Genomic DNA, 42709 nt, shown 5'->3' on the forward strand with positions numbered 1-42709 from the left:
CTGTATACCATGAACCACAGAGCATATAAAGAGAACACGCCTCTGATCCTGCCAATGTACTACACATATCCGGCAGAGCAGGTGGCTTACACAGTGAAGAATGAATATGAGTATGGAACCGCATTTATTGTAGCACCTGTTACGGAGAAATCTGTCCAGGGCGTTGGAAGAGCCAGGACTCATGTATGGCTGCCAGAGGGTACTTACATTGATTTCTTCACAGGTCTGGTATATTCCGGCGACAGAGAGATGGATATGTACCGTGACCTTCATTCCATACCGGTTCTGGCAAAAGCAGGTGCCATTGTGCCGATGACTGAGGAAATATTTGGACAGGAAGCAGACAGAAATCCGGAAACTATGACCATCCGTGTATACGGCGGTGCAGACGGCAGCTTCCAGCTTTACGAAGACGACAACGAGTCCAACGCTTACCTGAAAGACGAGTGCGTTCTCACAGACATGGATCTGAAGTGGAGTACTGGCCGCTTCGCCATCCAAAAGGCAGCAGGCAGGCTGGAACTGATCCCGCAGAAGAGAACCTGGACTGTAGAGTTCTGGGGTGTGAAGGACACCGAGGTTACCGTCGAAGTGGAAGGTACAGTGGTGGAAGCTTCTAAAGAGTATGATGAAGCACTTGGCTGCCTGAAAGTAAGTGTTCCGGAAATCTCTGCAACCTCTGAAATTATCATTACTCTGGGAGCTCCGGAGCTTCGTGAGAATGATGTGAAAACTCAGGTATTCAACCTTCTCAACCAGGCTGAAATCCCATACATGGAGAAAGTAGCCATCATGGAAATCCTGGACAAGAAGATTTCCAATGCCGCCAAACTCACCCAGCTTACCGCAATGCATCCGGAAGAAGGAATTGTGGGAGCAGTGGGAGAGATTCTGACTGCGATAGAGTAAGATATAAACAGAATATGAAAGACAGTAAAAAGCCCGGGAGTATTTGCTCCCGGGTGTTTTAATAAGCTGTTATTTAAGAGGGGGGGGACAGTCCGCATATAGCATTGAAGTATTTTTCAATCTGTTGAGCATTTAAAATCAGCAGTAAATTTCAAGAGGAATCTGTGCAAAGGGAATCACATCGGGCTGTCTGTCGGGGTGATCTGCGATGATCTTCTCCATCCAGACCATATTGTACCAATGCCCGAACTTGTAAGCGCATTTGTGAAATTCCCCTACCATAGAATAGCCCAGATGCTGATGAAACTGAATGCTGTTATGGTTCAGATATTCGTCATCCACTACAGGACTGGCGATGCAGGCATTCAGATTGGTCATATTCTGGGCGGCAAGCGCTTTTTCCAGAGAAGCGTAAAGCGCCTTGCCGATTCCGGATTTCCTTTCGGATTCTCTTACATAGATGGAAGTTTCCACAGACCAGGCGTAGGCAGCCCGGGCGTGGAGCGGTCCTGCGTAGGCGTAGCCTGCGATTTCGGTACATGCACTGCAGTTCCCTTCATCCTTGATGCCTGGTGCGGAGCTGTTTATTCCCCGTTCGGCTACAAGATAAGGATAATGCTGTAGTGTGTGTGCAATTCGCTTCCGGAATTCTTCTACAGAGGGAACTTCATATTCGAAGGTAATTGCAGTGTGCTTTACATAAGGTGCATAAATGGAAAGGAGCGCCTCTGCATCCTCTGGGGCTGCCGGGCGGATAGTAACTGGTAATGACATGGCAGGATTCCTCCTTTGTAGTTGCAAACGAAAATTTTAGCTGTATTATAGCACATATGATGAAGTGCAGTCTTATTTTCGTAAATTTCGTTTTAGAGCATGTTTGAAAAAGGCTTTCTGCAAGATGTGCGTCACAATTTGTGGGAGATTGCGGGAATGATTTTTCAAACACGCTCTAGCAGATTTTCAGCATGTTTTCCAGAGCAAACAGTTTATCAGCAGCAAGTAAATCTTCAAACGCATTCAGGTTCAGATCCGAATGCTCCAGCTCTCTGGAGAAACGGTAACAAATATCTATCTGGTCTTCCAGACAGAACACCCGTCCGTTTTTCAGGTAAGCTCCCATATCCAGCTCATGGATCAGCAGGGTGCAGACCACAGCCATTTTTACCTTGGCGAAAACTTCGCCGTCGTAAACAGCACCGCAGAAATATGTGTAAATCCAATACACAAGCAGCTGCTCTTCCTGAATATTCCAGTCCGGGTAAGCCTTTTCAAAGTCGGCACGGTTCTGAGAGTAAACGGAGGTGGGGGAAACGCCGGAAGCTTCTGCGCTGCCATAAAGCGCCTGCAAATTTTTTTTCAGAAATTCCTGCCAGCCCGGTCTGAGAACCTCCATTCTGGGAACAACCGCCTTCCACATGGTCTTCAGAAGTTCATCTGGCGCAGCCTTTTTATTCATATGCTTCTGCACCTTGGAGGTAAAGGCTTCGCCATATCCGGAGGCTTTATGGCGCTCCCGGATCTCTTCCCATTTGAAAAGCTGGTTCCGGTCTACGCAGCGCTGGAAATCACTGGCTGCAGCCAGTATCTTCCACATACGAAGCCGCATGGGAATCTGCCGGTTCTGCAGCACCTCAAGAAAGTATTCCCTGGTATCTTCAAGGGCTGTGAAAAGCATATAGTCAAAATCATCATAAGTTTCTTCCGGGGAGGGAACCTCCGCTGTCTGGAAGGTTACCTTTTCCCTTCTGCCAAGCAGAATCCTGGCTGCCTCCGGACAGGAAAGAGACAGGGAATATTCCCGCAGACCTTCAAATTCTTCGATGTGCCGGGGATATTTCCGACAGGTGTCGCAAAGCATTCGTTTTCCAACCTCGCTGTAGATGTCGCAAAGGCTGTCCTCATTTAAAAATGCACACCGCTTATCATACTGACGGAAAACCTTCTCCTTCCAGTCAATATCATTATGAAGGCGATTCCGGAAAGTACCCTTCACACGCTTATATTTTTTCAGGCTTTTGTCATCAATGACGATCTGCCAGCCGGCACAGCAGGTGTCGGGACAGGCACCTGCAATACAGGAAAACTCTTTATAATAATCAGGTCTTGTAATCTCCATAAAAAACCTCCTAGTAACAGTGATCAGTATATTTCAAATACAACTATTGTAACGGTATTTCAAAGCTGTGTAAATCCTCTGGACAAAAAAAGTTATAGATGGTTGACATTCATGCGGTGGACTGTTAAACTCATATAGGTAAAGTTAGGATCGGAAAGAACTTAGGCAGCTATTGACCAGTCCGCGAACGATAGCTTTCTGATACCTGCACTGCGATAATTAAATCTTGACAGTTCTGTTGAAATTTCCAAAACAAATTTTAAGAATTTCAGACCGAAGAAAAATTCACATGAAACGACAGAAATATCAGGACATGATAGCACCCATATTATAAAAGCTGTCAGCTTAACAGTAAAACGGAAACTGGCGTGGGGGGGGGTACCTGCACCAGCGAGGGAAATTATAAAATGAGTGAAGTTATAACTAAACAAAAGATTCTTATAGCGGATGATTCAGAAATGAACCGCGAACTTTTAGCTGCAATTCTGGAAGAGGAATATGATATCATACAGGCGAACGACGGTGTGCAGGCAGTTGACTGCCTTCAGAGGCATGCCGAGGAGATTTCCCTGCTTCTTTTGGATATTGTTATGCCCCACATGGATGGTTTCGAGGTTCTTTCTTATATGAATAAAGAACACTGGATTGATTCTATTCCAGTTGTGATTATTTCGTCAGAAAATTCACCTATTTACATAAAACGTGGGTATGATCTGGGCGCTACTGATTTTATCGAAAAGCCCTTTGATGCAAATATGGTATTACGCCGTTCGGCCAATGCCATACTTCTGGGAGCTAAGCAGCGCCGAATGACCAGTATTGTTTCTAATCAGATTTACGAGAGAGAAAAAAGCAGCAAGCTGATGATCAATATCCTCTCTCATATAGTGGAGTTCCGCAATGGGGAGAGCGGACTTCATGTGCTGCACATTCAGACAATTACAGAAATGCTGCTTCGCCAGCTGGTTCAGAAGGAAAATAACAGATATGCCCTGAGCAAGGAGCAGATCCGGATGATTACCACAGCCTCTGCGCTTCATGACATTGGCAAGATCAGTATTCCGGATGAAATCCTGAATAAGCCAGGCAGACTTACAGCCGAAGAATTTGCAGTAATAAAGGGACATTCCATGGCAGGAGCCAATATGCTGTCAGAACTGCCACTTGACCAGAAGGAGGAGCCTCTTGTCAAGACTGCATACGAGATCTGCCGCTGGCATCATGAGCGCTACGATGGGGGCGGATACCCGGATGGATTAAAAGGGGAAGAAATCCCTGTTTCAGCACAGGTTGTGGCGTTAGCTGACGTATATGACGCATTGACCAGTGAGAGATGCTATAAAGATGCTTATTCCCATGAAAAGGCCATCGAGATGATACTGGCAGGACAGTGTGGTGCATTTAATCCGTTGATGTTGGAGTGCCTTCTGGATATTTCTTCTTCCCTGAAGAAAAAAATGGGCTATAAATCTAAGGAAAGGTATGAACAGACAGATCTTTCTGATATTGCCAGCAGATTTCACGATTTTGAGATGGATTCCTCAGAGAAAATTGTGCAGCAGCTGGAATTTGAGAGAATGCGCTATAATTTTCTGGCAGAGGGCAGCAGAAATATTGTTTTTACTTATACCATTTCACCGCCGCTACTCACTTTTAACCAGGCTGGCTGTAAACGAAGCGGGATTACAGAACCTTCATTTTCCCCGTTGCAGAGCGGTGTGCTGAAAGACCTTGTGGAGGAGCAATCCCTGAAACGGCTTATCCGGAAGATTACCCAGGCCACCCGGGAAACGCCGGACGTGACAAGCAATCTTTTTCTCACAGATGGAAAAAATCCCTGCCACTACCGGTGCAAATGCAGGGTAATCTGGACTGATGGTGCTGAAAAAGGCTATACAGGCGTTGTTGGAAAGCTGACAGATATTACGGATGACTATATGGTTATGGAAAACGTCCGGGAGGAAGGTTTGAAAGTCCTGGAAAAAGACCGCAGCGCAGAATTTTCCAGTTTTTATGACCGATTTAAGAAATGCGGCTTCTCTACAGATGGAACGGAAGCATGGCTTTTGCTTCAGTACCTGCAGATCTCCTATGATCTGGTTCGATATGTAGATCCTATAACGAATAAGGTTATTCATATAGAAAAAGACGGAAAAATGTGGGAGAGTGAAACTGCCTGCTCAGACATATGGAATTGTCTGGAAAAATGCAGCAACTGTATTTCCAGACTCAGCATGCAGACCAAGAAGCGCATGACAAAGCTTGAGGTTGCAGGGGATGATCCATATCAGGTGGTATCCATGTATGTAGAGATTGACGGGAAACCCTGCTGTCTGGAGATGGCTTCCAGGATAGATGGTGATTTTATGCCTGATGGGTATTCCAAAGATGAGATCTTGTCATCTGTAAGGATTCATAAGGAGAAGGTTTATATAGACCCGGTAACCGGAGTTTATAATAAACGCTATTATGTGGAGAAGCTGAGCAAGATGGACAATGCAGCAGCTCTTATGTTTGCAGATATTAAGAACTTTAAAAGAATTAACGAGAATTTCGGACATCAGGCTGGAGATGATGTGCTTCGCCAGGTGGCTGGTGTGCTTCGGGATGCTGCGGCTGGCAAAGGCGATGTGCTCAGATATTCCGGCGATGATTTTGTGACAGTATTTTTTAAGGCTACGGAAGAGGAGCTTTCCGAAATCCAGAAGGAAATGTGCGGAAGAGTAGAGGCTCTGAGATTCCCGGAGCTGCCTGGAGTGCAGCTGAAGCTTGTTACTGCCGGTACCAGTATACCGGGCAGGGTAGAGGAAATGCTGGAGCAGGTAAGAATATAAAAAGAAAGTCCCGGCGGGCAAAACCGCTCGGGACTTTTGTTATTTCCTAAGTGCGTTTGATTTTCCAAACAGGTTCAGGAATGCAATATTTACAGAATATCTCTTCTCTTAATGTATCCAGGAAGTGCCGGATCTGAGACAACCTCCTTCACATGAAGGATTTTGACCATCTTGTCTACTACCTGATTCTCTACATGTACGCCCTCACCGATTTCAGCACCGGAAAGAATCACACTGTTTTTGATCACGGCATCCTTGTGAATAATGCAGCCACGACCGAGAATGGAATTCTCAATGGTTCCCTCCACCTGACAGCCGTTGGAAACGACAGAGTTGCGAATCTGGGCGGTTTTATAATAGTGAGTCGGACAGGAATCATTGGTACGGGTATAAATTGGCCATTCCGGATCGAAAAGTGTCTGTGCAGCCTTGATATCGATCAGATCCATATTGGCATTGTAATAGCTCTGGAAATCTGTGATGGAAGCGAAGAAGCCGCGGTGGGAAACTCCTCTTACATCCAGCTCATCATGCAGCTCATTGATAATGTCTGCAAGAGTAAAGGCTGAAGAAATTGCCTTTGCCTTGCGGATCAGCTCGATAAACAGATCCTTCTTCATAATGTAGGTGTCCATGAAAATATTGCGGTTTTTGGCATTTCCGTGGTTTGGCTCAATGGAGAGCACACCCTTTTGCTTATTCAGATTCAGGATATTACAGTTCAGATAAGCATCCTTCGCATTGTCTACTGCGTGATAAAGCAGGGTAATGTCAGCCTCAGACTGGATATGCTGTTCGATCAGCTTGGAAAAATCAGCAGTATAAACCATGTAATCTGGTGTGATTACCACATACGGATGATGCATTTCTTCGATGCATTCCATATTTTCGTAATAGGAAGCAATATCGGTGTTATAGATATTGTTTCTCTGGTCGCTGTCAGTGAAAAGAATCTGCAGCCGTCCGCTCTTTGAGTTAATGTTATAATGACGTCCGGTGCTGATATGGGAAACCAGAGTCCGTGGTTTCTCTTTCACGTAGATCTGGATGCGGTCAATGCCGCTGTTGCTCAGGTTGGAAATCGGGAAGTCGACCATACGGTATCTGCCCAGGAATGAGAAAGCTCCGATTGGACGGTAGTCCTCAAGTCCCTCTACACGGATGTTTCTGGATGATGAGTTTACAATTCCAAATGCTTTATACATATTATTCGGCCCCCTTTACTCGTTTCGCGATCAGCTCGATGTGCTCACTGTCAGCACTTCCTACAAGAGCACCCTTGCCGATGTTTACGCCATTGGCAACAAGGGCACGTATTACGGCAGCACCATCTTCCACAATAGCACCTGGCATAAGTACGCTGTCAATTACCTTTGCACCTGGTCTCACCTTAGCTCCGGTAAAGATTACGGAATTGGTAACCTCGCCTTCAATTACACAGCCCTGGGTTATGTAAGCATTCTGGATCCTGGCCTCTGTGCCAATATACTGCGGAAGTGCGGTTACATCTTCGGTGTAAATTTTCCAGGTAAGGTCGCTTAAATCCAGCTCATTATCCGGGCTGAGAAGATCCATATTTGCCTCCCAGAGAGAATCTATGGTTCCAACATCCTTCCAGTAGCCCTTGAAGCGGTAAGCGAAAAGACGTTTCTCATCGCCAAGAAGAGTAGGGATGATGTCCTTGCCAAAGTCATGGTTGGAATCCGGGTTCTTCATATCTGCAAGAAGCAGCTTACGAAGAAGCTTCCAGTTAAAAATATAGATACCCATAGAGGCAAGATTGCTCTCAGGTACCGGCGGCTTCTCAACAAACTCGGTGATACGGTCTGTCTCGCCGTCAGTGTTCATAATACCGAAACGGCTGGCTTCCTTAAGGGGAACCTCGATAACGGCGATAGTAGCATCTGCCTGTCTCTCTTTATGGAAGGCAAGCATCTTGTCATAATTCATTTTATAAATGTGGTCACCGGAAAGTACCAGAAGGTATTCCGGATCATACTGATCTATAAAATCAATGTTCTGGGAAATCGCGTCGGCTGTTCCGCGATATACGTCGAGTCCGGTGTCTGCTTTCTCACGAGGCGGAAGTACATATACACCGCTGTCCTTGGAATCCAGTCCCCAGCGTCCGCCAGCTGCAACATAACTGTTCAGCTCAACTGACTCATATTGTGTCAGTACGCCTACTACATCGATGCCACTGTTGGCACAGTTACTGAGGGGGAAATCAATGATACGGTATTTACCGCCGTAGGAAACTGCCGGTTTAGCCACTTTGTTGGTAAGATCGTGAAGACGGCTGCCACGGCCGCCTGCCAGAATCATTGCTAACATACTGTTCTGTTTCATGGTGAACCCTCACTTTCATTTCTTTAAGGTTACTATTCATAGCAATGAGTCTGTGAATAGTAATACTTTAAGGTATATTATACAATATTTTCGTTAAAAGTACAATTTTTTTGTGCAAAAATATTGTAAAATCCAGATGAAATTTAACTAAATATTCACTGGTAATTCTGTAGACTTTTCACAGCCTCGATGTCTTCCGGCTGTACCTTCAGGTTGGAAGTGAAAGTTCTGCCGTCCGGTGTGGTGATCTGAACCTCGATCACGGTTCCTTCGGAAATGCCGGCCCGCTGCACGGCGGAAACAAATTGTGGAAATTTCGGGTGACGCCTTGTAAAAGCGCTCCACAGGTTCTTAAGTTCAAGTAATTTCATGGGGTTAATAGCCATTTTTTTATCCTTCCTATCAGGCGCCAGAGTGTGTTTGGAAAATTGTTCCTGCAAGCTGCATGCCGCACTTTGCAGAAAGTCTTCTTTAATACGCTCCGGGACGATTGAAACGGTTCCCTCTATAACCGATAAAGTCCAATTCTTTACTGCTTTAATTTGCAGATGTGCGCTTGATGCCTAAAGTATACCAGAAAAAAATCTGCACTGCAATGAAGGGCTCAAATATTCACATATTTAGCGAAAATTCACAAAAGCGGCTTTACATGCTATAGGAAACATTGTTATAATAGACGAAAAGAACGTAGGAACAGATAAAGTGCGATATGAAGGAAAAAGAAAAAATATCAAATTTTTGCAGCAAGAGGTGTGAAGATGGAAGAAAAAAAGAGGTATAATCTTGGAGTCCTCATCGGAGGAGTGCATACCTATTTTCCAAAAGAGCATATCAAGGGGATTTCTGAGGCAGCGGCAGAGCTGGACGTAAATGTCTGTTTTTTTCTGGGAACCCGGACTAAGGACTTTTTCGAAGATGTCCTGGGCAGCAAACAGAAAAATTCCTATGACTATCAATTTAATACCATACATGACTACAGCCTGATCGGCGGACTGGATGGTCTGATTATTAATTATGGAACACTGGGAATCCAGCTGCGTGAGGATGATCCCAATGAATTTGCCCGGAAATATAACGGGATCACCACGGTTTTTCTTACGGAAATCGTGGATGTGCCCAATTGTCACTCCTTGATCTGTGACAACAAAGGCGGTATCGCGATGGTCATTTCCCATCTGGTGGAAGAGCATCATCTGTCCAGGATCCTGTTCGTGGCAGGACCGGAGCATAACACAGATGCCATTGAGCGTAAGGAAGCTTATCTGGAAACCATGAAGAAATACGGGCTTCCTGTCACTCCCGGAATGATTGCCCAGGGGGACTATTCCGAGTTTGTGGACAAACAGGTGGAACGTCTTCTGGATAGCAACCCGGATGCCCAGGCCATTGTGTTTGCCAATGATGAGATGGCTTTTGCCGGCTATCGTGTCTGCGAGAAGCGTGGGCTTGTGGTTGGCAAGGATATTATGATTACCGGATTTGATGACTGTGAGCGTGCATCCGGGATGGAACCGCCTCTTACCACAGTTCAGCAGGACGGAGAGCTTATGGGTAAAATGGCAGTCTACGATCTGGTGAACCGCTTGGATGGAAAAGATCCCGGAAAAGAAGCAGTATCCAGACGCGTGCCAGTTTCTTTTGTAAAAAGAGAATCCTGCGGCTGCGTGTCAGAGGATGCTTCGAGGAAAGAGACACCAGTGGGGCTTGGTGCCCAGGTGCACAGGCTGAATAAGACAATTGCAGGAATGAAGCTGGAGTTGATCAGTTTTCAGAGGAAATCCTGGTTTATTCCGGTTCTTGCCCGGGATTTAAACGACTGCATGGATGACGAGCAGGCTTTTCTGAAGGAAATTATGGAGAAAATGCGGGAGCTTCATACAAGATGCACGCATCTTTTTCTCCTGGATGAACCGATTGTTTACGATGGCAAACGGAAGTGGACCTGCCCTTATAACCTTCATCTTGCTGCCAGCTATGAGAATGGCAGGATCGTTACCAAGGCGGCTTACGAGAGACCTCTGGTCATGAAGGAAAACGGAATCTGTGATCTGATGGAGGATGAAGAGCGCCACCAGTTTATGGTCTTTCTTCTCTTTTCCGGGGAGAAGCAGTATGGACTTCTGGCCTGCGACATTGACCAGGAGGATTTTCCTTTCTTCTATGTGATCAGTCTGCAGATCGGTCTGTCCTTGCATTATCTGGAGATCAGCAAGGCAGAGGCGGCCAGACGGCTGGAGATGTCCAGGGATATGGAAGAGATTAAGGAGAAAAACCGCGTTCTTGGCATTATTTCCGAGTATGATGAGCTGACCGGACTTTTGAATCTGCGTGGGTTTATGGAGCACACCAAGCGGGTTTGCCAGGCTGGGAATGGCCAGAGAGCGTATATGATCTACGGTGATCTGGATCACTTAAAAGAGATTAACGACACCTGGGGGCATCCGGCAGGGAATTTTGCACTTAGGAGTGTTGCTGAAATATTAAAGGGATGTCTGCGCAGCAATGATATTCTGGGCCGTGTGGGCGGTGATGAATATATTATCATGCTGGAGTGCGAGGAAGCCGATTTCGGGGAGAAGTTCCGGGAGCGTGTGAAGATGGCATGTAAGCTGTTTAATGAAAAATCCGGCAAGCCGTTCCTGGTGGAGATTTCCCTTGGAATTGCCGAGTTTTGCCCCAATAGTTCAACAGATATCCAGCAGGTGATTTCCTTTGCAGACCAGCAGCTTTATGAGGCAAAGAAGCACAGGAAGAAGTCGGTGAGCAGGATGAATAACGAAGGTGCGTGAGGCAAAGGGGCTGGAGCGGTATCTCCAGCCCCTTTGCCCAATCAAAGAGAAACCACCAGTTGAACTAACTGGTGGTTTCTGACGAATCAATGCTTAAAATGGGAGAGCAGTTTTTTTAATACACCTGACCGTTTAGAGGTACTATCTGTGGCGGGGGCTTCCTGGATGCGGTGGCGGAAGTCAGCCAGGGTGGTGCACTGGGGCATGATTAGTTTGGCTTGTTTTTTGAATTGGGTAATATTGTTATAATTTTTTGTAAGGCTCTCAAATTCCGGAAGAAAAGTGAGATAATCGTAGTACCACTTGAAAGAAGGCGGGAATGCTTCAAGAGGCGAAATATCAAGCTTCTGCGCAAACGCCTGGGTCTGCGCAGTAATCTCTTCTGAAATTTCCGGGATTTTTTTGTATTTGCGATACCAGATAAAAATGTCAATCAGTTCACGCTCCATTACGATGGCCAGCTCGCGGCCCTGAATATTGTATTTGGTACATTGGTTCATGATCAATTGCCAGGAATCAAATTCACAATGGAAGTTTCTGGCACGGTTTCCTACAAGGGATGCGCTGTTATTCACACGGTAACGGACAATCTGCTCGTGAGTGAGCCAGATCCTGTTGGCAGTGAATACGGCTTCGCTGTAGAAGGAGCGGTCGTTGACACAGATCAGATCGTTAAAGCGAAGCCCCTTTTCCAAAATGAATTTCCGTTTGTAAATGGCATTCCATGGAACTACACTGATGTGGCTGAAAATTTCGGGCGCCTGGTGGAAATTCAGAACTTTATCGAAGCACTCAGCGGGCACATCAGACAGTGCAAAAAGCGGGGTATCGGAAAGCTCGCCGGTCTCATTGTCAAAGCAGACGGCGCAGCCCTTTACCATGTCGGCACCCGCCTGTTCAGCAATGGACAGGTATTTCTGGTAGGCACCTTTTTCTACAAGGTCATCTGCATCAAGAAAGTGAAGGTAATCACCATGGGCTTCTTCGATTCCCTTATTTCGACAGGCTCCTGCAAACCGGGTCTTTTCATTGAGGAAAAGGCGGATGCGGGAGTCTTTTTGCTGGTAATCTTTTATGAGGGCAACAGAAGCGTCGGTGGATGCGTCATCCACACAGATCACCTCCAGCTCCTCTGGATTTCCCAGATCCTGCTGCAATACACTGTCCAAAGTGGCTGTGATATATTTCTCAGCATTGTGAACCGGGATGATAGTGGTTAATTTCATAGGTAAATCCTTTCGTAAGGAATGGGTTATAAAAAAGCATTCCCACAAATTGTGACGCACATCTTGCAGAAAGCCTTTTTCAAACACGCTCTAGAGCATTCCCTTATCTTTATTTTTGCCAGAGCTTTGCGTCAGCTTCAATCCGGTAAGCTCGGCAGGCAATTCCAGACTTCCTGTATCCTTTAACATTCTGCAAAGAAATGCAATCTGGTGCCTGTAAGGTCTTGAGGTACTGTAGCGCTCTGGGTTAAAGGTGTCAAAAGTATAGGACGCTTTTGGCGCAGCAGCCAGAAGCGTAGCAACCGTTTTTATACTATCTGTGGAAGTGATTACGACTTCGTCGAATCGTGTCCCTCCCATGCACTTCTTATATTCTTCTTTCCCCAAGTCCAAAATATGGGACAATGGATAGAATGAGAAAAGTCCCATCCGGCTGGTGAGCACACTTGCCAGCTTCCAGCGATTACCTTTCTCGGGATCCGGCTTCAATGGCAGGCTGGAACAGTCAGGTGATAACTGTGCCAGATATTTGGCAGAGTCTGTATTGCGGAAATCATTGTATGCAAGCCAGAATTCTTTTTCCGGTGCCTGTGCTGCCAGGGCATTAAAATCCCGAACCAGATTCTGGGAAAGCTTCCGCCCTGTAAAGAACAGGATGCGTGTGCGCGGTGCCGGTACATCATCGGAAGAAGCTGGAGCATAATAGGGCAGCGGTCGTCCGTTTAAGAGAGAATCTGCAATATCTGTGAGAAGATATTGTGGGGACTCCTCGAAAATAGTGGCTTCTTCCGGGGAATCCTTTGCTGCCTGTAAATCATGATTATTTTCCATTTGCAGAGAGCTTTTTTTCGAAGAATTCCAATTGTGCTCCTGGGAATCGAACACACGGTCTGTATCAGAAGTAAACTGGTCAAAAGGTGCTGAATGTAAAGCTTCATTTGTGGCCATCTTCTCAGACATCAGCTCTAACTGTCTGATATATCGTACTAACTCCGGTACATTATCAAATGCAGGATATTCCGGGTGAAATATATCACAAAGTGTGGAGTGCAGATTGCAGGAATGATTTTTCAAACAGGCTCCAGAGCTCTCGGGCAGACAGGAAGTGGTTTCCTGCAGGACAGGAGCAGCTGGTACAGTCTGATGGTCACTGGTTGCATTTTCGTGTCGAAGAAATGTACCGCACAGAAATCGCAGAATCTGTGTGCCTGTGGTGAATCTGGCAGAAAGTGCATTGTGATAATCCGATATAAAAATATCACACGCCGCAGCGAAATCCGGTACATCGAAATCTTTTGGCATTTCTTTTATATGTCTAAATTCAGAAAAATCAATTTCCCTCTCATGGTCCAGATGCAGATACAAAACCTGATGATCGGAAAGTTCACAGTCAAATATGTAGAGGGCTGCCATGAAATTCCAGAATGTCTGCTCGGTGTCCGCAATATAGGATCCTGGAAGCAGCGGCGCATACAAAATAGTCTGCATGGAATCCATCTGCAGGCTGCGGCGGAGCTTTTCCCTGTGTGATTCATTGGGAATCACCGGAATGTGGGTGGAAGAACCGATAATGTAAGGCGTTTTGCAGATATTAGCTGTCATACATTCCTGCAGGTAAATATCCCGGTTCTGTACATTGTTAAAATACAGGCAGTCTGCCATAAACATAGTATGCTGCCAAAGCCCTGTATCAGCGGTGGAATCCGGTGTGTTCAGAACGGTTTCCGGATACAGATTGTGTCCGCAGTAAAGCAGCACAAACTGCCCCTCTTCCTTCCGGAAATAGTAGGGCAAAGGTCCGTCTGTGATCACGTAGCCGGAGAGTGCAAGTGCCTTGCCGTATTCTTCGCTATCCGGGCACACCAGAGTAATATTCTCAGACAGAGCTGTGCTGTCGGAAAGATAGCGGTTCAGAAGAGCCTGGAACAAGGCATGCTTCTCCTGAGTCAGGGAGACAATGATCTGGTGTTCTCCAAAATTCCTCAGAAGATGCACAAGCAATTTCAATATCCAGGTAGGAATTTCTTTTCCACGGCTGGCTTCCAGAAGAATCTGCTCCGGATCAGGAGCAAGGCTTCCGGTATAGGCAAAGCCATAAAACTGAGAGGAAGTTTTTTCCCGGTGGATCATCTCAGCAGGCTGATAGCTGGGAGATGTTTTGTGAGAAAGCTTGTAATCCTTTATCCAGGCTTTCTGCTGCTGTACGGTCATTCCGTTGCAGGCTTCTACGAAAGAGATCATTTCCTGTCTGGAACCATAAAGACAGAGCAGTCGCCCAATATGTGGCGGAAGTGAATATCGGACATAATGATTGTTCTCCCAGTCTGGAATATTGGATTCCATATAATCGAAAAGCTCATTGATCAATTGCAGCTTCAGTTCTTTCTGGTCAGTCTCATAGTTGGTGAGAAGCTTCCAGAAACGGTAGAAAAAATGGCGCACAGCAATGAAATCCAGCTCTGTCTGATATTGCTCAAACAGCCCCAGCTTCTCCATTTCTTCCTTCATAAAAATAATGGCATTCCGGATGTGAAGGGTGGAAGGCGTGAGACGGCTGAGGAATCCTACATTTTTTCTGTAATTATAGAAGCACTGATCCACGTATCCGATGGAACGGGCTTTCACAGCCAGAAGATAGGCCACCGGAAGATCTTCAAACCGGATTCCTTCCGGGAAACAAAGTCCGTTAAACAGATCTCTGTGAATGAACTTGATCCATGGGTATGGAGAAATCGCAGGTAATTCATAAGGCTTGTCTGCAACGCGGAAGTTCTGATTATGGCAGGATGCAATGTATTCCTTACGGACTCCGGTCTCAGAGTCTACATTATAGTAACGGAAAAGAACCAGGTCGTTTCCGTCAGCGGTAGCTTTTTCATAAAGAAGTCTGCAGGCGTCAGGCTCTACGAAGTCATCGCTGTCTACAAACCAGACATATTCTCCATGGGAATGGGCAAAACCGTAATTTCGTGCCCTGCTGACGCCGTGGTTCTCTGTGGAAAATATAAAAAGCTTCTCCGGATTTAACGACTGATAAGCCTGCAGAATCTGCAGGCTTCCATCTGTACTGCCATCATTGACAGCTACGATCTCTATTTCCTCAAGTGTCTGTGCCAATAAGCTGTCCAGGCACACGCTCAGGTATTTTTCCACGTTATACACCGGTAAAATGATGCTGACTTTAAAAGACTTCATCAAAAACTCTCTACCCCATTCCTAATTCCGATATTTCAAGTCAAAATTGCAGTTATTTCGTCAATCTTTTACCTATAATAGTACCAGTTCGACAGGGGGATTTCAAGGGGAAAAGGAAGGAAGAAACTTGTTTATTTTCTGTTTATCTCTTTCTCACCAAATGAACACATTTATATAGTACCATGGAAAACGAGAAGGAGGGTTTTTACTTATGACTGACAAGGAGTATTATGAGCTTATTCAGCCGTATGAGGATGCGATGAAGCTATTGCTGACACGTCTGGAAGTGCTGAACCACTCTATTTATAAAACAAAGACGGGGAAACCCGTTCATAACATACAGTACCGGATCAAAAAGAAGGACAGCATTGAGGAAAAACTGGTGCGTCATGGTTTCGAGCCAACCTTGGAAAATGCCAAGGATCAGTTGCAGGATATTGCGGGGGTGCGTATTATCTGCTATTTTGTTGGTGATGTAAATAATCTGATAAACATGTTAAAGAAGCAGCCCGACCTTATTTTCATCCGTGAGAGAAACTATATTGAGAGCCCCAAGCCCAACGGTTATCGCAGCCATCATGTCATTCTCGGCGTAAATGTCTGCTGTCTGGATGCAAACGAATACTATCCGGTAGAAATCCAGCTGCGCACCATCTCCATGGACTTCTGGGCCGCCATGGAACACCGCGTCTCCTACAAGAAACAATACGACAACAAAGAACAACGTGTAGCCGAACTTCTCCAATACTCCAATATACTGGAAAAGATGGAAAAGGAGTTTGAGAAATATAATGATCATCCGGTTGAAATGTGAGTAGCAATCTGATAAAATAAAGAAAACGTTTGTTCGAAGGAGGCTATAAACATGGTGTTTGTAAATGAAGCATGGAACGGAACTGGTGAAATTGTAGTTTACAGTAACTATCATAAATATTGGCTGGACAGAGAACGAAAGATAAAGAATCCATTGTTTGATGTGTTTAGCGGGAAAATATTGGATTTGAAGGATAGGAAACCATCGGCGATTAAATATTTTTACAATTTACTGGATTGTGAGATATGCCCCGGAGTAACTATTTGTGTGGTACCTTCCAGTAATGCGGAAAAAAGAGAATCCGGAATTGGAAAACTAGGAGAAATGCTTGCTGCCAATGGAAGGGATAATAAAGTATATTTTTTAAGGAGAAGCCATTCAATCAACAAGCTTGCAACAGGAGGAAGCAGGAATCTGTCAGTTCATATGCAGTCTATTGATACGGTAGAGGATATAGACATAAGCGGAGACATTGTATTATTGATGGATGATGTAACTACAACTGGAAACTCTCTGTATGTCTGCAAAGAAATTTTATTAAATCGTGGAGCCGCTAATGTAGAAATGTTTGCATTGGGTAAGGCAATATAAAATGGAAAAGCTTATGGAAGAAAAGAAAACAACACTATGGCAGGAAATAAAAATCTGTCGAGTTGATGAAACAAATTATCCACATGATTTGAAAAAAATAAAAGACCGGCCAGAGGTTTTGTACTATAGAGGAAATATTGATATTTTGAATAAGCATAAAAGTATTGCGGTTGTAGGATCACGTAAGATATCGGCTGTAGGTGCTAAGTTGGCTTATAATGCGGGCAGTATTATAGGCAAAAATGGTTTTAATCTTGTAAATGGTCTTGCACTTGGCTGTGATGCAGAAGCTCTAAAGGGGGCTCTGGCAGCAGGGGGGAAATGCGCAGTGGTTCTTCCTTGCGGAATAAATGAAATATATCCGAAATCTAATCAATGGATTGCAGAAGAAGTTTTAAAGCAGGGCGGATGTCTTATTAGCGAATATCCCGAAGGAACAAGACCTGAGAAATATCGTTTCGTGCAGCGCGACCGACTTCAAAGTGGCATGTCTCAGGGGGTTCTGGTAGTAGAAGCTATGGAAAAAAGTGGTACTATGCATACTGCAGAGTATGCAAAAAAACAGAATCGCCGCCTGGCTTGTTATTATCACGGTTTGTTGAAATATTCTACAGGAAATAATGTTTTGGAGAATTTATATCAGGCAGCAGTGATTAAAACCAATGAGGATTTAGAGAACTATTTATGTGAAATTGCAGATATAGAAGAATATACGCAATTGAGTTTTGATTTTGTATAACTATTTCCCCACGAGAAACAGAAAAGCAGCATTGTTTCTCGTGGGGATTTTTATGTTCTGTTTTAGTACAAATTTTATTGAAAAATATTCTACATCATTTCTACTTTTTTATCTTATTTTTCGTACGGAATAAATGGCAAAAATGCCGTAGTTCGCATACTCTTTTCATATTCTAACAGTTGCGAAAGACCCTGACTTTTGCAGCTAAATGGATATAAAACACCCGTCAAACCCAGTAAATACAGGGCTTGGCGGGCTTTCTGCTTTGTCAGATTTTCATGGTGTTTTTTCTATTTTTGGGTCTTTGCTAAAACTTTTTTTATTTCCCCTAGCGTACGGATACGTTTTCCAAAATCAATATCTGTAACTCTTTCGATATCTTTTAAAACTTCATCGTAATAATCAAACAGATAATAGTTTTGCTGGATTAGGTTGCATTTGGCTTTTGACAGAGATTCCAAAATAGTTCCGATGCTGTATTTTCGCTCCAGTTTATTTTCCAGTATTCTAGCGATTGTCAAAGCTACAAAACAGGTAAGGAAATGTGCTTCGATATGTTCTTTTGTTCAGACATACACGGGTCTGGCTTCCAGTTCACTTTTGGTTACTTTAAAAGATTCCTCAATTCTCCATAAACCTCGGTACATATCGATAATCTCGTCGTCAGATGTCTCCATTTCGCTGGTTAAGAGCATGTAGTAACCATCCAGTGATTCTTCCTCCCGGATTTTGTCCTCATCAATGTCCAGCCCAGAAGAGGCGGTAAGGATTTCTCCGGTTTCTTTGTCATAGTCTATTTTTTGACATATTTTGCAGCACCATAAGACGTGGCTCTTGTATAATTCCCTGGATTTTTTGCCAGGTCTCTTGCTTTTGTCAGTGCAGCTTCACGCTCTGCTTTTGCTCGTTTGGCATATTTTTCACTCCAGAAGACAACCTGTTTCTCATTTACCTGCTTTTTTATTTTTTTGCCCGAAACAGAGGATACTTGGATTGTTCTTGGAGATTTGCGGGATTTCCGCTTGTATTCTGTACCAAGCCATTCATAACCTTCCTGTTCCAGAACATAGTCCTTGATGCTTTTTTCTGCGCCCCGGATGGACATACTGAAAACATATCCGTCATGAGTGGGCGTGTTGATCGTGTACCAGATGTTATCACCTGTTGTCATTCCTTTGTCAGCAACGGAAATGACTCTGCCAAGATCAAACTGCTTTTTGATGCGTCCAAAGTTAGGTCTGTAGGTCAGACAGTTATTGGTATTTCCGGGAAAAAGCTCATAAGTAATAGGAATTCCCTGATTATCCATGAAAAGTCCCATCTGCACAATTGGATTTGGACGATGTTCTTTTGAAACTCCTTTACGGAGAAAATCGGTTTGCTCATCTGTCTCAAAATAGTAGTTTGTAACATCATAATAGATGAGGCTGGTATCCCTGCCATAATTCTCTTTGATATGGTCATTTAGCCAGATCTGCAAGTTTTCTTTATGTTTGTCAAGGAAAGACAGACAGCGGTAAACATCGTCTAAAGAGTAGTCTGTTTTCTCAAAGAAATGTTCCCGATCATCATAGGAAGATTTCTTTGAAGCAGGGAAAAGAAGTCTGGAATAGACCAGCATCTTCATGATGGTATTGGCATCATACTGTTCTTTTGAGCGGCGCTGCCGGTTCGTTAGAAAAGTATGGAGACCGAGCTCATGGTAGATCTGGCTCAGTGCAGCATAGCCAAAGTTTTTTCTCAGCTTGTCACCTAAACAAAGGCAATCAGAATCGTAAAAAGTAAAGTGGATGGGAGCCTGTCTGGCTGCTTTTTCAGCTTTTAGCTGCTCGACTCTTTTTTGAAAGTGAGCAATAGGGTCATCATATTTTTTTTCTAATTCGTCTAGCCAGCCAATAGATTCTACTGTTTTCTGGCGGGAGCATTTCTTAGCTTTATCGTAATAGGTGTCAACAATGGAAAGGCGAATCCGACCATTCAGGTTTGGTGTTTTTTGAGGTACATAGCAAGCACTCCGTTTCGTATAATATTTATTGCACCACAAAACGATACAAAACGCTAGTAAAATATGACGAAATTTAAAAATAAAAAAAGCCTGAAAGCAAGGAAACAAAAGGCTTTCAAGCGATAAGTGAGCATATGTTACTGCAAAACTGTGGTGCATGGCGAATCTCGTTGGGCTGCGGTTTCGGTCGTTCGCATCCTTCAAAATGAAAAGTACAAGGGAGATCTGCTTATGCAGAAGTATTATATCCGGGATTTTCTTACGAAAGAGCTGGAAAAGAACGATGGAAAACTGACCCAGTATTATGTGGAAAATGATCATGAAGCAATCATAGAGCGGGAAATATGGGACGCGGCACAGCTGGTATCCCAGAGAGAAAATCTTCTGTCAGGTTGGGAGAAAGATATTGCCCAGGGAAATGCCCTGGAGCGCTTACGCGCAGCACAGATGAAAGAGCTGACCGAAAAGTATCCTGACTGGTTCCAGGTGGCGAAGAATACGAGAATGGTGATTGGGGAAATTATAATTGGGGGTGATAAGGGGTGTGAGATTTTGTTTATGGATGGCGTAAGGCTGGTGACGGATTAGAGCGTGTTTGAAAAATCATTCCCGTTACCAGGGGAATAGGCTGTGAAGAAAGAAAGCAAAAGAATTTAGCAGACTTTCGAAAAATACTTGTAAATCAAGAACTTCAATGTTATTATGATAAAAAGCATATTTCTCATATAGTTCAAGGCATATCCGCCATCTGATTTATCTAATCACACATCAGAAATCCATGCTTTTTACCCATTAACGAAGAAGAGCAGGAGTTCTGAATGAAAGGTATGTATGCTTAGCTTGTCTTTTCTGACTCCTGCAAAGAAAAGGAGGACCAGCCTATGGTAAACAGAAACTACAAGGTCACGATATTCCGGATGCTATGAAGGCAGTAACAGGGAATTGATGGAACAGTGCCAGATACTAAGGGAATATGCAATATATGTAGCGCGGGTTCGTAAATATGCAAAATATATGCAACTGGAAACAGCTGTTCAAAAAGCTGTAGATGAATGTATTCAGGAGGAAATTCTGGAAGAATTTCTTCGGAAAAATAGAGCGGAGGTTATCGCAGTGAGTATATTTGAATATGACAAAGAAGAGGAAGAACGTAAATTGAGAAAAGCTGAGTTTGAGGCTGGGGAGCAAAGTGGAATACAAAAAGGAATACAAGAGGGAATACAGGAAGGAAAGGAATTGAAAACAAAAGAAATTGTCAATTCGTTACTTCAGGATGGAATGGGCATTGAAAAGATTGCGGCTTTACTGAAAATTAGCAAAGAACATGTTTTGGAATTAGCAGGAAGGAGCAAAAATTTATGAAAAAGAATCACCACCTTCATCGGCTGGTTCGTCTTTGCCTCATCATTTCCCTGCTTCTGCTGTGCAGTACAAGCCAGGTATTTGCCGCTGCAAAGGTAAATCTGAAAAACACCAAGATTAAACTATCAGCCACCAAACTCACCTACAATCAAAAAGTCCAGCGCCCGAAGGTAAGCGTCACCTATAAGGGCAAAGCCCTGAAAGAGAAGAAAAACTATGTTCTGAAGTATTCCAAGGGCTGCAAAAAGGTAGGCACCTATACGGTTCAGATTATTGGAAAAGGTGCTTATACCGGCAAAGTGAAAAAGCAGTTTACCATTTTGCCTCCAAAGACCCAGGTAATGGGTGGTTATGTTGGAAAAAAGACTGCCAGTGTGGTAATAAAAAGGCAAACCGCTCAGACCAGCGGTTACCAGCTGCGCTATGCCACAAATTCCAAATTAAAAAATGCGAAAACCATAACAGTCAAAGGAAACAAAAACAACACCGTTTCCCTCAATGGACTGAAAGCCGGAACTACATATTATATGCAAGCCCGTACCTACATGGCCATTAAAGGAAAGAAATATTATTCCAAATGGTCTTCCACAGAACATTGCAAAACAAGCGGAAAGTCAAAAGAAAATACTTCAAATACAACGCCTGCCCCTAAGCCGGTTCCGAAATTAACGCTCGAAGAGGGAAAAGCAAATATAACCCTGGAAAGCGGAAGGTATTATGAGATTGAAATTTCAAATGGAATCAAAGACATTAATATTTCTGATCCGGCTGTTGTATATTCCACAGATGAAGCTGAAGGCGGAAACAGCCACTTATTTGCGACGCTTGAGCCTGGGAAATGCGTGATTACCATCACGGATATTTATGGACAAAAAATTACTTCCACGGTTTCAGTTACCCAGAAGCTATACAATCCGCATACTGAGACTTCTTATGTAGTGACATCTGAAACCGTTGACAGCACACTTCCTGTTCCCACCATCAAGTCAATAGATTATGGTGACGGATGGGTGGATGTGAACTGCCCGGGAACTTTTTCCCAGTCAGATCCTTATGTTGGTTACGAAGGTTATCTTTCTTACAATGATAAGTTTGCATACAGTGTTCAGGATATGCGAACAATCGGTGAAGATGACGGGATAGGAAGTGTGAGTTTCTATTATTTAGACTCAGGCCGCAGTTATTATGCAAAAGTACGTTCTTACACCATCCGCAATAATGTAAAAGTCGTTGGACCGTGGAGCGAAATTCGTAAAGTAGATTTGCCAATATATGATACGAAAGGCATAACACCTGCTAAATATACCTATGAAATTTATGGTTTGGACAAGCAGAAAGCAGATATTTACACACAGTGTATCAAACCTCTTTTTATAAAAACAGACAATCAGGATCTGAATTCTTTTAGACTGATCTGTGATGGAGAAAGCCCTTTGATAAATGTGTATTCAGGTGGAACAACGCACATATATGATGATATTCCTTATGAAAACGGCGATTCCGAGACCACTTCCCTGAAAAAAGTAAAAGGCGGTTATATCGGATATGTATATTTTGAAAAAGCAGGAACTTACGATATCGAATTCCGAGAATACTCCATGTCTGGTTACACGGTTGCAAAAACAGTGGCATTAAATGTTATGGATTATGACCAGGCTGAGAAAGCATGGATGACTGACATTATCAATAAAGTTACAACTTCCGATATGACTCCATTTGAAAAAATGGACGCTGTAAGTGATTATCTCACAGAGCCAGGTCGCTTCAAATATGTAACGGTACATGGAAATTATCTGGTATCTCTGGCTGCAGAACCTAATACTCCATTTTTTGTATCTTATCGTTGGGATTCCTGCACATCACCGGCAGCCCTTTGTGATTTTGCAAAGTTAATCGGTGGTTTTGACGATATTCACAATTGTTATGGCGATTATCAGAGAGGTACTGAGGAATGGTCACGCTGGCATTATGTGGCTAAACTTACGATAGGAAGCGAAACACGAAATTACGCCGTATGCCCGATGAGCCCAACCGGTGAAGTCGGCGAAACACAGATGATCGACCTGACAGACCTTAGTAATATGAGGAAATTTGGGTGATTTCAATTTAAATAATTCTTTTTACCGGGCAGGCCAGAAGTCATTTCTGGTCTGCTTTTCTGCACAATTCTTATGAAAATCATATACATAATCCTCAATTTTTTTGATTGACATTGCCCTTCGTTAAGTCGTATACTTAATTTACTTTTACAAAAGAAAAATCTAAATCTGACCATTCGGTCAGGTAATTCCATTTCGTTATGAATATTTTGCGTGGGGATGAAATAGTTGTTGTAAAGTTGTACTTTTTGTATACTAATACTTGAAAAATACAAAATATATGTATATACTAATGATAGTACAAAATGTTCGTTCTTGTATTGTACACATGACTTTATATAACTTTTTCATACCAAGAAAGGAGTGTGCATGCGGGAAAAGAACGCCACATCAATTGAGTACTTTAAGGATCCACGACGGATAGTGGATCTTCTGAATGGAATGGTTTTTCATGGCAGGCAGGTTATTACAGAAGATAATCTGTTGGAGAAAAATCCAGTGCTGCATAATGTCTATCGGGAAAAGAATAAAGTTGTCGCTATAGAAAATACACCAGATCTGTCTGTTGCAGTGACGTGGAAGAGTCTGAAATTTCAGTTTATGATTCAGATACAAACACTGGAGCATTATGCAATGCCGGTCAGACTTTTGCACGAGAAAGGAATTGACTATTATAATCAGTGGAAAAAACTGCAAAAGGATCATAAGAACTGTAATGATTTAAAAGATAATGCCGAGCGGCTTTCGGGAATGAAAAAGACCGATCATTTTTACCCTGTGCTTCAAATTGTAATCTATTTTGGACAAGAGCACTGGCGTGCAGCCTTCAAAATGGATGATCTGACCGGAGCAAATGATTTTCCAGAAGAACTGCAGAAATTATTTTTCGAGACACCAATGCTGCTTTTTGAAGTGTATTATTTCAAAAATATACACTGGTTCCAGACCGATTTACAACAGGTTTGTGGATTTTTGCAAAGAACGAATGACAAAACGGCTTTACGGGAGTATGTAAAGGCAAATGAAGAGGTTTTCTCCAAACTAGAAGAAGACACATTTGACCTACTTACTGTAATGTCGGGAATTAGGGCCATGAAACTTATAAAGAGAGATGTTGAAACGGTGGGAGGTGAATTTGATATGTGCAAGGCGTTTGATGATATGATGAGAGACAGCAAACAGGAAGGTATTCGTGAGGGCAGACGTGAGGGCGAACGTAAGACAGAAGAACGAATGAATGAATTAATTCAAAAGTTAGTCTCTGCTGGGCGTATTAATGATTTATTGCAGGCAAGTAATAATAAAAAGTATCGAAAAAAACTGATGGCGGAGTTGGGAATTGCATAAGGGTAAAATTGGGTGGCAGCCTTTGATAGCAGCCACCCAATTTAATTCCAGAAGAATTACAATTCTTTGGGTAAATATAGTTCAACCTCAGTATTTTCATTTATTACATTGTACTTCACGAGCTTATATGTTACTCTATTCTAAGAATCGCAATTGTATTTGACTAATTCAGGCATATACAGTACTGTCGCCGATAGGAGACATATTCGTTTATGGAGCAAAGGAACTATGAAGAAAAAAAGAAAAGGTTTTACACTGGCAGAGCTTCTCATTGTTGTTGCCATAATAGCAGTATTGGTGGCAATAGGTATTCCCATATTTACCAGCCTGCTTGAAAAAAGCCGAGAAGCAGCCGATGCTGCAAATATAAGGGCACAGTATGCACAGGTTATGGATGAAGCAATTACAGTCGATGGAAATGTGAATATTGATGGAAAAGATTTTGAAAAAATCAATCTTAGGCAAAAACAGCCAGACTGGCAAACGGAGACAATCCCCAATAGTCTGGGAAATTTTTCTGTTATTGAAGGAATTCCCGGGACACAGGCGTGGGTAGAATATCATGCTGATACAGAAACGGTTTACATTAAGTTTGAGGGAGAAAGCCAAAATGGTGATAGCGGTTCAAATGGGGAAAATAATATCCTGATAGATAGCAGTTTCTGGGATAGCACAGCCGGATGGGAGGTAATAAATGCGAAATTTGAGAATGGAAAGGCAATTCTAACTCCTTCTCATAAGGATAGCGTGCTAAAACGGGGTGGCGATGAAACGATTATGTTACAGGCGAATAAAAAATACAAACTTGTTGTCAATATAGAAGAGTGCGGCGCGAATCTAAAGGTCAGACTGTCTAATAGAAATGGCAATAATACGTACCTTGAACAAAATGTTCAAACATTGGGGAAATATGAATTTGATTATACGCATGAAGAAGGGCACGATGATGATGTGAGAATTTCTTTTGAAGTTCCGAGAAGTCAAGTGGGAAAAGGTCCGGTATGCATTACGTCAGTCTCTTTTATACAGTTAAATAACTGAAAACATAGTCAGTGCGGATGTTGAAAATTTGCGAATATAATCGGAAAGAGGAAGAGGCACTTCGGTAAAGGGAGAAATATGATGTCGGAAAAATTGCTGGAGTTGAAATGGAGCGCAAAAATACGGAAAAGGAAGTAACAGAGCTGATCCTGTCAAGTTCATTGCATTTTAATATTGCAATGGACTTGAACAGGGCATAACTTTCTCTCTAAGAGAATTTTAAAACCTTAAATTATAATTAGTATTTTCATCTTAATCACAGTTTTTATCTTGGTTTATTAGTTATAATTTGTAGAACCATTTAGATTAATTTTTATCCAATTACCACTATCATTTGCAACGGTATCAATATTGTCACTTCTGGGGGGGGAAATAATAACTGCAATCTGTTCTGCAAATATAATAATCCTCTCCTTCTTTATATATATCTCCAGCTTTTAACTTTTCCAATCGTAATTCTTTATTATTCCAAATATCTTTTAAATTATCTTTAGTTAGTATTGTTCCTGTTGGTTGGACAAAATAAGCTTGTCCTATGTTGTTATCAGGAGCCGCATAATCATGATAGTTAGTATAACTTGCATTAGTTATAGCAATGTAAAGGAGTCCATTTTTCTTATATGCCAATCCCATATTTATGCTAAATGGTTCCGTAACGCCCTCTTTATTAGGCGGCTGATTAGGATACTGAATTGCACCTATATTTAAATCTTTAATAATGGTATTGGCTGAGCTATCTTCTGTGTCTGAATTATTGGAATCTCCTTTATCTGTATTATTTTCATTCTTATTACTAGCATTATTTCCACTTTCCCAGTAAAATGAAACATACTCCATAGCATCACTAGTAGGTGCATGATATGTGATTTCGCAATACCCATTTGGTCCAGGAATTCCCTTCCAATACGTTTCGCCTGCATTCGATGATACTCCTCCAATAGTAATTGGCAATGGAGTTTGCCAATCGTTTTTCTGCTGTTTTAACGGCGTTACTTTAATGTAATAATCGCCATTATCTTGATATATTTTCTGATCTGTTTTTGTATACGTAGCACTGGTATCCCCAGTAATCGCCGCCATCATCACTTCCGCATACGCTGACCTGACATCCGAAAGATCCACCGCTTCACGGCTTCTCTCAAGCTGACTTGTAAAGATGGGAATGGCGATGGCAACCAATACACCAATTATTGCCACAACGATTAAAAGTTCTGCCAGCGTAAAACCTCTGTCAGACTTCAATTTTCTTTTCATAAACATCCCTTTTTCTTATGTATTTGTTGATAAAATGTATATTTTTCTTTTTAATGATAGCATATAGCTTTTTAGAAATCCATTTGCATTTTCGACAAAATAAGCTGTAATTTTCGTAACATTTGCGAATCAAACAAAAAGACAATAATTATCCAAAACAAGATATCAACTAATGTAAAATTATTAGTACAAGCTGTGCCTGAAAGCCAGTAATTCATATTTTCTGATGCTTTTGAGTGAAACAAAATAGAACACTTGCAAACTCTAGATTGCAATGCTATTATAATGAAAAACATATTTTTAATATATACAATGGTATATCTCCCATCTGATTTATCTAATAATATTTCAGAAATTTATGCTTTTAAATCCGTTAAAAAGGAAAAAAGCAGGAGTTCTGAATGTAATTGTTGGTTGTTGAATGTTAAATGAGGTTTGTACTCTCTGACGTTTTCCAAAAGAAGGAGCACCCGTCAACTCATATGCCGAATATACCGCTGCGAGCTCTCTTTTTTATATCGGCTGAGGCTGATCAAACAGGAAGTACAATCCAAAGGAGGTGGATTTGACATGTGTAAAGCGATTAAAGAGATGCTATGAGTTAGCAGACAAGAAGGAGAACAGGAAGGACGCTTGGAAGGACGGCAGGAAGGTCAAGATGAAATGGCGACCTTGAGCGAGAAACTTATTTTGGCAGACCGTATCAGCGAACTGTTAAAAGCAAGCACCAATCGGGAGTATCGAAATAAGCTACTGGTGGAGTTTGGGTTGGCGTGAGAATGGCGCTAAATCATGTGATTACATGATTTCTGTGCGTCGCGAAGCAGCTGCTGGTCTCGGAGTGAACAGATAAACTGAACTAAAATAATTTAAAATGTGGGACAGTGATTCATCTTGTGTTCTGTGATTTGTCATGCTACTATAAATCTGTAAGTATCTTTTGATACAAGTTATAGTGGAAGCATATCAAACATAAAAACACATGGAGAGAAGAAAAATGCAAAAGAAAAAGAAGAGAATATTCGCAGTCCTTTTGTCTGCAATTCTGGTAGTTGCGCTCACCGGCTGCAGTAAGCTGGGTTCCATTATTAATGAAATTCATGGCTCATTGATCGGAAACAATTATACCGTATATACCTATGATAATTATGGGAATCAGACCTTGAAAACTTCTGGAAAGAAAATCAGCATTACCGGAAATAAAATCGAAACTGTCAGCTATGACAGCGATGGAAGAGCAGTAACCGGCTATGATCTGTCTTCAGTAATCACGATTACCATTGATGGAAAAGAAATCGAAAGCTGCGGAGACACCTGTGTATTTGTTCAGAAGGGGCTGGAACCGGAGGTGGATTTCTCATTGGACGAGGTCAACAGTAACGGTGGGAACGGAATCACGGATAATGCAGCTCTGGCAAGGGTTTTGAACCGGTACAAAAATGATTTCGGCAAATCCAGGGTTGTGGTCATCAAATCCCAGCTTGGACAGCCTATCGCCGCATTTTCCGGGGATAATGTCTATTGGGAAATTCCGGACGATCTGCCGAAAATGACAAAGCTTATGGTCGATGGGAAGGCACTGTACATACACCGGGCGAACTACCAGATTATTGATAAAGACCTTCTTTAAAGATAAGTGCATATTTAAGAAATCGGATGTTTTATAATGATAGAAAGTGAAAGATAAGAGGAGTTACAAATGGAATTTACAGAACCAGGGCTACGAGTGAAAAATGCAGAAAAAATGCAGCAATCCAAGAGGGCATCAGGGGAAGAAATGCGACCAGCGGTATCAGTGATCATGCCCGTATATAATGGTGAGAAATACATCGCCCAGGCAGTGCAGTCTGTTTATGCGCAGAATATTCCCCTGGAGCTGATTGTCATTGATGACGGCTCTGTTGATGGAACCTGGGAAGCTCTCATTCCCTGGGAAAACAGACCGGATTTTGTTTATATAAAAAATGAGCGCAATCTCGGTGCTGCCGGTTCCCGTAACCGTGGTGTGTCTGTTGCGAAAGGCAGATATGTGGCATTTCTGGATGCGGATGACTGGTGGGAAGAGGGAAAGCTAGCGGCACAGCTGGCTGCTCTTGAAATGACCGGTGATGTAATCTGCTCCACAGGACGTGATCTCATGAATCCGGACGGAACCTTCACAGGCAAGTATATCTCGGTTAAATCCAGGCTGGACTATCATGAACTTCTGAAACACAACAGCATTAACTGTTCTTCCGTCCTGATTCTCCGTGAGGTGGCGCTGGAATTTCCCATGGAGCATGATGACAGCCATGAGGATTATATCACCTGGCTGCAAGTGGTGCGAAAATACGGACATGCCACAGGAATTAATAGGCCCTATCTGAAATATCGTCTGTCCCAGGGCGGAAAGTCAAGAAACAAAGCCAAATCTGCCATCATGACCTATCAGGTGTACCGTTACGTTGGCTATGGACCGCTGAGAAGTGCCTGTTTCTTTTTGTCCTATGCACTTCACGGAATCTGGAAATATCGTTAAAGTATCAATGGGGCTCTCCCATTTTCCTGCGCCATTGTAGGGGAGAGCATCCTGCCTGTTTCCTGAAATATCTGCTGAAATGGGAAAAATCTGAAAATCCGCACATCTGCGCAATCTGCTGGACAGTCAGTGCTTCATTTGTCAGCAGGTTCTTTGCCTTATCCATACGGATCTGAAGCAAATCTGCATGAGGGGTACTCTGGAAAAATTTCTGATAGCAGGAATAGAACTGGCTTTTTTCCAGGCTGACCGTTTTACAAAGCTTTGTGGTGTCCCATGGCTTAGCGTAGTTCGTGAGCATTTCCAGCCGAAGCTTTCGAAATGCAGAATAAAGATTGTCTCCTTCTGTTCCACTTCCATGTATCTGATGGCTTTTAAGTCCCCTTGCAATCGTAATCATAAGCTGCTGAAAGAGAGTATACTCGTATTCATCGGAAAATAAATCATTTGCTATATGTTCTTTGTGAAGGAGCCGGATGCAGGCATCGATCTCTTCACAGTTTCCCGGATAAAAAACAGTGTTAAGTGGGATTCTATACTGTTTTTTCAGATCTGCCTTACAGGAAAAATGAAGGTAGCTGTTCCGGAACCTGTGAACAGCCTTATAATACTGCTCATATCCGGGGGCATAGAGAATACAGGCATTTTCCTTGGAAATACTGAGTTTTTTATCCAGATAAACCTTCATGGGTGTCTTAAAAAGCAAAAACAGATAGTCTCCGCTTCCGTTGGGACGGTAGATCTGATCATAATCAGGGTTTGAATAGTTGTATTCGCAGAACTGAATGGAAAAATCTCTGTCTGCAGATTCGTGAAAATTCATGCTCTGGACTCCTTTCACCATTTTTTTTACTGTAATCATTATCGGAAAAAAAGTCAACTATATCGGAATAAAAAAACTGGTAAAAAAATCGTATGCCATTAAAATAATAGATACATAAAGAGCAGAAAAATGCCATACAATTGGCACCATATAAGGAGGACACCATGAAAAAAGCACAGATCATCATCGATAAATATTTCCTCACCGGCAAGGTGGATAAGCGGATTTTCGGTTCTTTTATTGAACAGCTGGGACGTGCTGTTTATGAAGGAATCTATCAGGAGGGCAGCCCGCTGTCTGACGAGCAGGGCTTTCGTAAAGATACTCTGGAACTGGTAAGGGAGCTTCAGGTTCCGATTGTCCGTTATCCGGGAGGCAACTTTGTTTCCGGCTTTAAATGGGAAGACAGTGTTGGACCGAAGAATCTAAGACCTGCCAGACCGGAACTTGCCTGGGGTGTGATCGAGAACAATCACTTTGGCCTGGACGAGTTCGTGGACTGGGCGAAGAAAGCAGACACAGATATCATGATGGCAGTGAATCTTGGAACAAGAGGACCGGAGGAAGCCAGAAATCTTCTGGAATACTGTAATTTTAAGGGCGGTACCTATTACAGCGACATGCGCAAGACCAACGGTCATGCAGAGCCGCACAACATTAAAACCTGGTGTTTGGGAAATGAAATGGATGGTCCATGGCAGATGGGACATAAGACAGCGTATGAATATGGAAGAACAGCAGCAGAGACTTCCCGTATTATGAAAATGCTGGATCCGGAAATCGAGACTGTTGCCTGTGGAAGCTCTTTCCTTGGCATGCCTACTTTCGGAGACTGGGAATATACAGTTCTGGACGAATGTTACGATCTGGTTGATTACATGTCTTTGCATCAGTATTATGGCAATGCTGCAAATGACACGCCTGATTTTCTTGCAAATTCCAAGGGAATGGATGATTTCATCTCCGGCGTAGTCAGCATCTGCGACGCAGTGCGTGCGAAGAAGCATGCCAAAAAGCGGATCCATCTGTCCTTTGATGAGTGGAATGTATGGTATCACAGCAATGAAGCGGATGAGAAACTGGAAAAATGGGGGAAGGCGCCACACCAGCTGGAGGATATCTATAATTTTGAGGATGCCCTTCTGGTAGGAAGTATGCTGATCACACTGCTCCGTCATGCGGATCGTGTGAAAATGGCCTGCCTGGCACAGCTTGTAAATGTTATCGCACCGATCATGACTTCCAATACAGGTGCATGGCGTCAGACTATTTTTTATCCATACATGTACACAAGTATTTTCGGCCGCGGAACGGTACTGAATACACAGATCCTGGCACCGGTTTATGACAGCAGGAATTACAGCGATGTTTCTTATCTGGACTCTGTATGCGTATGGAATGAAGAGGAAGATACACTTACCATTTTTGCAGTAAATAAAAGTCTGGAAGAGGATCTTGAGGTGAGCTGCGATTTGCGCCAGTTTGAAGGATATCAGGTGAAAGAGCATATTGTGCTTACCAATGATGATATGAAAGCCGTTAATACAGAGGCGGATCCGGACAATGTGATGCCGGAGAAATCTGCGGCAAGCAAGATTGACGGCGGTAAATTAAGCACCGTTCTTGGAAAACACAGCTGGAATATGATTCGCCTTGCAAAGTAATCCGGGAAAAATCTCTCACACATTGCTATTATGAAATAAAAAAGTTAGAGATTTCGTAACCTGTATGAATCATACGAAATCTCTGACCATATAATTACCACTGCTTTCTACTTCTGCAGATCCGCCTTAATCTGCGTAGTAGAAATCTCCGGTGTCCTCGGCAGGTACACCACGTCGCAATAAGGCTTCAGAAAGTCAAACTTCCCTTCCCAATCGTCACCCATAACAAAGGTATCTACGTGGTATTCTTTAATATCACTTACCTTCTGCTCCCAGTTCTCCTCAGGAATTACCAGATCCACGTAGCGGATGGCTTCCAGCAGGGATTTCCTTTTTTCATAAGAAAAATAGCATTTTTTATGCTTCTCGTTCCAGTTAAATTCATCTGTAGATAAAGCTACGATCAGGTAGTCACCATAAGCTTTCGCCCTGCGCAGCAGATTAATGTGCCCGTAGTGCAGCAGATCAAAGGTACCGTAAGTAATTACTCGTTTCATGAATTGTGTGCCTTTCATAAAGAAATCTGAAAATAGTCTTGCCGGAATGGTTCCAGGCGATTTACATACAACTATTTTACCACAGTCCCGGTAGAAAGGAAATATAAGATTATTTATCAGGAGAATTGCGACGCGAAATCATGCGAATGCATGATTTCTGTGCATCGCGAAGCGTGTTACTGTGAACGGAGTGAACAGTAAACACGAAGTAAACAGTTACCAGTTCCCTTTTATCCATGTTGTAAAAGGTATGTTTTAATGTTAAGATGGAACAATAACAGTGCAGATGTGAGCGGTAACGTGAAAACATCTGCAGGCTGCCGGAAACGAAAAAAGGCAGCGGATGAATAAAAGGAAGAGGAAAATAAGTATGAATGTATTTGACATTCTGGGGCCGGTTATGATCGGACCGTCCAGCTCACATACTGCGGGAGCAGCCCGGATCGGTCTGATGACAAGGGCTCTTCTTGGAAAAACTCCGGTGAAAGCGCACATATTTTTGCATGGTTCTTTTGCGAAAACCTATAAGGGACACGGCACGGATAAGGCTCTTGTAGCGGGAATACTGGGAATGCAGACAGATGATGAGCGTATCCGTTTTTCCCTTGATGTGGCGAAAAAGGAGGGGCTGGAAATCCAGATCGAGACTGGTGAACTGGAGGATACGCACCCGAATACTGCGGAGATCACTTTGACTGCAGCAGACGGGGAAAAGGTGTCTCTTCGGGGCAGCAGTATTGGCGGGGGGAATATCCTGATCACCCGAGTGAATGGAATGGAGGTTGCCCTTACCGGGCAGAATCCTGCTTTGATCGTGCTTCACAAGGATGCACCAGGGACGATTGCTGCGGTTACAGAGCTGATGGCAGAGTATGGGGTGAATATCTGCAATTTTCACTTGGCGCGCGAGACCAAGGGTGGTCTGGCGGTAATGACTATCGAGAGCGACAGCCACTTTGTTCCGGAACTCAATGAGAAGATTAACCGGCTGGAGAATATATATTCCAGTACGATGTTAGAGCGTGTTTAAAAAATCATTTCCGCAATCTGCACGCCCCACTTTGCGGGAGATTTCACCCCACAAAAAATACAATAAAGGAGAATTCACTGTGGATTTAAACTACCACTCAATGGAATCCCTGCTGGAGGCAGCGAAGGAGAACAACTGTCGTCTGTCCGCGCTGGTTCTGGAGCAGCAGGCGGAGCAGATGGAACTGCCGAAGCAGGAAATATATGAAAAAATGAGGGAGAACTATCGGGTTATGGCATCCTGTATCCAGCCTGGCAGCGCCCCGGATCTGAAAAGCACAAGCGGCCTCACTGGTGGAGATGCCTATCGCATGCGCACTGCTGTAGAGCAAGGGAAAAATCTTACAGGCCCCCTTCTTGGAGGAGCCCTTTATCGTGCCCTTGCAGTATCAGAACTGAACGCTTCCATGGGTAGAATCGTAGCAGCACCTACAGCAGGAAGCTGCGGCATTGTACCGGCAGCTGTACTCACCATGCAGGAGCAGTACCAGCTTACAGAAGAGGAATGCGTCATGTCCCTTTTCACAGCATCTGCAGTGGGAATGGTAATTGCCAATAATGCGTCACTTGCAGGAGCGCAGGGAGGTTGTCAGGCTGAGTGCGGTTCTGCATCTGCCATGGCAGCGGCGGCAATTGTGGAACTTGCCGGCGGCACATCTGATATGATCCAGTCGGCAGTAGCCACTGCCCTAAAAAATATTCTGGGTCTTGTATGTGACCCTGTTGCAGGGCTGGTTGAAATTCCATGCATTAAGAGAAATGCATCAGGCGTAGCTGGGGCATTTGTGGCAGCAGAACTGGCTCTGGCCGGAATCCGAAGTGCAATTCCGGCTGACGAGGTGATCTGGACTATGAAAAAGGTAGGAGATGTGATGCCCACTGCCCTTAAAGAAACAGCAGAGGGTGGCCTGGCGGCAACACCTACAGGGCGCAAACTGCACCAGCAGGTTTTTGGAGAAATGAAATAATACATTATTGCGGTTCATCAGTAACACAAAACCACAGGAAAATATTTCAAAACACGTTAAAATATTAAAAAGTTATTCCAAAAACCACAAAAATATGTTATCCTTTATTCATAAAACTGACATGTCTGAAAATAATTATGTCAAAGTATAAAGGTGGCTAAAATGAGCAAGAATACGAAGGAACAGGAAATCCCATATTCCTACCTTGTGGATAATATAAAAATATTTTTGATTTTTCTGGTGGTTTTTAATCATATCATTGCATTCCAGCTGGTTAAAGCAGATCAGGTTGTGCGTTTTGTGTGGTATGGAATTACCATATTTCATATGCCGGCGTTTATATTTATTTCCGGTTATCTGTCCAAGAAGCCTCAGGATGTGATGAAGAATGTTAAGAATTTATTGATTCCATATATTCTGGGCTATACACTTACCTGGGCAACGCAGATCTGGCTGGGAAATAAAATGGATTATGAACTGCTCCGTCCTTCCGGAACCGTTATGTGGTATGTGCTTGCGTTGTTTGCATACCGTCTGACCATAGAAGCATTTGGAAAAATAAGGTTTATTGTACCTCTCAGCATTATTTTTGCGCTGTGGGCAGGAACCAGAATGGAATTCAGTACATTTTTATCAGCTTCAAGAATTGTGGTATTTTTCCCGTTTTTTGTGGCAGGATATTTATGGAAGAGTGAATACACCAAGGTGATCCGCAAATTTAAAGGCAAGATCGTGGTTGCACTTTTCGTGATCATTCTGCTGTTTGTGGCGACCAATTATATGATCGGAAATAATATTCCGGTAGATCTTTTCCGAGGCAATCATTCCTATCTTGCAAGTGGAATGGACAATGTGCAGGGAATGGTAGTCAGAGGAATGATGTATCTGATTTCCTTTACGGTTATTTTTGCATTGCTGGTGCTGATGCCAGATAAACGCCATCCATTTATTTTCCTGGGAAGAAACACAATGGGAATTTACTTTTTCCATTATCCCATCATGATTCTGATGAACGGACTTATGATCCTGAATATTCCGCAGCTGATGAATATATGGGCGTTATTTGGAGTGTCAGTTCTGTTTGTACTGATACTTGGAAGTCTTCCGGTGGACTGGGTCTATACCAATGTTATGGGACTGATCACCTTCATTCTTTTCAAACGTGAGAAGAAGGTTGAGGATGAAGGTCTGGAAGACGAATATGATAGTGAAGAGGAAGACCGGTTTGCAGTACTGGCTCAGCGAAGAATGGCTATCGAAGAGCTGGCTGCCACATGGGATACCTCCTTTGATGCAGAAGAGAAAGAAGATCATGAAGAAGGGCAGTCCTGACGGATTGTCTTTCTTTTCTTATTAAGAAAGAGACAGTAGTTCAGTAGTTTCACAGTAAAAAAAGAGTTATATTTTTGTTAAACCCGGGAATATTTTTTGTAAAGCAGATATTCTTTCATAATGACTTACTATGCAAACTGTGTTATACTAAATATATTTATTAGTCCCGGACGGCAGCTGGTTCGGATTTGTTGCTGCTCAGGCTATGAACAGTAACGGGGGGAATGAAAGGGAGTATTTTACTGCAGGGTGAAGCTGACAGCAGGGTTTTAAGGGGAAATACGATGAAGAAAGTAATCACTTACGGAACTTTTGACCTGTTCCACGAGGGACATTATAATATTTTAAAAAGAGCGAAAGCATTGGGCGATTATCTGATCGTGGGCGTGACCAGCGAGAGCTACGATATTGAGCGTGGCAAGCTGAACGTGCGGGACAGTCTTCTGAAAAGGATTGAGAACGTACGCCGTACCGGCTTTGCAGATGAGATCATCATCGAGGAGTACCAGGGACAGAAGCTCAGCGATATCATCAAGTATAAGGTAGATCTTCTGGTGCTTGGTTCTGACTGGCGTGGCAAATTTGACTACCTTAAGAATTACTGTGATGTGGTGTACCTGGAGCGTACCAAGAATATTTCCAGCACCAAGCTGCGCGGTGAGGGAACCACTTACACCGTGGGTGTAGTTACAGATAATGATCAGGACAATGGTATTGTGTGGGAGACAAAATATGTCAGCGGTCTTCATGTAGAGTGCGTTTTTTCTGAGAATGCAGAGGCAGCGGAGTCGTTTTGTGACAAATATGAATTGGATTCCTACTACAGTGTGGAGGCAGATAATGGGGAATGGCAGCAGGGATTTGACTGCTTTTTGTCCCAGGTAGACATAGTTTATATCAAGACCGAGCAGCCTAAGAGGGAGAAATACATCCGCAGATCCCTGGAGCTTGGAAAATATGTGATAAGTGACGCTCCTATGACGAATAATAAGGAGAAGCTGAAGGACCTGTTTGCACTTGCAGCAGCTCATCATGTACTCCTTGTGGAGAAAATAAATCTGGTGTATCTGCGAGCCTTTAACCAGCTTGTCTGGCAGACACACAGCGCCTTGGTGGGCGATATTGTGTGTGTGAAATGCTCTATTTCCCAGGACCATTTCGAAGGAGGAAGAAGTTTTTCCGAAACTGCAGTTCTGCCTTTGTGTGCTATTATCAAGATACTGGGCAGAAATTACCAGGAAGTGAATTCCAATGTGGTGAAGGACAGATCTGGAAACTGCATTTACGACATGATCACCATGAAATATCAGGATGCTCTTGCCACAATCGAGATTGGCAACACAGTAGATGTGGAGGATGAGTTTGTTGTGATCGGTACGAAAGGCCGTGTGACCATCCCGGGAGACTGGTGGAACACAGGATATTTTGAGGCAAAGATAGATGACAGCAAGGGACTGAAGCGGTACTGCTTTAACTTCGAAGGCAATGGTCTTCGTTACCTTTTGCAGGAGCTGCTTATTATGATCAGTGATGAGAGAACGGAATGTACCAGACTTTTTAATGAGGAATCAGAGACTCTGGCAGACATTCTGGAAATCATAAACCAGAGAGGATAACCAATGACAGAGAAACAGGAACATCTGCTGCAGCTTTTTCGTGAGCTGGATGAGATCTGTAAAAAGAATAATCTGAGATATGTAATGGCGGGAGGAACGGCCATCGGTGTTGTGCGAAACGAGGGATTTATTCCCTGGGATGATGATGTGGACATCTATATGCCCAGAGATGACTGGAACAAACTGGTGGAAATTTCCGGCTCCGTGCTTCCGGAGCACCGCGCCCTTCAGTGTGTGGACGTAGACCGCAGCTATACCAATACTTTTCCAAGGTATGTTGCTACGGACAGCTGCGCCCTTCACAAGCATCAGATTATCGGCAGGGACAGTGCCGGTGAGATCATCGACGTGCTCACCCTGGATCCCATTCCCGCAGATGATAAGGAATATGAGAAATACAGAACTCATATGATGATCTACTCTGAGCTGGTAAATATGGTAGTTGTATATGGTGCCCGCTGGGAAATTCCAGTGACAGCCTATCTGCGCTGGCTTTTTTCCTATACATTTCTGGGAAAAGACCGCACATTGAAGAAACTGGAGAAGATCATGTATTCCTATAAGGAAGAGGATTGTCCGCGCTATGCAATGCGCTGGGGCGGCTGTCCGTTCCTTTTTGATAAGGACATGATGTTTCCTGTGAAATATATGAACTTTGAGAACACAGAGGTAATGGTGCCGCACAGAATGAGTGACTATCTGATCTGGCATTACGGAGATGAATGGTCCTATATTCCGCCCCATGGGGAAAGAGAATCCCACGATGCGGTTACGGTAGAGGGAATTACCTATAAAGAGCTTCGGGATGATTATCTGCCGGGAATCCGCAAGGGCAGGCTTCGCAGAGATTCCATCTGGCGCAAGATCTATTCTCTTGCAGGTGCGAAGCGGAACCACCGCCTTCAGTATAAGCGCAATCTTCTGCTGGCAAAAAGTACGGTGATGGATCTGGAGGCGCGCATTTCAGAAAGCAGACACAGCCTGAAGGAATTGGTAGAAAAGCGTGACTTTTCCCAATTAAATGAAATCTTTACAAAATATTACCAGGTCCAGCTGAGCTCTGCGTTTATCGGCAGGGAGGATTTTGGAGGAATCTATGCTTTTTATCATCCTGTTTTGCTGGAAGTCAGCGATGTGACCTTTTATGCGGCAATGCTGACGTTGGTTTATACAGAACGGATCGGGAAAGCATGGAGAATGCTGGTGGTGAAAGAGCAGACCGGTACATTCCCTTCTGAACTGGCCCAGTTGAAATCTGATATTGAACTGTTTCGAAGAGCAGTCTGCGATTATGAATTTAAGCGTTATCAGGAAGCGGAGGATACAATGGTGCCGCTGATGGAACGGTATCCGGAAGTGCCGGGATTTGTGAAATTTAAGAGCCGTTTTCTTATGGAACGCGCCCGCAATGGAATTGATATGGTGGAAGCGGAGCTTTATATTGATGAGGCACTGCGGCTTTTCCCGGAGGACGGGTATTTCCTGAAGTACCAGGGAGAACTGCTCTGGATGAAGGGCAAATGTGCGGATGCTCTGGAAGTTTTTGCAGATGCCCGTGAGAAAACAAATAATGGAATTACCCAACTGGAGTTGGATAAGTTTTTGAATCCTTATGGCAGGGAGACGGTGAAGACTTGTCAGCAGCTTCTGGATGTTGGACAGAAGGATGGGGCGATGAAGCTTATGGCTTTGTGGTACAGACTTTTGCCTGAGAATCCTTCTGTACGGGAATATTATTATCTGACCCGTGCAAGTGTTGCGAAAAAGCGTTCTGAGGTGGAGGAACTGATCGGGGAAATCCTGAAGCGCATTGATGCAGAGCGTGCAGAGAGCCCAGGTGAGAACAATGACATCCAGATTTATAAGCGTGCACTGACAAAGGCATGGGAGCGCCTGGGCTATCCAGGTGAGCTGGCAAGGGTTCGCACAGATCTGGTTTACACCAGTGAGGCGGATGATCTGGAATGGCTGGCAGAACGTGCCAAGGACGGACAGATCCGCAAGGAAAAACGAGCCCAGGTGTACAAGGTAATTGGAGATGTGAGAAGAAAACAGGGACAGACGGAGGCTGCGTTCCAGAACTATCTGGAGGCACTGCGGCAGAATGGAAGCGGCTTTGTGCGAACAGAGCTTTCCCGGATATTTCTCACAGATATGTATGAAGGAAGCAAGAGAGCAGCTGTATATGCAAAAGCCGGAGATGCTTCTGAGTTTTTGAATCAGTGGCTTGGAAAGTATGGAAGTATAGAAGAGATACAGCAGCTTGTGAAAGAGTGCTTGTGACACACATCTCGCAGAAAGCCTTTTTCAAACAGGTGCTGGTAACAGTGCGATCACTATGAACAGACAGATGGGAGCAGACATAGCTTGAACAGAGAAATAAAAGAAGTTGTAAAGCTTCTGGCCGAAATAGATAAAATATGTAAAAGAGAAGGAATTCCTTATTATCTGGGACCACAGCTTACTTTATGCTGTGTTACCGGGCAAGAGATCACCAGCCCTCATGCAGGCGTGGTCTATATGCGGACTGCGGATATGGAGCGCTTTCGTCTGGCTGTGGAGAAGGAGACTCCGGATGGCAGAATTGTGGAATCCATGAATAACAATAAGCGTTTTTATGGATTTTTCCTTCGCTATACAGATCTGGATACGTTGTGCTTCCGTCTGAATGAAGGCAGGAACTACAAATATCCGGGTATGGGAGTGGATATTCTGCCCTTGCGTGGAAAACAGCGTTCCAGACTCGCTCATTTGTGGACAAGAGCCCAGGAAGTGGGATGGAATGAGCTGGCTGATTATTATGGAGACCGAAAAGGCAGGAAAAAGGCAATCTGCCGTTTTGTCATGAGGCTTCGCCTGGTCACAGGACGTGCCCGTCTGGGAAAAAGCCTTTACCGCATGCTCTGTAAAAGGATGAATGTGGAGGATACCCAGGAATATGTAGTTCGCCTGAAGAAAAAGGCAGTGTATTTTCCAAGGGAAATTTTTGATGAGACAGAAACTGTGGTGATCGATGGCAGGAAGTTTCCGGTGCCAGGAGATACTTATACGTATCTTCAGAAATATTATGGGGAAGACTACCAGGAGAAGGTTCTGGATAATTATACAGTGAAGCTGTCGGAAATGGTCAGTGCCAGGATCCGATTCGAGGATTATTTTCAGGAAGTGGGAAGTCAGAAGAGTCTGATCCGGAAGCGCAGCCGTGCCCGACGGAAGCAGGGACATGCCAACCAGAAAAAGGAATATCTGAACTGGAGCTGGAATTATGTGAAATTCTGTGCATCCAAGATTGAACTGGAGAAATATTATCTGGATAACAAAGAGTATATTATAAATCTTTATAAAAATAAAGATTATCCGGCTTTGGAAAAAGTTTTTGTCCCATATACAAAGGCTATGGTGAAGAGCCTTAAGAATGACGAAGTGTTTATTCCGGATGAGGAGCTTCAGCATATTTATCTGGATATGCTGAGAGTAGCAGGAAGGACAAATCTGAAGAAAAAGGTGGAGAAATTCTGGAAATGAAAGTAACGGATTATATTGTTGAGTTTTTACAGAGAAAAGGGATTCATGATTTCTTTGGATACCAGGGAACCATGATCGCTCATCTGGTTGATTCTATAGAGAAAAATCCTCATACCAGAAGCCATTCCAGCTATCATGAGCAGGGAGCGGCTTTTGCGGCATGTGGGTATGCCCAGGCGGGGGAACGGTGTGCATGTGCTTATGCGACCAGCGGTCCGGGTGCTGCGAATCTGATTTCAGGAATCGCAGACGCTTATTTTGATTCTCTTCCGGTTGTTTTTCTTACTGGTCAGCTGAATACCTATGAGTATTCCGGCATCCCGGGGCTTCGGCAGCAAGGCTTTCAGGAGATTGATATTGTTGCCATGGCGAAGCCTGTGACTAAGTATGCAGTACAGATCCGGGAGGACGAGGATATTGTAAAAGAACTGAATAAAGCTTATCACATTGCTAACTCTGGCCGGAAAGGACCGGTATTGATTGATCTTCCTATGAATATTCAGCGGGGGGATGTAAAAAATCCGGTTTATGACATAAGTCTGGATGAGATGGGATTTGGTGCAGCTTGCGAGAGCAACATGGAAGCAACTGCAAACAGCTGCGGAGCAGCAGACGTGGACATGGTAATGAAGCCGGACGACAGTGGAGTGTTAGAGTCTGCAAAAACGGTAGACTGTGAAATATCAGCTTGTGCTGTTTCTGCAGCAGATGCAATCCGTGAAGCTCTGGATAAAGCACAGCGTCCAGTAATCATGTTAGGACATGGAGTCAGCGACAAAGCAGTTCGCGACCAGTTATTTACTCTGGCACGCCAGTGGAAAATACCAGTGATCACAAGCGTGTTGGAAATGTCAGCACTACCGTGGGACGATCCGCTGAATTTTGGATGCATCGGAGGCGCTTACGGACATCGCTATGCCAATATGATCGCCAATGCGAAAAGTGACTTGCTGATTTGTCTTGGCATTTCCCTTTGCACCCGTCAGATTGGTACGAAAGTTCATGAGTTCGCGAAAAATGCGAAAATCATCCGAGTAGATATTGATAACTATAATTTGCAGCGAAATATTCACGAAAATGGAATTGATGAAATGAAATTCTGTGCAGATGCTGCAGAGGTGATTCGGGCAATGGCAGAAAATGCGGAAAGTGCAGGGAGTGCAGAATCTGATGGTTCGATGGTTTATGATTTCAGTGAATGGCTGGCTGTGTGCGCCGATATAAAGAAATCTTTGCGCGCAGTAGATGATTCCACCCCGGAACGTTATCCGAACCGTATGATCGCAGCTTTAAGCGACGCTCTTGCAGACACTTCCGCAGTAGCAGTTGACGTAGGACAGCATATGGTATGGAGCTACCAGTCCTTCCATAACCAGAAAGACCAGAAGCTTCTTTTCTCCGGCGGACACGGAGCAATGGGATATGCTCTTCCAGCAGCAATCGGAGCTTATTACGCCACCGGAAAGCCAGTAGCCTGCATTTGCGGTGACGGCGCATTCCAGATGAACATTCAGGAACTGGAGTGGGTCAAGCGTGAGAATCTTCCTATTACCATGATGGTAATGAACAACCACGCCCTGGGAATGATCCGCCACCTCCAGCGCGACTACTTTGAGCAGGTCTATGCTGATACCTCAGAAGGCAGCGGCTTCTCGTCCTGCAACTTCGCAGAGGTAGCCAAAGCTTATGGAATCAGCAGTGCCTGTATGGATGCTAATGAGGTTGCTGAAAAAGCGGCAGACTTTTTACATGGCACCGAAGCGCCGAAACTCCTTGAAATTCGCCTGGAGCCCGGCACCTTCGCTTATCCCAAGACCTGTCTGGGCGAACCCATCCACAACCAGCAGCCATATATCCCGAAGGACGTCTACGACAGACTGATGGATTTATAAAAAATAAATTTATAAGAACCGGGCTATTTTCAATAACACATTGAAAGTATGACCTGGTTCTTGTTATCATAGAGAATAACGCAATTGCTATTTAGTGTGTTGAAAAGTTCTTTAGGAGGGACGCATTTGGACAATGTGTATTACTCACTCGCCGGCGCAACGCTCCAGCGAACTA

At 43.7% G+C, this 42709-nt stretch carries 36 protein-coding genes and 2 pseudogenes; 24 read left to right on the forward strand and 14 right to left on the reverse strand.

The features are described 5' to 3' along the window. A partial coding sequence (locus tag AB5170_RS15580; RefSeq protein ID WP_368365098.1) for a DUF5110 domain-containing protein occupies nucleotides 1-909 on the forward strand: 909 nt, incomplete at its 5' end. 138 nt (nucleotides 910-1047) lie between these two features. Here AB5170_RS15580 and AB5170_RS15585 read toward each other — a convergent pair. The 3 genes from AB5170_RS15585 to fliB are packed head-to-tail and all read right to left on the reverse strand — an operon-like array spanning nucleotide 1048 to nucleotide 3025. Beyond that, nucleotides 1048-1683 carry an N-acetyltransferase family protein gene (locus AB5170_RS15585; RefSeq protein ID WP_347087660.1) on the reverse strand — a complete coding sequence of 212 codons (636 nt, stop codon included), beginning with the start codon at nucleotides 1681-1683 and terminating at the stop codon, nucleotides 1048-1050. Then, complete coding sequence (locus tag AB5170_RS15590; RefSeq protein ID WP_368357188.1) at nucleotides 1577-1855, reverse strand: DUF6783 domain-containing protein; 279 nt, start codon at nucleotides 1853-1855, stop codon at nucleotides 1577-1579. The genes AB5170_RS15585 and AB5170_RS15590 overlap by 107 nt, the downstream gene beginning before the upstream one ends. Before the next feature lie 3 nt (nucleotides 1856-1858). Next, a complete protein-coding gene (gene fliB, locus AB5170_RS15595; protein WP_256144135.1) occupies nucleotides 1859-3025 on the reverse strand; it encodes a flagellin lysine-N-methylase in 1167 nt (388 codons plus the stop codon). Between the two features lie 407 nt (nucleotides 3026-3432). Between fliB and AB5170_RS15600 the strand changes: the two genes are divergently transcribed. After that, nucleotides 3433-5859, forward strand: coding sequence for an HD domain-containing phosphohydrolase (locus AB5170_RS15600; protein WP_173772804.1), 2427 nt, complete (start codon nucleotides 3433-3435; stop codon nucleotides 5857-5859). Nucleotides 5860-5948: 89 nt separating this feature from the next. Here the strand turns inward: AB5170_RS15600 and glgD are convergent, their stop codons facing one another. The 4 genes and pseudogenes from glgD to AB5170_RS15620 form a co-directional block, all read right to left on the reverse strand. Next, complete coding sequence (glgD, locus tag AB5170_RS15605) at nucleotides 5949-7064, reverse strand: glucose-1-phosphate adenylyltransferase subunit GlgD (protein WP_173716097.1); 1116 nt, start codon at nucleotides 7062-7064, stop codon at nucleotides 5949-5951. A 1-nt stretch (nucleotide 7065) separates the two neighbouring features. Beyond that, the gene (locus AB5170_RS15610; RefSeq protein WP_173716098.1) at nucleotides 7066-8208 is read right to left on the reverse strand and encodes a glucose-1-phosphate adenylyltransferase; all 1143 of its coding nucleotides are present in this window, start codon (nucleotides 8206-8208) and stop codon (nucleotides 7066-7068) included. Nucleotides 8209-8363: 155 nt separating this feature from the next. Beyond that, nucleotides 8364-8594: a hypothetical protein gene (locus AB5170_RS15615; RefSeq protein WP_179962529.1), complete on the reverse strand. Its 231-nt coding sequence runs from the start codon at nucleotides 8592-8594 to the stop codon at nucleotides 8364-8366. Between the two features lie 16 nt (nucleotides 8595-8610). After that, nucleotides 8611-8670: pseudogene (locus AB5170_RS15620) on the reverse strand (DUF6783 domain-containing protein); the annotation flags it as partial. Nucleotides 8671-8966: 296 nt separating this feature from the next. On the opposite strand from AB5170_RS15620, the gene AB5170_RS15625 reads away from it, so the two are divergent. Beyond that, the gene (locus AB5170_RS15625) at nucleotides 8967-10997 is read left to right on the forward strand and encodes a diguanylate cyclase (protein WP_173716099.1); all 2031 of its coding nucleotides are present in this window, start codon (nucleotides 8967-8969) and stop codon (nucleotides 10995-10997) included. Between the two features lie 86 nt (nucleotides 10998-11083). Here the strand turns inward: AB5170_RS15625 and AB5170_RS15630 are convergent, their stop codons facing one another. Next, complete coding sequence (locus AB5170_RS15630; RefSeq protein ID WP_173716100.1) at nucleotides 11084-12223, reverse strand: glycosyltransferase; 1140 nt, start codon at nucleotides 12221-12223, stop codon at nucleotides 11084-11086. A 38-nt stretch (nucleotides 12224-12261) separates the two neighbouring features. Here AB5170_RS15630 and AB5170_RS15635 point away from each other — a divergent pair, with 38 nt between their 5' ends. Then, a complete protein-coding gene (locus AB5170_RS15635; protein WP_368361440.1) occupies nucleotides 12262-12372 on the forward strand; it encodes a DUF6783 domain-containing protein in 111 nt (36 codons plus the stop codon). A gap of 898 nt (nucleotides 12373-13270) precedes the next feature. After that, on the forward strand, nucleotides 13271-13753 hold the full coding sequence (locus tag AB5170_RS15640; RefSeq protein ID WP_368365099.1) for a hypothetical protein: 483 nt from the start codon (nucleotides 13271-13273) through the stop codon (nucleotides 13751-13753). A gap of 1266 nt (nucleotides 13754-15019) precedes the next feature. Here the strand turns inward: AB5170_RS15640 and AB5170_RS15645 are convergent. Then, a pseudogene (locus AB5170_RS15645) lies at nucleotides 15020-15418 on the reverse strand (glycosyltransferase family 2 protein); the annotation flags it as partial. A 211-nt stretch (nucleotides 15419-15629) separates the two neighbouring features. On the opposite strand from AB5170_RS15645, the gene AB5170_RS15650 reads away from it, so the two are divergent. From AB5170_RS15650 to dprA, 3 genes are read left to right on the forward strand one after another with little or no spacing between them, the layout of a single operon-like run. Next, on the forward strand, nucleotides 15630-16232 hold the full coding sequence (locus AB5170_RS15650) for a GTP pyrophosphokinase family protein (RefSeq protein ID WP_368361434.1): 603 nt from the start codon (nucleotides 15630-15632) through the stop codon (nucleotides 16230-16232). A 51-nt stretch (nucleotides 16233-16283) separates the two neighbouring features. Continuing rightward, nucleotides 16284-16823 carry a phosphoribosyltransferase gene (locus AB5170_RS15655; protein WP_195478654.1) on the forward strand — a complete coding sequence of 180 codons (540 nt, stop codon included), beginning with the start codon at nucleotides 16284-16286 and terminating at the stop codon, nucleotides 16821-16823. Between the two features lie 13 nt (nucleotides 16824-16836). Next, complete coding sequence (dprA, locus tag AB5170_RS15660; RefSeq protein ID WP_195478655.1) at nucleotides 16837-17562, forward strand: DNA-processing protein DprA; 726 nt, start codon at nucleotides 16837-16839, stop codon at nucleotides 17560-17562. 566 nt (nucleotides 17563-18128) lie between these two features. Here dprA and AB5170_RS15665 read toward each other — a convergent pair. Together AB5170_RS15665 and AB5170_RS15670 are read right to left on the reverse strand one after the other, a co-directional pair. Then, complete coding sequence (locus AB5170_RS15665; protein ID WP_330386326.1) at nucleotides 18129-18257, reverse strand: hypothetical protein; 129 nt, start codon at nucleotides 18255-18257, stop codon at nucleotides 18129-18131. 98 nt (nucleotides 18258-18355) lie between these two features. Then, nucleotides 18356-19606, reverse strand: coding sequence for a hypothetical protein (locus AB5170_RS15670; protein WP_202030784.1), 1251 nt, complete (start codon nucleotides 19604-19606; stop codon nucleotides 18356-18358). Between the two features lie 114 nt (nucleotides 19607-19720). Between AB5170_RS15670 and AB5170_RS15675 the strand changes: the two genes are divergently transcribed. The 5 genes from AB5170_RS15675 to AB5170_RS15695 all read left to right on the forward strand — a co-directional run bounded on the left by AB5170_RS15675 (nucleotide 19721) and on the right by AB5170_RS15695 (nucleotide 25416). Continuing rightward, nucleotides 19721-20155 carry a recombinase family protein gene (locus AB5170_RS15675; protein WP_207748695.1) on the forward strand — a complete coding sequence of 145 codons (435 nt, stop codon included), beginning with the start codon at nucleotides 19721-19723 and terminating at the stop codon, nucleotides 20153-20155. Nucleotides 20156-20680: 525 nt separating this feature from the next. Further along, nucleotides 20681-20929, forward strand: coding sequence for a hypothetical protein (locus AB5170_RS15680; RefSeq protein ID WP_226854216.1), 249 nt, complete (start codon nucleotides 20681-20683; stop codon nucleotides 20927-20929). Next, complete coding sequence (locus AB5170_RS15685; protein ID WP_173772522.1) at nucleotides 20926-23028, forward strand: hypothetical protein; 2103 nt, start codon at nucleotides 20926-20928, stop codon at nucleotides 23026-23028. Before AB5170_RS15680 ends, AB5170_RS15685 begins: the two co-directional genes overlap by 4 nt. Nucleotides 23029-23397: 369 nt before the next feature. Further along, the gene (locus AB5170_RS15690; RefSeq protein ID WP_173772520.1) at nucleotides 23398-24375 is read left to right on the forward strand and encodes a hypothetical protein; all 978 of its coding nucleotides are present in this window, start codon (nucleotides 23398-23400) and stop codon (nucleotides 24373-24375) included. A 228-nt stretch (nucleotides 24376-24603) separates the two neighbouring features. After that, the gene (locus tag AB5170_RS15695) at nucleotides 24604-25416 is read left to right on the forward strand and encodes a Tfp pilus assembly protein FimT/FimU (RefSeq protein ID WP_173772518.1); all 813 of its coding nucleotides are present in this window, start codon (nucleotides 24604-24606) and stop codon (nucleotides 25414-25416) included. Between the two features lie 354 nt (nucleotides 25417-25770). Here the strand turns inward: AB5170_RS15695 and AB5170_RS15700 are convergent, their stop codons facing one another. Beyond that, nucleotides 25771-26670 carry a type IV pilin protein gene (locus tag AB5170_RS15700; protein WP_276512285.1) on the reverse strand — a complete coding sequence of 300 codons (900 nt, stop codon included), beginning with the start codon at nucleotides 26668-26670 and terminating at the stop codon, nucleotides 25771-25773. Nucleotides 26671-27667: 997 nt separating this feature from the next. Between AB5170_RS15700 and AB5170_RS15705 the strand changes: the two genes are divergently transcribed. Continuing rightward, the gene (locus AB5170_RS15705; RefSeq protein ID WP_173772516.1) at nucleotides 27668-28300 is read left to right on the forward strand and encodes a DUF5052 family protein; all 633 of its coding nucleotides are present in this window, start codon (nucleotides 27668-27670) and stop codon (nucleotides 28298-28300) included. A gap of 69 nt (nucleotides 28301-28369) precedes the next feature. Beyond that, entirely contained in the window at nucleotides 28370-29188 is an 819-nt protein-coding gene (locus AB5170_RS15710; protein WP_330602720.1) for a glycosyltransferase family 2 protein, read from the forward strand. Nucleotides 29189-29192: 4 nt separating this feature from the next. Here the strand turns inward: AB5170_RS15710 and AB5170_RS15715 are convergent, their stop codons facing one another. Next, the gene (locus AB5170_RS15715; protein ID WP_173719296.1) at nucleotides 29193-30011 is read right to left on the reverse strand and encodes a helix-turn-helix transcriptional regulator; all 819 of its coding nucleotides are present in this window, start codon (nucleotides 30009-30011) and stop codon (nucleotides 29193-29195) included. 164 nt (nucleotides 30012-30175) lie between these two features. Here AB5170_RS15715 and AB5170_RS15720 point away from each other — a divergent pair, with 164 nt between their 5' ends. Further along, on the forward strand, nucleotides 30176-31675 hold the full coding sequence (locus AB5170_RS15720) for an alpha-N-arabinofuranosidase (protein ID WP_368361433.1): 1500 nt from the start codon (nucleotides 30176-30178) through the stop codon (nucleotides 31673-31675). Between the two features lie 107 nt (nucleotides 31676-31782). Here AB5170_RS15720 and tagD read toward each other — a convergent pair whose 3' ends face one another. Beyond that, nucleotides 31783-32172, reverse strand: a complete 390-nt coding sequence (tagD, locus tag AB5170_RS15725; RefSeq protein ID WP_118584161.1) for a glycerol-3-phosphate cytidylyltransferase — start codon at nucleotides 32170-32172, stop codon at nucleotides 31783-31785. Nucleotides 32173-32542: 370 nt separating this feature from the next. On the opposite strand from tagD, the gene sdaAB reads away from it, so the two are divergent. The 8 genes from sdaAB to AB5170_RS15765 all read left to right on the forward strand — a co-directional run bounded on the left by sdaAB (nucleotide 32543) and on the right by AB5170_RS15765 (nucleotide 42534). Continuing rightward, nucleotides 32543-33202, forward strand: coding sequence for an L-serine ammonia-lyase, iron-sulfur-dependent subunit beta (gene sdaAB / locus AB5170_RS15730; RefSeq protein ID WP_368361432.1), 660 nt, complete (start codon nucleotides 32543-32545; stop codon nucleotides 33200-33202). 17 nt (nucleotides 33203-33219) lie between these two features. Next, nucleotides 33220-33291, forward strand: a complete 72-nt coding sequence (locus AB5170_RS15735) for a hypothetical protein (protein ID WP_368365100.1) — start codon at nucleotides 33220-33222, stop codon at nucleotides 33289-33291. Then, the gene (gene sdaAA / locus AB5170_RS15740) at nucleotides 33282-34169 is read left to right on the forward strand and encodes an L-serine ammonia-lyase, iron-sulfur-dependent, subunit alpha (protein ID WP_368361431.1); all 888 of its coding nucleotides are present in this window, start codon (nucleotides 33282-33284) and stop codon (nucleotides 34167-34169) included. The genes AB5170_RS15735 and sdaAA overlap by 10 nt, the downstream gene beginning before the upstream one ends. 162 nt (nucleotides 34170-34331) lie before the next feature. Continuing rightward, on the forward strand, nucleotides 34332-35501 hold the full coding sequence (locus tag AB5170_RS15745; protein ID WP_368361430.1) for an acyltransferase family protein: 1170 nt from the start codon (nucleotides 34332-34334) through the stop codon (nucleotides 35499-35501). Between the two features lie 284 nt (nucleotides 35502-35785). Further along, complete coding sequence (locus tag AB5170_RS15750) at nucleotides 35786-37117, forward strand: adenylyltransferase/cytidyltransferase family protein (RefSeq protein WP_368361429.1); 1332 nt, start codon at nucleotides 35786-35788, stop codon at nucleotides 37115-37117. A gap of 3 nt (nucleotides 37118-37120) precedes the next feature. Beyond that, nucleotides 37121-39400 carry a LicD family protein gene (locus AB5170_RS15755; protein WP_368361428.1) on the forward strand — a complete coding sequence of 760 codons (2280 nt, stop codon included), beginning with the start codon at nucleotides 37121-37123 and terminating at the stop codon, nucleotides 39398-39400. Between the two features lie 84 nt (nucleotides 39401-39484). Next, a complete protein-coding gene (locus tag AB5170_RS15760; RefSeq protein ID WP_237963801.1) occupies nucleotides 39485-40642 on the forward strand; it encodes a LicD family protein in 1158 nt (385 codons plus the stop codon). After that, the gene (locus AB5170_RS15765) at nucleotides 40639-42534 is read left to right on the forward strand and encodes a thiamine pyrophosphate-binding protein (RefSeq protein WP_368361427.1); all 1896 of its coding nucleotides are present in this window, start codon (nucleotides 40639-40641) and stop codon (nucleotides 42532-42534) included. Before AB5170_RS15760 ends, AB5170_RS15765 begins: the two co-directional genes overlap by 4 nt. The last annotated feature ends 175 nt before the right edge of the window (nucleotides 42535-42709 follow it).

The sequence above is a fragment of the Ruminococcus sp. RTP21484sp1_RTP21281st1_A8_RTP21281_210402 genome (assembly GCF_040914025.1).
Lineage (GTDB): Bacteria > Bacillota > Clostridia > Lachnospirales > Lachnospiraceae > Blautia_A > Blautia_A faecis.

Excerpts from the sequence above, each read along its gene's own strand:
- AB5170_RS15615 (WP_179962529.1), bottom strand. The coding sequence starts at position 8,594 with ATGGCTATTAACCCCATGAAATTACTTGAACTTAAGAACCTGTGGAGC.
- dprA (WP_195478655.1), top strand. The coding sequence starts at position 16,837 with ATGGAAGAAAAGAAAACAACACTATGGCAGGAAATAAAAATCTGTCGA.
- AB5170_RS15750 (WP_368361429.1), top strand. The coding sequence starts at position 35,786 with ATGAAGAAAGTAATCACTTACGGAACTTTTGACCTGTTCCACGAGGGA.
- AB5170_RS15700 (WP_276512285.1), bottom strand. The coding sequence starts at position 26,670 with ATGAAAAGAAAATTGAAGTCTGACAGAGGTTTTACGCTGGCAGAACTT.
- AB5170_RS15585 (WP_347087660.1), bottom strand. The coding sequence starts at position 1,683 with ATGTCATTACCAGTTACTATCCGCCCGGCAGCCCCAGAGGATGCAGAG.
- fliB (WP_256144135.1), bottom strand. The coding sequence starts at position 3,025 with ATGGAGATTACAAGACCTGATTATTATAAAGAGTTTTCCTGTATTGCA.
- AB5170_RS15630 (WP_173716100.1), bottom strand. The coding sequence starts at position 12,223 with ATGAAATTAACCACTATCATCCCGGTTCACAATGCTGAGAAATATATC.
- AB5170_RS15600 (WP_173772804.1), top strand. The coding sequence starts at position 3,433 with ATGAGTGAAGTTATAACTAAACAAAAGATTCTTATAGCGGATGATTCA.
- AB5170_RS15690 (WP_173772520.1), top strand. The coding sequence starts at position 23,398 with ATGCGGGAAAAGAACGCCACATCAATTGAGTACTTTAAGGATCCACGA.
- AB5170_RS15765 (WP_368361427.1), top strand. The coding sequence starts at position 40,639 with ATGAAAGTAACGGATTATATTGTTGAGTTTTTACAGAGAAAAGGGATT.
- AB5170_RS15715 (WP_173719296.1), bottom strand. The coding sequence starts at position 30,011 with ATGAATTTTCACGAATCTGCAGACAGAGATTTTTCCATTCAGTTCTGC.
- AB5170_RS15665 (WP_330386326.1), bottom strand. The coding sequence starts at position 18,257 with ATGCTCTTAACCAGCGAAATGGAGACATCTGACGACGAGATTATCGAT.
- AB5170_RS15705 (WP_173772516.1), top strand. The coding sequence starts at position 27,668 with ATGCAAAAGAAAAAGAAGAGAATATTCGCAGTCCTTTTGTCTGCAATT.
- AB5170_RS15650 (WP_368361434.1), top strand. The coding sequence starts at position 15,630 with ATGACTGACAAGGAGTATTATGAGCTTATTCAGCCGTATGAGGATGCG.
- sdaAB (WP_368361432.1), top strand. The coding sequence starts at position 32,543 with ATGAATGTATTTGACATTCTGGGGCCGGTTATGATCGGACCGTCCAGC.
- AB5170_RS15755 (WP_368361428.1), top strand. The coding sequence starts at position 37,121 with ATGACAGAGAAACAGGAACATCTGCTGCAGCTTTTTCGTGAGCTGGAT.
- AB5170_RS15745 (WP_368361430.1), top strand. The coding sequence starts at position 34,332 with ATGAGCAAGAATACGAAGGAACAGGAAATCCCATATTCCTACCTTGTG.
- AB5170_RS15685 (WP_173772522.1), top strand. The coding sequence starts at position 20,926 with ATGAAAAAGAATCACCACCTTCATCGGCTGGTTCGTCTTTGCCTCATC.
- AB5170_RS15625 (WP_173716099.1), top strand. The coding sequence starts at position 8,967 with ATGGAAGAAAAAAAGAGGTATAATCTTGGAGTCCTCATCGGAGGAGTG.
- AB5170_RS15720 (WP_368361433.1), top strand. The coding sequence starts at position 30,176 with ATGAAAAAAGCACAGATCATCATCGATAAATATTTCCTCACCGGCAAG.
- AB5170_RS15710 (WP_330602720.1), top strand. The coding sequence starts at position 28,370 with ATGGAATTTACAGAACCAGGGCTACGAGTGAAAAATGCAGAAAAAATG.
- AB5170_RS15610 (WP_173716098.1), bottom strand. The coding sequence starts at position 8,208 with ATGAAACAGAACAGTATGTTAGCAATGATTCTGGCAGGCGGCCGTGGC.
- glgD (WP_173716097.1), bottom strand. The coding sequence starts at position 7,064 with ATGTATAAAGCATTTGGAATTGTAAACTCATCATCCAGAAACATCCGT.
- AB5170_RS15655 (WP_195478654.1), top strand. The coding sequence starts at position 16,284 with ATGGTGTTTGTAAATGAAGCATGGAACGGAACTGGTGAAATTGTAGTT.
- AB5170_RS15695 (WP_173772518.1), top strand. The coding sequence starts at position 24,604 with ATGAAGAAAAAAAGAAAAGGTTTTACACTGGCAGAGCTTCTCATTGTT.
- tagD (WP_118584161.1), bottom strand. The coding sequence starts at position 32,172 with ATGAAACGAGTAATTACTTACGGTACCTTTGATCTGCTGCACTACGGG.